Genomic DNA, 57671 nt, shown 5'->3' on the forward strand with positions numbered 1-57671 from the left:
CCGAAGTATAAGAACATCATCGTTGTAATAATTTCAAATTCAGTTGGTCCACCGAGGTCAGTTTGTTCAATTTTCTCAACAAATGGCTTTACCTCATTTACGAGATTTAACATGTCTACATCAGAAATTGGCTCTCCATTAACACTGATCCGCTCATTAAATGTTTCAATATAAGGTGATGTAAAAGTACCCACTTTATAATCTGCTTCCTTGAGTATGTGAAGCATGTAAGAAATTGTTGATCCCTTACCATTTGTACCAGCAACATGAATGGTAGGAATGTTCATTTCAGGATGACCCAGTTCTTTTAAAAGCCATTCCATCCTTTTTAATCCAGGTTTAACTCCAAATTTTAATCGACCATGTATCCAATCCACAGCATCCTCGTAACGGTTAAACATTGGTATCCTCCCTTTAAAACAAGCCATTTAAAAACTCGGGGGAACTAAAATTAGCACCACCCGAGTTCATCTCTTAGCCCTTTAGTTCTTGAATTCTGGCTAATACAATATCACGTTTTTCTCTATAATCGTTTTCTTTAGCTTTTTCCTCTTCAATGACTTTCTCAGGTGCTTTCTTTAAGAAGCCTTCATTGCCTAATTTCTTTTGAACGCGTTCTACTTCTTTATCAAGCTTTTCACGTTCTTTTTCAAGGCGTTTAATTTCTTCTTCAATATTAATTAACCCTTCAATTGGTAAAATAATTTCAGCACCTGTAACAACAGCACTCATGGATTTTTCTGTTGAATCAACTTCTGTTGAGATGCTTAGAGAACTTGTATTACAGAATCTTTCAATATAAGCACGGTTGTTTTCAAGCTGTTTTAATACATCTTGATCTTTTGCTTTTATTCTCATTGGAATTTGCTTGCTCATTGGTGTGTTAACCTCTGCACGAATATTACGAACAGCACGTATCACTTCAACTAATAACTTCATTTCTGTTGCTGCCGCGCGGTCTGTTAATTGTTCATTAACAGTCGGCCAAGCTGCAACTGTAATGGATTCACCTTTATGAGGAAGTGATTGCCAAATTTCTTCTGTAATGAATGGCATAAATGGATGCAGCAATCTCATTGTGTTATCAAGCACATAAGCAAGAATTGAACGAGTTGTTTTCTTCGCTGATTCATCTTCTCCATATAGAGGGAGCTTCGCCATTTCAATATACCAATCACAGAAATCATCCCATATGAAATTATATAGAAGACGTCCAACTTCACCAAATTCATATTTATCAGCAAGCTTTGTTACATTTTCAATCGTTTCATTTAAACGAGTTAAAATCCATTTATCAGCAACAGATTTTTCACCAGTTAAATCAATTTCTTCATATGTTAAGCCATCCATATTCATCAACGCAAATCGTGATGCGTTCCAAATTTTATTAGCAAAATTCCAAGTAGATTCAACTTTTTCATAGCTGAAACGTAAATCCTGACCCGGTGAACTTCCTGTTGATAAGAAGAAACGTAATGAATCAGCACCGTATTGATCAATAACTTCCATCGGATCAACACCATTACCAAGTGATTTACTCATTTTACGTCCCTGCTCATCACGTACAAGACCATGGATTAACACATCCTTGAATGGACGTTTACCTGTAAATTCAAGGCCTTGGAAAATCATACGAGATACCCAGAAGAAGATAATGTCATAACCTGTTACAAGTACATCAGTTGGATAGTAACGTTTAAAGTCAGCTGACTCGGTATCCGGCCAATCCATTGTTGAGAACGGCCATAGCGCTGAGCTGAACCATGTATCAAGCACATCATTGTCTTGATTCCAGTTTTCAATATCAGCTGGTGCTTCCTGGTTTACATAAACCTCTCCAGTTTCTTTATGGTACCAAGCAGGTATTCTATGTCCCCACCAAAGCTGACGAGAGATACACCAATCACGAATATTTTCCATCCAACGTAAGTACGTTTTCTCAAAACGATCTGGAACAAAGTTTACCTTCTCATCATCTTCTTGAAGCTTAATTGCTTCATCAGCAAGTGGCTGCATTTTAACAAACCATTGTGTAGAAAGGTAAGGCTCGACAACCGCACCACTTCGCTCACTATGACCAACTGAATGCATATGCTCTTCAATTTTGAAAAGTACACCTGAATCTTGAAGATCTTTTACAATTTTCTTTCTGCATGCAAAACGGTCTAAGCCTTTATAAGCGCCTGCCTTGTCATTCATTGTTCCATCTTCATTCATAACTAAAATACGTTCAAGGTTATGACGATTTCCGATTTCAAAATCATTAGGATCATGTGCTGGTGTAATTTTTACTGCACCAGAACCGAATTCCATATCAACATAATCATCGCCAACGATTGGAATTTCACGTCCTACGATTGGTAGTACAACGTTTTTGCCGATTAAATGTTTATATCTCTCATCTTCCGGATGAACAGCAACAGCTGTATCTCCTAGCATTGTTTCCGGACGAGTTGTTGCGATTTCAATAGAGCCTGAACCGTCTGCTAATGGATAACGCATATGGTAGAAGGCACCTTGAACATCTTTATAAATAACTTCAATATCAGATAATGCTGTTTTTGTTTGTGGATCCCAGTTAATAATATATTCTCCACGATAAATTAAGCCTTTATTATATAGTGTAACGAATACTTCACGAACTGCTTTTGAGAGTCCTTCATCAAGAGTAAATCGCTCACGACTATAATCAAGACCAAGACCCACTTTTGCCCATTGCTCACGAATATGACCAGCATATTCTTCTTTCCATTTCCAAGTTTCTTCAATGAACTTTTCTCTTCCTAAATCATATCTGGACTTTCCTTCTTCTTTTAACTTTGCTTCTACCTTTGCTTGTGTAGCAATCCCAGCATGGTCCATACCTGGAAGCCATAATACATCAAAGCCTTGCATTCTTTTCATACGTGTAACAATGTCTTGCAATGTTGTATCCCAAGCATGACCTAAGTGCAGCTTTCCTGTTACGTTAGGCGGTGGGATGACAATTGTATAAGGTTGTTTCTTTTCGTCACCTGTTGCCTCAAAGTACTTTCCTTCTAGCCAAAAAGAATAGCGATTTTTTTCAATTGCATTTGGATCATATTTTGTTGGTAATGAAACTTGTTGTTCATTGTTTTCCATTTGATTTCCTCCTAAATTTCTTTTACATTTTTTATGTACATGTGAAAGATTACTTGGTACCATTTCACATATTTTCCAATTTTAAAAATAAAAAACTCCTTCCATCCATAAAAGGACGAAAGGAGAATATTTCGCGGTACCACCTTTTTTTATAGACCGTATAAATACTAAAAATATAGCAAAAAGATACAGTCTACACACTCATCAATTTAACGGCTTTCAACCGGCTTCTCCTACTACATTTCAAAGAAGCAACTCCTGGGCGACCTTCCAATGCCTCTACTTAAGAAATCTTCCAGCAATGATTTCTCTCTCTGTAAAGTGATGACGATTGTACTCTTCCCATTCAACGTTTCATCATTATGTACTTTTACTTTAACAACTTATTCTATATTACTAAACAATCCTTTTTTTCGTCAATATTTTCCCCATATTTCTTCCCTTTCATACAGGCACCTATCACAGAATCTTGGCATATTTTACATTAAGTGGTCCTTTGCACGAACATTTCTTTATTTTAAACACATAATATGAGCTATTTCTGAAAATGTGAGTAGTTTTATAGAAAAGCTTAAACGAGGAGGAGTTGTCATATGAAGAGGCGGTATAGCCCTTACACACTCCCGCCATGGCTTAGACAAATTCGGGCGGTCGGCGTACAGATTATTATTCCTTTAACTATCTTCCAGGGCATTCGAACTGTTTTCTTTCCTACAACATTTGATGTTCTTTTGCTCGGTATTTTAATCGGATTAGCCATTGCACTACGGTATGATTGGATTTAACAGTAAAGAAGGAATCGGAAATGTCCGATTCCTTTTCATTTTTTAAGATTCAGTTTGTGCCTCTGCTGCTTCTGCTTCCATTTTCTTTCTGTTTTCTATTTCAGAAACCTTCATTACAAAGTACTCAATATTTTTAAATTGCCAATAAGCTCTCACAAGCTGTTTATTTGCTTCTAACTCAGAGCTCTTTTTCCCTTTTTTTGAATAGTTTTTAATGAATCGACATAGTCGCTCTGGATAAGCCAAATACCCAATAAATAAAAGCATTTCCTCTTCTGTAAATGGGTAGTCTTTTTGATAGGAATAAAACCAATTCACAACATCATCACTTTGAATTGGATACGTTCTCGCAGTTCGATTCAAAAATAATAAAAAATCATCAATAGGACTTGAATAAGACGATTTCTCAAAGTTTGATAAATAACCATTACCATCATCATCATATAAGAAGTGGCGTGCAGATACTTTTCCATGTGTTAACACTACTCTTGAAGACTTTTTATCTGTCATTTTCTCATACCACTCATCGAGTTTTTTACGAGAAAATTCAATGGCTCTTGATACCTCAGTATAGTAAGTAACGGCTTGCAACTCAAATGGAGATAAATAAATCTTTTTCTCACATTGTTCAACAAATGTTTCAAAACGTGCTTTTTCTTCATCCCACTTATTCGTTAGTTTTTCATAATGAGTTGTTGCCTCTTGACCATCAAGTGATATTTTCTTTTCTGTTCGTTTGTGAAGGTTTGCTACCTCTTTAAATAGAAGCTGATGACGAGCATCACGCTCTTCTTCTTGTTCATTCACAAGCCACGGCATTAAGTAATAGTACTCCCCATTATATTGAGAAATAAGCTGCTGCTGTTTATTCCTTAAAAGGGGAACATAATTTGAATACTTTTGTTCATTTAAGATTCGAATAGAATCAACAAAATATGGATTAAATTCACTTGATAATTTCTTTAATACATAAGGACCTGTATCTGTATATACCTTAATTGTTTTCTTGGTGATTTCCTCTGTATATTCAGGGTGTAAATCGTAATTTTTTAACAAAGGCCTTACTTCGCTTAGCTGCATCGACATAGATCATATCACCTCTACTCCTTAGAAAGAAAATTGAAAAAAACAGCCGAGGAAAAAGATGCCCCATGCTGTTCTTTGTCTTTCAAATAAATAATAAATGTTATTTACTTGTTGAGTATGCAGGGATATAAAGAATTTGTCCTTCATATACATCTTGATCTGCATGAAACTCATTTACACGTAAAATTTGTTGAATGGAAATTTCATATTTCTCACTAATTAATTCAAGTGTATCTCCTTGTTGAACAATACACATTTTCACTCTGGAGAAATCTTCTTCTTCGTCTCTTGCAAATAAACTTGTTAAGTAATGAGCATCCTTTGTTTCTCCCTCTTCACGACCAACTTCATCTTTCTTTTGTAAATCTTCATCTACATTTGTTGGCTCTTCTTCGGTTTTAGAGAAAAAGGAATATTGTACTTCTTTAGGTTCTGGAGTTGGTTCTTCTCTTCTTACTTCCACAACAAATGGATCATAAACCTCTTCTTCAGTTTGTCCTTGCTCAACATTAACTTCTTCTTCAACAGCCGGTTCAGGCTCTACAATTTCTTTATCGTATTCAGCAGGTGACGTTTCAACCACTACTTCTTCTACTTCTTCTACTTCTTCCTCACGCTCTTCAACTACATCCTGTTCTTTCGTGACAGAGAAGGATGGTGATAATTTGTCCACGTCTTCTTCATCTAACTTTCTTTCCTCATAGAAAGAAGAAAAAGGTGAAGGTGCAGGCTCTATGCTTGAAACAGGCTCGGAATTATTATGTTCTGCAGTGTTTTGTTCTTCACGGAAAAGAGCTTCAAATGCTTCTTCCTTAGGTTCCTCTGCAGGTCTCACCTCTTCTTCTTCCGCTGTCTCTCCATTCGAAATTCCGCTTATAGATAAATCAGCTATTAATTTTAAGCAAGCATGTTCGGGTAAATCATAATCAAAGGATTCGATCGAAACATACACCTCGTCTAGCTGTTGAATTCGATTTCTAGGAATCGTAATATCAACAGGGAAACGATGATTTAAGACGCTCACACCATCTTCACGTGTATCAACCTCATTTACATAACGTACATTTGCATATTCGAACGTTTCCTCTTCAGAACTTTCCGCTTCTATTTTATATTCCCCAGTAAGCTGCAGGGCACCACGAATTGAAATGTACTGATCATGCTCATGAATGGCAATATCCGGATCTAAAGAAATAGATAAAAGTTCAGATACTTCCTGTCCTTTTTGAAACCAAACAGACTCTTCTACTGAGAAACGTAGTTGTTGTTGTGACAAAAATATTTCCTCCTTTCAAATACCTAGCAAAATAACTATGACATTACAGATTTATGTGTGAAAGGAGGAATTTATGATGAAATTTTAAAAAACAAAAAAATCCACCACAAATGTGATGGATTTTTTCTAATTATTTTTTTAATTCAGCAAATGCCTTCTTAGCAGCTTCTATTGTATGATCAATGTCCGCGTCTGTGTGTGCTGTTGATAGGAATAATCCTTCAAATTGTGATGGAGGAAGGAATACTCCTTGATTTGCCATGCTACGATAGTAGCTGGCAAAGAAATCAAGATTTGATGTTTTCGCTTTTTCGTAATTTGTTACATCTTCATTAGTAAAGAAAAAGCCAATCATAGAGCCGGCACGATTGATTGTATGCGGAATTTCATACTCATTAGCAGCAGCTGACAGTCCTTCCTCAAGACGATCTGCTTTACGAATAAATTCCTTATAAGAATCTCTTGTTAGCTGTTTTAATGTTTCATATCCCGCTGTCATCGCGAGTGGGTTTCCTGATAAAGTTCCTGCTTGATAAATTGGTCCACTTGGAGCAATTTGCTTCATAATTTCCGCTTTACCACCATAAGCTCCTACAGGTAAACCTCCACCGATTACCTTGCCAAGGCATGTTAAATCAGGTGTTACACCGTAATAGTCTTGAGCACAGCCATAGTCTACACGAAACCCTGTCATAACCTCATCAAAGATTAATAAAGCACCATATTGTTCTGTAATTGCTCGTAATCCCTCAAGAAAACCTGGTTGAGGTGGAACAACTCCCATGTTCCCTGCTACAGGTTCTACAATGATCCCTGCAATATCTTCTCCAAATTGTTCAAATGCATATTGAATGCTTTCTAAATCATTGTACGGAACGGTAATTGTATTTTTCGCAATTCCTTCAGGTACACCAGGACTATCTGGTAATCCTAACGTTGCAACTCCTGATCCTGCTTTAATCAGTAAAGAATCACCATGACCATGGTAGCAGCCCTCAAACTTAATAATTTTATTTCGTCCAGTATAGCCCCTTGCTAATCGTAATGCACTCATCGTTGCTTCCGTTCCTGAGCTTACCATACGGACGATTTCAATCGAAGGCACACGATCTATTACAAGCTTTGCAAGTTCGTTTTCAATCAGAGTAGGAGCACCAAAGCTTGTACCTGACTCTACAACTTTTTTAATCGCTTCAACTACAGTATCGTTTGAATGACCATGAATAAGCGGTCCCCAGGAAAGAACATAGTCAATATATTCGTTTCCATCGATATCATAAATTTTTGAGCCTTTTCCTCGTTCCATGAATATAGGATTCATTCCAACAGATTTAAATGCTCTTACAGGACTATTAACACCACCGGGCATTAATGATTGAGCTTCATGAAATGCACTTTCGCTTTTTTGATAGCTATTCATTTTCATTCCTCTTCCTTCCTCTTGTAAAGTAAAAGGCTTTCCCTTATTGATCTTCCCTTATCCACCGTGCTGCGTCTTTTGCAAAATATGTAATAATTAAATCAACACCTGCACGTTTCATTCCGACTAACATTTCCATCACCAATGCTTTTTCATCAACCCATCCATTTTGTGCAGCTGCTTTAATCATGGAATACTCACCGCTAACATTATAAGCTACAATAGGAACGTTAAATTGATTTTTCACATCACGGATAATATCTAAATAAGATAATGCTGGCTTTACGATTAAAAAGTCCGCACCCTCTTCTAAATCTGACTGAGCTTCTCTTAATGCTTCATCACGATTAGCAGGATCCATTTGATATGTTTTTCGGTCACCAAATTGTGGTGTGCTGTGCGCTGCATCTCGGAACGGTCCGTAAAAAGCACTTGCATATTTAACTGCATAAGACATAACCGGAATATGTTCAAAGCCAGCTTCATCTAACCCATGTCTAATTGCTGCTACAAAGCCATCCATCATGTTTGAAGGAGCAATAATATCTGCACCTGCTTTTGCTTGACTGATAGCGGTACGTGCAAGCAAATCAAGGGTAGGGTCATTTAATACTTGTCCATTTTCAACAATTCCACAATGTCCATGATCTGTATATTGACAAAGACATGTATCCGCAACAACGACTAATTCAGGGAAGGACTCTTTTACCTGTCTAGTTGCACGTTGAACAATTCCGTTATCATGATAAGCTTGAGTTCCTACATCGTCCTTTTCATCAGGAACACCAAATAAGATAACAGACTTAACCCCTAACGAAATAACTTCTTCAATTTCCTGATTCAATAGATCTAAAGACAAGTGATACACACCTGGCATTGATGGAACTTCGTTTTTCTTATTATCCCCTTCTACAACGAAAATTGGATAAATAAAGTCCTCTGGGCGAAGATGTGTTTCTCTCACCATTGCTCTTAGGTTATTACTGTTACGTAAACGGCGGTGTCTTGTAAATTGAATATTCATTGATTATCCTCCCGGTTTTGTTCTAGTTCAACCATTAACTTCACCATGTCATCAATTGTATAGGAAACAGGCATAACACCTGTAAATCCATATTCTTTTAATGTGTTATTAGTAATCGGGCCGATACATATGAAAGTAACTTTACTCAAATGCTGAATGAGTTCTGATTTATGTAGTACTTTCATAAAGCTGTCAACAGTAGATGAGCTTGTAAAGGTTATGTAGTCTAGCTGATCTTCTTTGAGATATGAAATAAGCTTAGCAGCTTCTCTTTTATTATGTAATGTTTCATAGACAATTAAATCTTCTGTGTTGAAACCTTGTTTTTTTAATTCTGTTATCAGAATTGGTCTTGATAGATTTCCTCGAATCACTAGGATTTTCGAAGATTTAGAAAGCTTTTCCCCTATGCTTTCTGCCAGCTTTTCCGCCACAAATTCTTCTGGTATAACAGAAACATTGAGATTTAGTTTCTCCATTTGCTTACTTGTTTTTCTTCCAACAGAAGCGGCAATCATATGCTGTAATGTTTCATAAGGAATTCCAAATTGATCTAAGAACTTTTTAAAGTATTTAACACCATTTGCACTCGTAAACACAATGCAATCAAATTTATGTAATCTTGTCAGCGTCTGGTGAATAATAGATTCACTCGATTTTTTTGGTCTTATTTCTAGAAGCGGAGCTGAAATTCCAACTCCGCCTTCTTCTTCAATTTTTTGAATAAATTCTTCTACTTGAGACTTTGCTCTAGTAATCAAAACCCGTTTCCCTTGTAAAGGACGGATCTCTCCCATTATTGATCTAACTCCTCTTTTACCCGGTCGATTAGGGCTTTAGCTCCTTGATTTGTTAATGTTTCCGCGACTTTACTCCCTAATTCTACCGGGTCTGTTCCTGTAACCCTTTGTTTATACACTTCTTTCCCGTCAGGTGAGGCAATAAGACCTGTAAATTCAATTTCTTCCTTTTCATTTACTGTTGCAAATCCAGCGATAGGTACTTGGCATCCACCCTCCATTTTAGTAAGGAAGGTTCTCTCAGCAGTAACGGCTAATTTCGTAGATAAATCAGTGAATTTTGCAAGAAGATCTAACAATTCTTGATCATCCGCACGACATTCAATGGCTAAGGCACCTTGCCCTACTGCTGGCAGGCAAATTTCCGGGTCTAAGAATTCAGTAACAACATCTTTACTCCAGCCCATGCGTGCCAGGCCTGCTGCAGCTAGAATAATGGCATCATAATCTTCTGTTTTCAGCTTTTCTAAGCGAGTATCTATGTTTCCTCTAATCCATTTAATTTCAAGGTCAGGTCTTTCAATTAAAAGCTGCGCACTTCGTCTCAAGCTGCTTGTTCCGACAATTGCTCCACTTGGCAACTCTGAAAGCTTTACATGATCTTTAGAGATAAGAACATCGCGGTGATCTTCACGGTTTGGAATGCAACCTATTGTTAAACCCTCAGGCAAAATTCCCGGCATATCCTTCATACTATGAACAGCCATATCAATTTCACCATTCATCATTGCTTGCTCAATTTCCTTTACAAACAAGCCTTTGCCTCCGACTTTTGATAAAGTAACATCTAAAATCTGATCACCTTTTGTTACAATTTCCTTGATTTCAAATTGGAACGGTAAACCAAAGGATTTTAATTGATTAATTACCCAATTTGTTTGCGTTAATGCCAATTTACTACGTCTAGATCCAACAACTATTTTTCGCATATGTTCCTCCTACTATGTCTAAGGTAACCAATCATGAATCCCAAAAATGAAACCTTGAAAGACTACCAAACAAGAAAAAGTTAATTAACAAAACTAAAAACGATGCTATGTTTAAAAGAGCCACAGACCTGCCCTGTAATTCTTTAACAATTCTTATATAAAGATAGATCCCATACGTCACTAATACCATAAAAGACCCTAGTACTTTCGCATCATACCATTGAAAGTTAGCTACTTTAATATAGGCCCAAATAACCCCTAAAATTAAACTTAATAACAGCATAGGTACGCCGATGACATTTAATACGTATGACATATGATCAAGCTTTGAAAGATCTTCTAATCGAAGAAGGCGCTTTCCCCACTTTTTCTTTTTGAGTAAATTATATTGAATGGTATAAAGAATCGAAAACACAAACGATAATGAAAACGCCCCATAAGAAAGTATGGCCATCGTAATATGAATTAATAATAGTTCTGAGACAAGCTGACTAGAAACAGCAGCCGACTCGTATTGAGCTGGGGCAAATGTATGTATGGCCATCATGATAAACCCAATTACGTTAGTGAAAAAGATAATAAATTCCGCTTTAAGAAAACGATTTAAAACAAGTGACAATGTCACTAATACCCATGTATAAAAATAGAGCCCTTCAAACACATTTAAAACAGGAAATCTTCCTGTTTCAAACATACGAACAAATAAAAAAATTGTTTGTAATAGCCAAACAATAGAAAGTAACCAGAAGGCAGCTCGTTTCGCCTTCCGGTTATTATTAAGAAAATCTATAAAATATAAGAGTACACAAATAGCATAAAGTATTATGGTTAATTCGTTAATTCTGCTTAAGCTCATCTCCATAATGAAAGGTCCTTTCACTTACGATTGAAGTGAAGCACGATAAATCGGATCGTTTGCATGAATTGTCTGTTTCTCTGATTTATCCATTTTCATTTGCTCTTCAACAGCTTCTTCGATATTAAAGATTTTCATAAATAAATCCAATGATTCCTGTGCATTAGCCTCTGCTGATAGCTCTTTTACCTTCACAATCGGGTCTTTAAGCAATTGATTAATAATGCTTTTCATATGCTTACTTAAAACTTTTCTTTCGCGATCAGTTAAGTTAGGCATTTTTCGCTCGATACTTTCCATCGTTTCAGCTTGAATATTTAAAGCCTTTTGACGAAGTGCTGAAATAACAGGTACAACTCCAAGCGTATTAATCCATTGTTTAAATTGAACAATTTCATCTTCGATCATTAGTTCAATCTTTTCCGCAGCAATTTTACGCTCTTGTAAGTTTGCCTCAACAATTCCTTGTAAATCATCAATATCATAAAGAAACACACTATCTAAATCCGCAAGCTTAGGATCTAAATCACGTGGCACAGCAATATCGACCATAAATAATGGACGACCTTTTCTCATTTTTTCCACATGTGTCATCATTTCTTTAGTAATAACAAAATCTTTGGCACCAGTTGAACTAATAAGGATATCCGCTTCCACTAATCCACACTGAAGTTCGTTTATTCCTTTGGCTTTCCCATCAAAGCGATTAGCAAGCTCTTCAGCTTTCTGCAACGTTCTGTTCATAACAGTAACTTTACCTACACCACTGCCATGCAGATTTTGCACAGCTAATTCCCCCATCTTACCCGCACCTAAAATTAGTACGTGCTTAGAACGAAGGTCACCAAAGATTTTCTTAGCAAGTTCAACTGCTGCATAACTCACTGAAACAGCATTTGCTCCAATATCAGTTTCAGAATGTGAACGTTTAGCCAATGATATTACTTGCTTAAACAGCTGATTGAACACCGTTCCTGTTGTATTGTTTTCCTGAGCCTGTAAAAAGCTAGTACGAACCTGTCCTAGAATTTGAGTTTCACCCAAAATCATAGAATCCAATCCGCATGCTACTCTACATAAATGCTCTAGTGCACCATCTTGTTCAAAAATAGTTAAATACGGTGAAATCTCTTCTTTCTCCAGTCCGAACCAATCTGCCAAGAATGCTTTAATATAATAACGTCCTGTATGAAGTTGATCTACTACAGCATATATTTCTGTACGGTTGCAAGTAGATACAATAACATTTTCAAGTATGCTTTTTTGTTCTTTTAACTGTTTCATCGCATCTGTTAGCTCTTGAGGTTGAAACGAGAGCTTTTCGCGAATTTCAACAGGGGCTGTTTTATAATTTAAGCCGACAACAAGTATATGCATTTTCTTATACACCCCCATGTACAAGGATCTCTACTTCTAGTATATCACGATTGATTTTTTTCTCTGCTAAAAAATGTGAACAGTCTTTGAAACTATATGTTATGATAAAATATGTTTATTATTTCACTGATTCACACCATTTTCAACTTATTAATGGTCGTTTGTAATTGTTCACAAAAAACACGTTTTTTCTATAAAAATTTCTACATGCTCTGACATCATTCTCATACTATTCACTCTGTACAATAACAAAAATCACGCAGTTAATCAAGCTATTGATTTGGACAAGGAAATCATATTAAATATATTCCCCGGCCACGACGGACAGGTTTTCCTTATATACTATTCATGCGAGAGGTGGACAATGAAAAAAATTACATTATTACCAACAATGCTACTACTAGGAATTGGCATTTTTTATTCTATCCAAAAATTAAATATTCATTTATTTGAAGGACAAAACAGTTGGCCTTTTTTATTAATCCTACTTGGACTTACGTTTTTAATTAGTGGTCACTTTGAACAAGATGCGTCAGCCATTTTACCAGGAATCATTTTAGCAGGTCTTGGTATCCATTTTCACTATGCTGGCAAGATTGCCTCTTGGCCTGATCATCCTGCTGCTTTTTTATTTATCTTGTCTCTTGGCATGATTTTAACTGCTACAAAAGCCAAAACTGGTTATCAGCAAGGTTTTATTATATTAGCTATAGGCTTATTTCTACACTTTTTCCATAAAATTATTCAATCTCTAACTATCATCGAAAACGGAGTAGATTTTATTGAAACCTACTGGCCACTTCTTTTTATTGTCATTGGTGCTTTATTGTTAGTGATACGGAGAAGAAAATAAGGTGCCTGTCACTTCCCACATTTTGTTGAAATATGTAGAAGTTGATAACACACCAAAAAAGACTCTGGTATTTTTCCACCAGAGTCTTTTTGTGTATTATACATATACAAAGAACTAACTTTATGATGTATAGTGAAGAATTGTTTTCCAAGCTTCATCTTTGCCTAAGCCGGTTTCTGATGAAAAAATAACCAATGGATCGTTTTTCTCAATTTCCAGGGCATCTTTTATCACCTTAGCATGCTTCTGCCACTTACCCTTAGGAATTTTATCTGCCTTGGTTGTCACAACAATTGTTGGGATGTCATAATGCTTTAGGAAGTTATACATCAGCACATCGTCACTTGTTGGAGGATGTCTAAGATCAATTAAAAGGATAACAGCACGCAACTGTTCACGAGAAGTGATGTAGGTTTCGATCATTTTCCCCCATGCTTCACGTTCCTTTTTACTAACCTTGGCATATCCATATCCAGGTACATCAACAAAGTGTAGTATTTCATTAATAATATAAAAATTTAATGTTTGTGTTTTACCTGGCTTTGATGAAATTCGAGCCAATCCTTTTCTACCTAGCATTTTATTAATAAAGGATGATTTACCAACATTAGAACGACCAGCTAATGCTACTTCCGGTAAATCTCCTTCTGGATATTGTGCAGGCTTAACTGCGCTTATAACGATTTCTGAACTTGTTACTTTCATTATTTCTCCTCTGTTAATGCATGTTTTAACACTTCATCTAAATGTGAAACTAAGACAAAGGTAAGTTCATTGCGAACACTATCTGGAATATCGTCCAAATCCTTTTCATTGTCTTTTGGTGCAATGATCTTAGTCAAACCAGCACGATGTGCACTCAATGTTTTTTCTTTCAAGCCACCAATTGGAAGTACTCTGCCACGTAAAGTGATTTCTCCCGTCATTCCAACTTCTTTTCTCACGGCTCTTCCTGTTAATGCTGAAATTAACGCTGTAGCCATTGTTATACCTGCTGAAGGACCATCCTTAGGTACAGCACCTTCAGGAACGTGGATATGAATATCATTCTTTTCATGAAAATCACGATCAATGTTCAGCTCTTCCGCACGCGAGCGAATATAGCTAAATGCAGCCTGAGCAGATTCTTTCATAACATCTCCAAGCTTCCCGGTTAAAATCAGCTTTCCTTTACCTGGCGTTACTGATACTTCAATAGATAAAGTATCGCCGCCAACTGTTGTATAAGCTAAACCAGTTGCAACACCAATCTGATCCTCAAGTTCAGCTTGTCCATATCTAAAGCGCTTCTTCCCAAGAAATTCTTCAATATTTTTGTCCGTAATAATGATCTTCTTCCGCTCTTCTTTTACAATCATTTTAGCAGCTTTACGACACACTCCTGCTAATTGGCGTTCTAACCCACGAACCCCAGCTTCTCTTGTATAATAGCGGATAATGCTTTGAATTCCATCTTCACGGATTTGCAGATGTGATTTTTTAAGTCCATGCTCTTGTAATTGCTTTGGTAGTAGATGATCTTTTGCAATATGAATTTTCTCCAGTTCCGTGTAACCGGCGATATTAATAATTTCCATACGATCACGTAATGGTCCTGGAATTGTAGCAAGGTTATTGGCAGTTGCAATAAACATAACTTTCGATAAATCATATGTTTCTTCAATATAATGATCACTAAAGTTATGGTTTTGCTCAGGATCTAACACTTCCAGTAACGCTGAAGAAGGATCTCCTCTAAAATCACTGGACATTTTATCGATTTCATCTAAAAGAAACACAGGATTAATTGTTCCGGCCTTCTTCATCCCTTGAATAATTCTACCAGGCATTGCACCAACATATGTGCGTCGGTGTCCACGAATTTCAGATTCGTCTCTTACTCCACCAAGTGATATTCTAACGAAATTCCGGTTTAAAGATTTAGCTACTGAACGGGCTAGTGATGTTTTCCCAACTCCCGGAGGTCCTGCAAGGCATAAAATTGGACCTTTTAATGAATTGGTCAATTGTTGTACCGCTAAATACTCAATTACCCGCTCTTTAACCTTTTCAAGACCATAGTGTTCTTCGTCTAAGATTTCCTCAGCAACATTCACATCTAAACGATCGTCAGTTGCTTTTGACCATGATAGAGACAGGAGCCACTCAATGTAATTACGAATAACGCCGCTCTCGGCTGAACTTGAAGGAACTTTTTCATAGCGGTCCAGTTCTTTTAAAGCCACTGCTTTTATATGTTCCGGCATTCCCGCTTCTTCAATTCGTTCCTTCATAGATGAAACTTCTCCAAGCTTGCCTTCTTTTTCACCAAGCTCTTTTTGGATGGCTTTCATCTGTTCGCGTAAATAATATTCTTTTTGCGTACGCTCCATGGACTTTTTAACTCGCTGGCCGATTTTTTTCTCCAGCTGTAGTACTTCTTTTTCATTATGGATAGTGGAAATCACTTTGTTCAATCGTTCTGTAACATCAAGGGTTTCCAAAATCTCTTGTTTTTCCTTTAGTTTTAAAGGAAGATGTGAAGCAATAATATCAGCCATTCGCCCTGGCTCATTAATGTCAGAAACAGTTGCATATGTTTCAGCAGACACTTTTTTAGAAAGCTTTATGTATTGCTCAAAATATTCTAACATTGTTCGCATTAAAGCTTCTTCTTCTACACTTTTTTCTTCAGGGTCTTTATAAATAGATAACTCGACAGAATAGTATTCATCTTCATCCACAAAACGTTGAATCTTACCACGCTCTATTCCTTCAACGAGTACACGGATTGTACCGTTTGGTAATTTCAACATTTGCTTAATTTTAGTCAGTGTTCCTATTTCATAAATATCTTCTTTATTTGGCTCATCTATCGAAATCTCTTTTTGTGTCGTTAAAAAGATAATATGATCTTCCATCATAGCCTTTTCTAACGCCTGAACAGATTTTTCTCTTCCTACATCAAGGTGCAGTACCATTGTTGGATATACTAACAAGCCTCTTAGTGGTAGGAGGGGGACAATTTGATTATTTGATTTCGCCATGCGTTTACACCTCCATGACATGATAATTCATTCTTGTTCAATTCTATCTTATTCTTTTTCAAGTGTCTAATTAAACTGCTTTAGTCAATAGGTAGTATACCCCAATACCCTCAGTTGAAAAAGGAAAATAAGTAATTCTCATGAATATAAAATTGGAAATGACAAGAACTGACGAAGCTTAAAAAAGGAAAGAGATCTTCTTTATGGTAAAGGAGATCTCTTTAAAATTAACTCTTTTATACAGACTCTTGATGTGGAAATGAAGTTGAATCTTCATGTTGCAACGGTTTTTCAGTTGGTGGATCAACAAGCGCTATATCAAAGACTTCTTGAAGATTTGTTACCGGTATAATCGTTATCCCATCAATTTCTTTTAAAATGGATTGCATGTTTTCCTTTGGAATAATGACTATATCTGCTCCAGCCTTTTTTGCTGCCTTTATTTTCGGAATAACTCCGCCTATAGGCTTTACATTTCCATGAATGCTAATTTCTCCAGTCATGGCCACTTTATTGCTAATGGCAATTTTATGAATAGCTGAGAAAATTCCTGTAGCCATTGCAATTCCTGCTGATGGGCCATCAATTGGTGTTCCTCCTGGAAAATTCACATGAATATCATAATCATCCGCTTGAATGCCCATAGAACGTAGAACAGTTATAACATTTTCAATCGAGCCTTTTGCCATACTTTTTCTACGAATGGATTTAGATCGATCACCAATACTTTCTTCTTCCACAATTCCTGTTATATTAATGGTTCCTTTTTCTTTTTGAGAAGGAATGACTGTGACTTCTATTTCTAATAATGCCCCTGTATTAGGGCCATGAACGGCAAGTCCATTCACTAAGCCAACTCTTGAGTTATCTTCAATTTTCTTTTCAAATCTTGGGCTTAACTGACTTGAATTAATGACCCACTCGATGTCTTCAACAGTAATTTCTTTCCTGTCTTCTGACATAGCCATACCTGTAGCAATCTGCATTAGATTTACAACTTCACGGCCATTTCTAACATAGGAAGTTAAGAGATCAATCCCCTTGTCGCTTACATCCATTTCTACTTTATCTGCTGCTTTTTTCGCTACAACTGCCAGTTCTTCTTGTTCTAAATCTCTAAAAAATACTTCAAGACATCTAGAACGAATGGCTGGTGGGATTTCATTAGGTGTTCTTGTTGTAGCTCCTATTAACCTAAAATCAGCTGGTAGACCATTTTTAAAAATATCATGGATATGTGTTGGTATTTGTGTATTTTCTTCATTGTAATAAGCGCTTTCTAAGAAAACTTTGCGATCTTCAAGTACTTTTAATAACTTGTTCATCTGAATAGGGTGAAGTTCACCGATTTCATCGATAAATAACACACCCCCATGAGCATGAGAGACAGCTCCTTGCTTAGGCTGAGGAATTCCAGCTTGTCCCATTGCTCCGGCACCTTGATAAATTGGATCATGAACAGATCCAATAAGAGGATCAGCAATCCCTCTTTCATCAAATCTTGCTGTTGTAGCATCCAATTCTACAAATACGGCATTTTCTTTAAATGGTGATCTTTTATTTCTTTTAGCTTCTTCTAAAACGAGTCTAGCAGCCGCTGTTTTCCCTACACCTGGTGGTCCATATACAATGACATGTTGAGGGTTTGAACCGCATAGGGCAGCACGTAACGAACGAATACCATCCTCTTGTCCTACTATATCATTAAAACTTTTTGGGCGTACCTTTTCTGCAAGAGGTTCGGTTAACCGAATAGCTCTCATTTTTCTTAATTGTTCCATTTCTTTCTTTGATTCTCTGTCAATTGATATCTTTTGAGTTCGTTGACTCTTTAATAAATTCCAAAAATACATTCCAATAATAATCCCAAAAAACAACTGAATAAACAGCGCGATACTTGTCCAACTCATTGGCGTCCCTCCTGCAAAGATGTCTTGTTACCGCTACGGTGAAAAGTAAACGAAGCATAATACTTTGGTTAAAAGTAACTCTTCGAGAGGTATTAAAAGCTTGTTTTGCCCCTATAAAATGATTTCCACATCTATGTATAAAATGTTCGTTAATCTAAAGGGACAAAAGGCGACTTTCGTTTTTTTGCCTAGAAAGGCAAATTAAAAATGGATAAACCTTGTAAGAAGCGGTTATTTATAGCTAGTATCTCCTAGCTTTAGCAGGAATAAACATGATTTCATTACAAGTATTTACAGGAGGTGGATTGGAAAAAAGCATCAAAAAAGGAAGCCGTATAAACCAGCTTCCTTTTTAAAGATTATGTTATGCAGATGTTTTTTTATCTTCTTGAATAACTGTACCATCGCTAAGTACAAGTTTAGGTGGTGTTTCCCCTAATACTGTTTCAGCTGTAATAATGGCTTTAACTATGTCCTCACGAGATGGTAAATCAAACATCATATCAAGCATGATGCCCTCGATTATAGAACGAAGACCACGTGCACCTGTTTTTCTTTCAATTGCTTTTTTAGCAATTTCAAGAAGAGCTCCATCTTCAAACTCAAGTTCAACACCATCTAAATCAAGCATTTTCTGATATTGTTTAACAAGAGCATTTTTAGGTTTTGTTAAGATCTCAACTAATGCTTCTTCATCTAACGGCTCTAAGCTTGCAATGACAGGCAAACGACCGATAAACTCTGGAATCAATCCAAACTTCAATAAATCTTCAGGTAAAACCTGTGAAAGAAGAGCTTTTTTATCAAGATCAGCATTTTTGTTATCTGAACCAAATCCAATTACTTTTCGTCCTAAACGACGTTTAATAATTTGTTCGACTCCATCAAATGCTCCTCCACAAATGAAGAGAATGTTTGTTGTATCAATTTGAATAAATTCTTGATGTGGATGCTTTCTTCCACCTTGAGGAGGAACACTAGCCACAGTTCCTTCAAGAATTTTAAGTAATGCTTGCTGTACACCTTCACCAGAAACGTCACGAGTGATTGACGGATTTTCTGATTTACGTGCCACTTTATCAATTTCATCGATATAAATAATACCTTTTTCTGCTTTTTCTACATCATAATCAGCCGCTTGAATTAACTTAAGTAAGATATTCTCAACATCTTCACCTACGTAACCAGCTTCTGTTAAAGATGTAGCATCAGCAATGGCAAAAGGGACATTTAAGATTCTGGCTAATGTTTGGGCTAATAACGTCTTACCACTACCTGTAGGTCCAATCATAGAAATATTACTTTTGGATAACTCAACATCATCAATCTTGCTGTTTGAGTTAATACGCTTGTAATGATTATAAACGGCAACAGCTAATGATTTTTTGGCATTATCCTGACCAATAACATATTCATCTAATATTTCATGAATTTCCTTAGGTTTTGGAACATCTTTAAATTCAACTTCTTCTTCTGTACCAAGCTCTTCCTCAACAATCTCTGTACAAAGTTCAATACATTCATCACATATATATACTCCAGGTCCAGCTACAAGCTTACGTACCTGATCTTGTGTTTTTCCGCAAAATGAACATTTTAATTGTCCTTTTTCGTCGTTAAATTTAAACATTGTTTCACCCCTTGTATCTTTATCTAAATCAAAACATTTCCACCTTACCCCTACTAATTCTTTCAACTATTCAGGTTAGCAGGTAGATGTCCCTAATTAAAACAACTAAAAACGGTATGTACTGCATTTTACCATAAGAGAAGCACTGACTGGTAATGAAACCACTCGGCATTGAAAAAGCTTCCAACCTGAGGGCTCTTCCCAAAAATGTTGATGATATTATATTTCTCTTACTTAATGTTTATGTATGTATTAGCTTGCTTATATCATTCCCAAAGGAATATAAATAAAACATGATTGTATAAAACAAGGCACGATCTGCTCGCGCCTTGTTCCTTTTATTATATTATGCAACAACTTTGCTATTTTCTACAAGAAAATCGATCGCTTTGCGAACTTTTAAATCTTCTTTTAAGCCTTCAGCGTTTCCACCAAGTGCTTGTTTAATGTTTTCAACAGGCATGTTGTACATTTCAGCCATTTTCGCTAATTCTGCTTCAACATCTTCGTCAGAAACTTCAATGTTCTCAGCTTTAGCAATAGCTTCAAGTGTTAAATTATATTTAACGCGTTTTTCAGCATCGTCTTTCATTTGAGCTTTTAACGCTTCTTCATCTTGACCTGAGAATTGGAAGTATAAATCAAGATTCATTCCTTGCATTTGTAGACGTTGCTCAAATTCCTGCATCATACGTGAAATTTCATTTTCGATTAATGCATTTGGAATGTCTACTTCTGCACCTTCAGCAGCTTTATCAACTAATGAATCACGCAGGTGGTTTTCTGCTTCAGATTTTTTCGCTTCTTCAAGGCGAGTTCTTGTTTGAGCTTTTAACTCATCAAGAGTTTCAACTTCTTCGTTAACATCTTTTGCGAACTCATCATCAAGAGCTGGAAGTTCTTTTGTTTTGATTTCGTGAACTTTCACTTTGAATACTGCTGGTTTACCCGCAAGGTTTTCAGCGTGATATTCTTCAGGGAATGTTACTTCTACATCCTTTTCAGCACCCGCTTCTAGACCAACTAATTGTTCTTCAAATCCTGGAATGAAAGATCCAGAACCAATTTCTAATGAATAGTTTTCAGCAGCTCCACCTTCGAATGCTTCTCCATCAACATATCCATCAAAATCGATAACTGCAGTATCACCGTTTTCAATCGCGCCTTCTTCTTTTACTGCTAACTCAGCATGACGCTCTTGTAATTGTTTTAATTCGTTGTCAACATCTTCATCAGATACAGTATCGTCTAATTTTTCAACTTCTAGACCTTTATATTCACCTAATTTCACTTCAGGCTTTACTGTAACTTTTGCAGTGAAGATTAAGCTTTTTCCTTTTTCGATTTGTTCAACATCGATTTCAGGACGATCTACAGGATCAATTCCAGCTTCATCAACAGCATTAGGATATGCAGTTGGTAGGATGATGTCTAAAGCGTCTTGATATAATGATTCTACACCAAAACGTTGTTCAAACATTCCACGTGGAATTTTCCCTTTACGGAATCCAGGAATAGAAACTTGTTTTACAACCTTTTTAAATGCTTCGTCAAGAGCTGTTGTGAACTCTTCTGCTGAAACCTCAACCGTTAGAACGCCGTCGTTCCCTTCTAATTTTTCCCATTTTACTGACATGTGTTGTCCCTCCAAAGATCTATAATAATTTGTGCGAATAAGTGATAGGTAATTTGTGGCGCTTGTCCCATTTTAGGCAATCCCCCACGAACATATACCTGTTTTTATGTACGGTAAAAAGTAACCTAGTACTAAACATGCATAGGATTTCGTATTTGAAAAACTTGGCTTTTCTTCAAGACAAATGGCAAAGCTTTAAGTATTTCCCATACCATCAACTTTTTGTCCAAAATAAAAAAGACCTATATACGATGATCACTATTTTGCAACCATTTTATTATAACACAGAATAAATTCCTTTCAACATATAGCTCATATTTGTAAATAAGAAATTTCTTCTATTTGATAGATTTTATTGCATGCTTCTTGTAAATCCGGCAATAGTTGATCATAGATATCTTCTATTTCTTCTTGCTCAATTGAAATCCCATGCATCGAATAACCAACAAGATGCAAAGCTGCTGCCCACAGCTTAGCTTCTGTTGGCTGAGGTAAGAAAGGATATAACACATACAAATGCCTTATCCATAATTCTTTAACTGATTCAAATAATGTAGGATTTTCATTTCCTAGCGTATCATCTAATATAGTTAATACTTTTTTAGTAAAGGGAAATTCTGCAGGATCTTCCAAATTCGCTGGTACGACTGTAAGACTTTCGCCGAACTTTGTTACTTTAATTTCCTTTTCAATTTCATGCTCAATCATTAAATGCAAAATCATTGATTTGATTGTAGGGTGAATATGTTCATTTTCTAACAAGATTTTAAGTGAAGCAAAATGTTTACTTATGTTACGGTCATGCAGTGACTGAACGTAGGCAATTTGTTTATTTGTATCTCTCAGAAGGTCTTCTATATATAATGGCTGTTCAGCTTCCTGGTCTCCTTCATCATCAAGAATATCAACTTCGTTTTGATTCATTTTTCGACTAAATTCCAACAATTTATAAAAGTGTTCAGCACTTTCAGCAGGTAGCTGGTTTTCCTCTAACACCGCTTCGATTGTAGTTTGTACTTCATGATATTCTCGTAGTTGTATTAATATCGTTAGATAAATCTGTAAAACAGTAAAATAATGACCTATGTCTTCTAACAGCATTTTTTTGCAAATATCTTTAGCCTCTGTTAAGTCACCAAGCTCCATAAGGCAAATTGCCATACCGAGATATATTTCAGCTTGATCTTCCTTAAGCTTCTTTGCTTCAGCAAACATTTCAAGTGCTTCATGATACTTCTTTTCTTTCAATAACAGTGTTCCCTTATCTAAATACCTCTCCTTCAAATTAGGAAAGGGAACAACATTTGATTTTTTTTTCGGTTTCATACGTTGGTCAACTCCAGCAACCTTACTTTGCATACAGTTTATCAATCCAAGTCTTGGAAAACAAGTGTGAGGTGGTGCCTGTCACTTCCCGATTTTTGTTGAATGACGTCGCATGAGGCGCCTGTGTACTACTAAATTCTGTGAAATTCGTGAGTTCAAAGTGTTGAAATGACGATTCTATTTAACTTTGAATATTTTCTGAAAGCTTAAGCAGTGCTAGGTTAAGACATATAAAAAGAGCAATCATTATAAAAATGATGCTCTTCTTGTTTCTTCGTAATGTTTAATTTGGTTATCATAATGTAACGTTAAATCAATTTCATCTTTTCCGTGTAAAAGCATATCTTTCCAATATGGATCAACATCAAAGGTTTGCACTAAACCATTTTGATCTGTGATTTCTTGCTTTTCAAGATTAACTGTTAATTCAAAGCCTTCAGCATTTGACTTTTCACGGATAAGGTCTAAAACAGTTTGCTCAAGTGTAATTGGCAGCAAGCCATTTTTCATACAATTTTGGTGAAAAATATCTGCATAAGAAGGTGCTAAAATAGCTTTGAAACCATAATCTGAAAGAGCCCATGGAGCATGCTCACGAGAAGACCCACAGCCAAAGTTTTCACCCGCAAGTAAAATTGTCGCACCTTTACTTTTTTCTTGATTTAATTCAAATTCAGGATTTTCAGATCCATCAGGAAGATATCTCCAATCAAAGAATGCAAACCGTCCATATCCTGTTTTTTCAATTCTCTTTAAAAATTGTTTTGGAATAATTTGGTCTGTGTCAACATTTGTTCTGTTTAATACAGCAACTTTGCCTTTATGTGTAGTAAATGGTTGCATGATGTCCCTCCTAATATGAATACTTTTTCTATGGATGTAACAACACTTTCACACCTAAACAATTTCCATCCTATAGATTAATAAAATTAAAATGACATTGCGTTCTCTTGAATATGACGAACATCTACAAAACGTCCATGTAAAGCCGCTGCAGCTGCCATAGCTGGACTTACCAAGTGCGTTCTGGCACCTTTACCTTGTCTTCCTTCAAAGTTACGGTTCGAGGTAGATGCACAGCGCTCTCCTTCTGGTACAACGTCACTATTCATACTTAAACACATACTGCAACCCGATTCTCTCCACTCAAAGCCAGCTTCTTTAAAGATTACATCTAGACCTTCTTCTTCTGCTACTTTTTTAACCTTTTGAGAACCCGGCACAACGATAGCACGTACATCTGACGGCACCTTCTTGCCTTTTAAGCTACTTATAACTTCAGCTGCCTGTCTTAAGTCTGTTAAACGGGAATTTGTACAAGACCCAATAAACACATGTTCAATCGTAATATCTTCAATTCTAGTATTAGGTTGTAAACCCATATAGCTGTATGCACGCTTAGCTTCATCAACTTCTTCATCATTATGAAAATCATTTAAATCAGGTGTTTTTTGATCAACACCAACCGACATACCTGGATTTGTTCCCCATGTTACCATCGGAGCAATTTCATCACCATTTAATGTGATAACTTTATCGTACTCTGCTCCTTCGTCAGTTCTTAATGTTTTCCAGTATTCAACAGCCTGTTCAAACTCTTCCCCTTTAGGTGCATACTTTCTCCCCTTAATGTAAGAGAAGGTTGTTTCATCCGGTGCAATTAGTCCTGCTCTAGCTCCTGCTTCAATGGACATATTACAGATTGTCATACGCTCATCCATTGATAAGTTTTCAATCACTTCACCTGTATATTCGATAATATATCCTGTACCAAAGCGTACTCCGTATTTTCCAATAACAGCTAGTATAACATCTTTAGCTGTTACACCTTTTTGCAGCTTACCAGGTACATGTATATTCAACGTCTTCGGACGCTGTCTCCATAGTGTTTGAGTAGCTAAAACATGTTCTACTTCACTCGTCCCAATACCAAATGCAATCGCACCAAATGCTCCATGTGTTGACGTATGACTATCTCCACAAACTATTGTTTTTCCTGGAAGAGTTAACCCTAGCTCAGGTCCAATTACGTGTACTATCCCTTGGTCTTCACTTTGAAGATCTGCTAAACGAATTCCAAATTCTTTACAGTTTCTTTCAAGTGCACTAATTTGATTTTTGGCAACTTCATCACTGATTACAAAGCGATTGACTGTTGGAACATTATGATCCATCGTAGCGTACGTTCTGTCTGGTCTTCTTACTTTACGATTCTTCTCTCGAAGTCCCTCAAAAGCCTGTGGCGATGTTACTTCGTGTACTAAGTGTAAATCGATATATAGAAGATCTGGCTTCCCTTGTTCTTGTTGAACAACATGTTCATCATATATCTTCTCAATAATCGTTTTTGGCTTCACGGTCGTAATCCTCCCTTAATAGATGGAAAATGAGGGGCTGACATCTTCCATTGTGTCATACCCCTCAATCCGATAAGCATTGTATCGGTCTCTATATAGTGAATAAAAAGTTATTATAGCTAATTAAGAATAAGCTTCCATTATGTTTAAAATGGCATGGTCATCAGCAAGAGCATTTTTGATTTCTTCGCCCATTTGTTTTGTTGACACGGCTTTTTCACCATTTGCAAGATCTGCTGTACGAGTACCTGAATTTAATACATTATCAACAGCCTTTTCAATTGCTTTTGCCTCTTCTTCTAATCCAAATGATTGACGTAGTAACATTGCAGCAGAAAGAATCGTTGCGACAGGATTTGCTAAGCCTTTGCCAGCAATGTCAGGTGCTGAACCATGAACAGGTTCATATAAATGTAAACCTGATGATGATAAACTTGCTGAAGATAACATTCCAAGAGATCCTGTGATCATTGATGCTTCATCACTTAAAATATCTCCAAACATATTTTCTGTTACAATAACATCAAATTGTCTTGGTGATCTGATAAGTTGCATAGCTGCATTGTCAACAAGCATATGTTCAAGTGTTACATCCGGGTATCTTGCAGACACCTCTTCAGCCACTTCTCTCCAAACTCTACTTGATTCAAGTACATTTGCTTTATCAACAGAAGTTACATGCTTGCGACGCTTCTGCGCAATTTCAAATGCAGATACAAGAATTCGTTCAATTTCAGAACGTTTATAAAATAATGTATCAACAACAGCGTCTTCACCATCACGAACAATACGCTCACTTGGTTTTCCAAAATACAATCCACCTGTTAGCTCTCGTACGATAACGAAGTCTACTCCACTAACATACTCCTTCTTTAAAGGGGAAGAATCTAATAAACTATCAAACGTAGTGATAGGACGTAAATTCGCATATAAATCAAGTGCCTTACGTAGAGCTAACAGCCCACGCTCCGGTCTTAATTCTACAGGATTTTGATCCCATTTAGGTCCTCCAACAGCCCCCAAAATAATGGCGTCAGATTTCTTACAAGCTTCAATTGTTTCTTCAGGCAATGGAGTGCCTTTTTGATCAATAGCGTCACCACCGATTAATCCATAGTTGAACTGAAATTGATGGTTAAAATGTTCTGCAATTGCTTTTAAAATTTCTACTGTTACATCAACAACTTCTTTACCTATTCCATCACCAGGTAATAATGCGATTGTTTTCTTCATGATCTATCCCCCTTCTCTTTAAGGTTTTAATTTAGTAGACTTGCTTCTAATTGAGGAATTTCCGCTAGCAGAGAAATGCGATTTACAGCATTGATGTAAGCTTTCGCCGATGCTTCTAACACATCATGTGCCATTCCTCTTCCACTAGCTTCAGATTCTCCAACTCTTATTTTTACATACACTTGAGCTAGCGCGTCTCTTCCACCACTATTAGATTGAATGCGGTAGTCAATTAGGGTAATAGACTGACCAACACATCTTTCTAACGTATTATAAATTGCTTCAACACTACCAGCTCCAGTAGCTGCTTCTTGAATTAACTCATTATCCTGGTTTAGAAGTGTAATGGTTGCCGTAGGAATTTGAGCTGTTCCATATTGAACCTGTAAAGATTTAAGTTCAAAGGCAGCTTCCTTGTTAGCCACTTTTTCTTCAATAAGCAGGGCTTTTAAATCATCATCAGTGATTTCTTTCTTCTTCTCCGTTAATTCTTTAAAAGCAATAAATAATTTATTTACTTCTTCATCTGAGATTTCAAAACCTAGTTCATGTAGTCTGTTTTTAAATGCATGGCGACCTGAATGTTTACCTAATACCATTGAATTAGTAGAAACACCTACAAGTTCTGGTGAGATAATCTCATAAGTTGTTTTCTCTTTAAGAACACCATCCTGGTGAATACCGGATTCGTGGGCAAATGCATTTCTCCCTACTACCGCTTTGTTTCCAGGAACAACCATACCGGTTAAGCTACTTATTAAATCACTCGTACGCTTTGTTTCTTTCAAATATAAACCTGTTTTTGCTTTATAGTAATCACTTCTAATATGAAGGGCAACGGCAACTTCTTCTAGTGCAGCATTTCCTGCTCTTTCCCCAATCCCATTTACTGTTCCTTCAATCTGACCAGCACCATGTTCTATAGCTGATAGGGAATTAGCAACTGCCATGCCTAAATCATCATGGCAGTGTGCTGATAGAATGACATTGTCAATCCCCTTAACATTTTCACGAAGGTAAGTGAAAATTTCTCCGTATTCTTTTGGAGTAATATAACCAACCGTATCTGGGATGTTAATAACATGTGCACCAGCTTCAATCACCTTTTCAACGATCGCAGCTAGGTACGGCAATTCAGTGCGGCAAGCGTCCTCTGCTGACCATTGAATAATCGGGAAAAATTGTGCAGCATATTGTACAGATTCAACTGCTGTCTGAATCACCTGCTCTTTTGTCTTCTTGAGCTTAAATTCTCTATGAATTGGAGAAGTAGCTAAGAAAACATGTAGTCTAGGTTCTTCAGCATATTTTAATGCTTCCCATGCTGCATCAATATCCCCTTTTACAGATCGAGCGAGGCCAGTTACTGAACTGCTCTTCACTGTTTTTGCAATTTCTTGAACTGCTAATAAATCACCTTTTGATGTAGCAGGAAAACCTGCCTCAATAACGTCCATTCCGAGTTTTTCTAGCTGTTTAGCAATCTCTAGTTTTTCTTTCACATTAAGATTTACACCAGGAGATTGTTCACCATCACGGAGCGTTGTATCAAATAGGTTAATTTTTCGCACTCACACTCACCGCTTCTTTCTGTTTTTGTTTAGATTTTACAAACGGCATCATTGCACGTAGCTTTTTACCAACAACTTCGATTTGATGTTCATTTTCATTATTATTAATTGCATTGAATTGTGGGCGATTTGCTTGGTTTTCTAAGATCCACTCTTTTGCAAATTTACCATTTTGGATGTCTTTAAGAACTTCTTTCATTGCTTCTTTCGAACGACCATCAACTACACGTGGACCTGAAACGAAGTCACCCCATTGAGCAGTATCAGAAATTGAATATCTCATACCAGCCATTCCATCTTCATACATTAAGTCTACGATTAATTTAAGCTCGTGTAAGCACTCAAAGTATGCAACTTCTGGTTGATATCCTGCTTCTACTAATGTTTCGAAACCAGCTTTTACTAGAGAAGTTAAACCTCCACATAATACAGCTTGCTCACCGAATAAATCAGTTTCTGTTTCTTCTTTGAATGTAGTTTCTAATACACCCGCACGAGCAGATCCAACACCTTTAGCATAAGCTAATGCTTTTTCTTTAGCTGAGCCAGAAACATCTTGATAGATTGCGAATAATGCAGGAACACCAGCACCTTCTTCATAAGTTCTTCTTACTAAGTGACCAGGACCTTTTGGTGCAACTAAGAATACATCAACATCAGCAGGTGGTACGATTTGGCTAAAGTGTACATTAAAACCATGTGCAAATACTAATGAATTTCCTGCTTCTAAACCTGGCTTAATTTCTTCTTCATATACTTTTGCTTGTTGCTCATCTGGAAGTAATACCATTACTAAGTCACCTAGTTGTGCTGCTTCAGCAACTGATACTACGTGATGTCCATCTTCAACTGCTTTATTGAAAGAACCACCTTGACGAACACCTACTACTACGTCAACTCCGCTTTCTTTTAAGTTCAATGCATGTGCATGACCTTGTGAACCATATCCGATGATTGCTACCTTTTTCCCTTGTAATACTGCCTCGTTAATATCTCCGTTATAATATACTGTTGTCATGTATAATCTCTCCTTCAAATAATTTTTTGAATAAATTTGATCTATTGCTATATATGAATCTTTTTAACCTGCACCTTGCAGGCAAGATTACAAACGATTTAAACAATTGAGATTGGAACTTCTTTTGTCGTACGTTGTGTACCGCGAGTAAAAGCTGTCGTTCCAGTTCTAGCAATTTCTTTAATTCCATATGGTTTTAACAAATCAATTAACACTTCAATTTTCTCAGGCTCACCTGTTACTTGAACAACCACACTTTCACGGCTTACATCAATAACAGTTGCTCTAAATGGCTGAATTAACCCTTGAAGCTCCATTCTAGTCGCTGGAGTTGACATGACCTTTATTAAAGCAAGCTCCCTAGATACAATTGATTGAGATGTTATATCAACAACTTTCAAAACATCAATCTGTTTATTTAGTTGCTTTGTAATTTGTTCTACTTCTTTTTCTTCTTGAACATTTACAACAACTGTCATACGTGAAACCCCTTCGGTTTCAGCATGACCAACCGTGATGCTTTCAATGTTGTAATGCCTTTTTGTAAACAATCCTGTAATTCTATTTAAAACCCCTGTTTGGTTTAATACTGTTAATGAGAGGATTCTTTTCATAGCTTAACACCTACCATTTCATGCAAGCCTTTCCCAGGCGCAACCATCGGGTACACATTCTCATCTTTTGCAACATGAATATCAAGCAATACAGGTTCATCAGACAAGATAGCCTCTTTTAATTTTTCTTCCCATCCATCTTCCTGAACAATTCGTACACCAGTCATTCCATATGCCTCTGAAAGCTTTACAAAATCAGGCTGAGAAACGAATTTTGAATGAGAATATCTTTCTTCATAGAATATTTCTTGCCACTGTCTTACCATTCCTAAAGCACCATTATTTAAGATTACAACTTTAATTGGTAAGTTTAACTCATGGATAACTGATAATTCTTGAAGAGTCATTTGGAATCCACCATCACCAAGTACTGCAATAACTGTTGATTCTCGATCAGCAAGTTGTGCACCAATCGCTGAAGGTAAACCAAAGCCCATTGTTCCAAGACCACCAGATGTTACCCATTTGTTAGGGTTTTGAAAATTATAATACTGCGCAGCCCACATTTGATGTTGACCAACATCTGTTGTGACAATAGCCTCTCCGTTCGTCCACTTGTGAATAAGTTCTAAAATTTTCTGTGGCTTAAGGTCAGAGTCACTATCTTTATACATAAGTGGATATTCTTCTTTATTAGAAGATAGTTGTTCGTTCCACTCTTTGTTATCACCTTGCTTACCATCCTGCTTAATTAACTGTTCTAGAACTAGCTTTGCATCTCCTACAATTGGAATTTGAGTAGGAACATTTTTCCCAATTTCAGCAGGGTCAATGTCGATATGAGCTACCGTTGCATTTTTTGCAAAATGTTCTAAATTTCCTGTTACACGGTCATCAAATCTTGCTCCTACGCTTATTAGTAGGTCACAGTCATAAATAGCCATATTAGATGTGTAAGTGCCATGCATTCCTGCCATTCCAAGGAACAGAGGATGATCAGCAGGGAAACCGCCTAACCCTAGTAACGTATTCGCAACAGGGATTTGCTGCTGTTCGGCATATTTGATTAACTCTTCAGATCCCTTAGCATGTAAAACACCTGCACCAGCTAAAATAACCGGTTTCTTTGCTCTACTAACTGCCTCTACTAATTTTCGAATCTGTAAATAATTAGGTTCACTTGTAGGCTGATATCCAGGAAGATCTACAGGCATATCATAGCTAAATTCACCTTCTACAATTGCAATATCCTTAGGAATATCAATTAAAACCGGGCCAGGTCTACCTGTTGTTGCAATATGAAATGCTTCTTTAATAATTCTTGGAAGTTCGCTCACTTCACGAACTTGGTAATTATGCTTTGTAATCGGCGTTGTTATACCTAAAATATCTGCTTCCTGGAAAGCATCTGATCCAATAACAGATGAAGCAACTTGACCTGTAAAAACAACTAATGGTAATGAGTCAATCATAGCGTCAGCTAAACCAGTTACTAAGTTAGTTGCACCAGGACCTGATGTGGCAATGACAACTCCAGGCTTACCAGAAACACGCGCATACCCTTCTGCTGCATGTATTCCACCTTGCTCATGACGAGTTAAAACATGGAATAAACCCGAATCATACAGACTATCATATATCGGTAAAACAGCCCCACCAGGATAACCAAAAATAACTTCAACTTTCTCCTGCTTTAAAGCTTCAATAAGCATTTGAGACCCCGACATTGTATTTGTACATTTGGCAGTTGAGTTGTTCAACTGTACATTTGTACTCATGTTCTTTCCTCCCTTATCTGGCTTTCAGCCGTGTTTTTTTAAGAAAATTTCATAAATTCAGCATATAAAAAACCTTCCCACCCCTCATAAGACTCCACAATTCTTTTGTGTGCCAAAGGGGCAAAAAGGTTAATAAACTTTTCGCGGTACCACCCTTCTTCATGGTCAAAAATCAACCACCTTACGAACAGCATTCTGTTCACTTTGATAACGAGTACCGAAGAATGGGACTCGGTTAACCCTACTACATTTCAGATTAACACTCAGAGGCGAGTTCATTTTTGGGAATATCACCGGCTTCCAGCTACCCCGGTTCTCTGTAGATACCTTACCAAAAACTACTTTTCCTCTTCACCGTTTTAACTATATGCATTTGTTTAGCTTACATGAAGGCTTTGTGGGATATTTTCCACTTTTACGCCTTCTTCAACTACTTTCTTTCTAAAAGCTTCCAAAAGTTTCTTTGTTTCTTCACCAGGGACGCCTTCACCAATCGTACGTCCATCAACCTTTACAACCGCAATGACTTCCGCAGCTGTTCCAGTTAAGAAGACTTCATCAGCAGTATAAACATCATGTCGTGTAAATGGTTCCTCTCGAACTTCATAGCCTAATTCATTAGCTATATCAATTATGGCATTTCTTGTTATGCCCTCAAGAGCTCCAATATATCCAGGGGGAGTTAATAATTTCCCATTTTTTAAGATAAAGACATTATCAGCTGAACCTTCTGCTACATAGCCCTGATCATTTAACATCAACGCTTCACTAACATTGGCCAGATGTGCTTCAATCTTTACCAAAACATTGTTTAAATAATTAAGAGATTTGACTTTTGGACTTAATACATCAGGTCTGTTTCTTCTTGTCGCAACCGTTACAATATCAATTCCTGTTTCATATAAGTGTTTAGGAAAGATAGATAGCGGCTCAACAATAATGACCGTATTAGCCCGTTTACAGTTATAAGGATCAAGTCCTAAGTCACCAGTTCCTCTTGAGACTACTAATCGAATGTACGCATCGCTCAAACCGTTCTTACTAACAGTCTCAACGACTAATTCAGTTAGTTCCTCTTGAGAATAAGGAATTGTGAGCATTATAGACTTTGCTGATTGATATAATCGATCCATATGTTCTTTCATTCGAAAGATATTTCCACTGTAAACTCGTATTCCTTCAAAAACTCCATCACCGTATAAAAATCCGTGATCATAAACTGATATTTTTGCATCTTCTTTCTTTACAAAATCATCATTAAGAAAGATCCACTGGTCACCCATAAGAGCACGCCTTTCTTTTAAAAAATCCAAAAATTAGATCACTGAACATTATGTTTGTAAAGGAAAAATGATAAATAAATTCGAATTTTCTATACTTTTTCAAATGTTCGTGTAACTTTTATTTGAACTTATATTACGCTCAATAAATCCAAGTGTCAACAGTGTTTCTTGAATTATTTGATAATTTAGATTACTTAAATAATTTGTATACGCTTACATTGTTGGTATAAGTGGAAAGGCTATTTTAAAAAAATTTAAAACTTTTTTTAAAATCCGCAAATGTGGAGTTGGAGTAAAGGAAATAATTACATCCTTTTTTGTGGGGACTAAATGGGTATCTCTGTTTTACTTCTTATCAAATATTACAATGGATCCTAATTGGAGAAAACAAACTCGTTAGCTAATCTTACAAACTTTTTTTAAAAGAATAGAAATTGATTTACAAAAAACATGAAAAAACCTTCCATTATGTAATAATGAAAGGTTTGTATGTATTAGTTATGGCGTCCCAGGAGAGATTCGAACTCCCGACCGACGGCTTAGAAGGCCGTTGCTCTATCCTGCTGAGCTACTGGGACATAGATATAAAATAATATAAAGTTCTATTGTTCTAAAATTGTAATGTCGTCCCGATTTCAGAAAGTTTATTCAAGGAGCGGCTCAATCGGTACGCTGTAGCATATTCTTTGGAGCCTATTCAATCGTGCTCTATCCTGCTGAGCTACTGGGACATTATTTCTGTAATCCTGATTAATCATCAGCGACATATATTATTATATTTCCCGTCACAACAAAAGTCAACATTTAAAAATAACTTTTTTTTATAAAGAGGGAGTAAGTCTCCCCCTAACTTTTATTTAAGTGTAAAGCTCTTTGAAAGTTCCGGGAATTCCTGACCGTTTACTTCATAGAACGTCACATTTGCCACGTTATTTTCAAGCTCTAGTATAGCATACGTTTTTTGTTTTCGCATCACAGGAAGTCTTATACTGCCAGGATTTATTAATAATACATCATCAATCATTTCAGCGTTTGCTATATGTGAATGTCCATAGCATGCAATTTTTGCGCTAGTCTCCATTGCCCTATACTTTAAGCTCATAAGTGTCATTTTAACATTATATAAGTGACCATGTGTCATATAGAGCGTAATGCCGCCAAGATCTTCAATGATTTCATTCGGAAGATCTGACCCAAAATCACAATTCCCTTTTACACCTTTAAAAGAAATCAGCTCCTTGCTATTTGATGATAGCTCAGAATCACCGCAATGAAGCATCATATCTACTTCAGCTTTATGTCTCTCCTGTATTTCTAAAAGTTCCGTAGTTAATCCATGACTATCACTTAAAATAAGTACCTTCATTTTTTCATTCGCCTCGATTATTATTCATTTCAAAAGTCCTTGAATCTTTTTTAAAGCTTCTGCACGATGACTGATTTGGTTTTTTTCTTCTTTTGACAACTCTGCCATTGTTTTTGTAGAGTTTTTCACCGTGAAAATCGGATCATAGCCAAATCCGCCATCACCACTTGGCTCTTTTGCGATGTAGCCTTCACATTCCCCTATGACGGTTTGTGTTTTCTGACCTGGTATAGACACTGCTAAAGCACAAATAAAACTAGCTGTACGTTCTTCCTTGCTTTGAATATTTTTTAATTTTTCAAGCACCTTGATTATATTCGCTGTATCATCTTTTTCAGGTCCTGCATACCTCGCAGAATAAACACCTGGCTCTCCGTTCAAATAATCAACTGCTAATCCCGAATCATCTGCAATCGTTAATATGTTAAATTGCTCTGAGACAGCCTCAGCCTTAAGAATTGCATTTTCTTCAAAGGTTTCACCAGTTTCTTCAACATCAACTGAATTTGGATAATCTAAAAGAGACTGAACCTGATAACCTAGTGGAGCTAAGATTGCTTCAAATTCTCTAACTTTTCCTTTATTTTTTGTGGCAATAATGATTTGTTTCAATTTGCTGCACCCTGTTTCTTTACATTTTCTTCAACTATAAGTGAAACATCTCCGAGTGCTGCTTTTTGCTCTTCAATAAGCGCTTTGATTCCTATCTCAGCAAAATCAAGCATACTGTTTAATTCATGTCTAGTGAATGTTGCTTCTTCTCCAGTACCTTGTACCTCAACCAAATGACCACTTGATGTCATAATAACGTTCATGTCGACTAACGCACTTGAATCCTCTTTGTAGTCCAAGTCTAAAATTTCTCCATGCTCTGAGTCTATTCCAACAGATATAGCTGCTAGAAAATCTGTAATCGGTAATGTTTTTAATTTGCCATTATTCATTAATTTTTCTAAAGCTATAACCATTGCTACAAATGCCCCAGTAATGGAAGCAGTTCGTGTACCACCATCTGCTTGAATAACATCACAATCAACCCAGATTGTTCTTTCTCCAAGCTCATGTAGGTTAACAACAGCACGTAACGCTCTTCCTATTAGGCGTTGAATTTCCATTGTTCGCCCAGTGATTTTCCCTTTAGATGATTCTCGGATTGTTCGCTGCTCAGTTGCTCTAGGGAGCATTGAATACTCTGCAGTAATCCATCCCTTACCTTCTCCCCTCATAAAGGGTGGTACTCGATCTTCTATACTTGCATTACAAATTACCTTTGTGTTACCAACAGTTATTAAGACAGAACCTTCCGGGTGAATGATAAAATCCTTCATTATTTCTACTTTTCTTATCTGATTTCTTTCTCGGCCGTCATGTCTCAATTTTTTCCCTCCAGTAAAAGCTGCTTATTCATTATGTAAACAAGAAATAAGAGGTAGCTTAAATAAGCATACCTCTCTTTACCCATTATATAGTATATCAAAAACCTGTTATTAAAAACTACCTGTATTCACTTTAGTAGGTCTTGTTACAGGCTCTGTTAACTTTTCTCCATTTTCGTTGATTAGTTCTGATTTTCCATTAACTGTTACAGCCACACTTTCAATACCATCTTGCTCTGTTAATGTTAAAACCAATGCTTCAAGCACTTGAGAAGATATAATTTTTTGCTCTTCATCAAGACTTCCATAAATGGATTCATTAAAATCAAGTGTTACTTTACCATTTTCGTACTTAGGAGCACTTAGAAGTTCAACACCTTCCTGGAAATCACTCATTAACCCTGTAGATGCAGATGGTCCTTCTGCAAGCTCATTTACAGCTGCAACAATTGGATCCTTTTCTTCATTGCTAATTCGCTTTGTAACAGGAACATAATATTGACTACCGTCTGATTCTGCTAAATAATAAACAGTTAATGGATGACTGTCAGTAATATCAACTACATCGCTGGAATCATGATTAATTCCATCTTCTCTACTAACACCATTTTGTATCGGAGTACCGTTTACAGGCATCTCTTTCTGTTCATGACCGTTTACCCAAATTTTCACATTCTTAACTGAATCAAATTGTGTTAATGTCCACGTAATGGATTGAAGAATTTTAGCTTCATCTTCTTTTTTATAGTTATTAAATTCCTTCGAAAAATCGGCAATGGCAGTACCATCTTCTGTTATATTTACTCCCAATACTTGTGTATCCTGCGGAAGTACAGCTCTAAATCCATTCGGTAGCATATTTGAGACAGGACCACCTTCAACTAAATACTCTAATGATTGTTTTGCAACACTGTCAGTTTTAGGTAGGTTCATAGCGTACGGAACAACAAATCCGCTTTTGTCTATTAAGTAGAGCTGACTTGTTACTGATTCCTCTGCTTGATCACTCTTTACATCTTCCACACCATTTTCAGTTTCTACCTGTGCACCATCTTCCATAATGTTCACATCTTGTGGTGGATCAATTTCTTTAGTAGCTTCTTCTGCATTGAACAAACCACAACCAGAAAGTAGCAATGATGATGCAATAACCGTGACTGCAATCTGTTTGTTGTATTTAGACATTAAAATCCCTCCAAAGGCAGTTTGTACTAATATGTATACGAGCTATTTCTCATTTTAGACCGATTTTTTGTACAAACTTTTCAAATGAAGATTTGGAGAGATAAATAGGTATAATAAAAACACAGTGCATCACTGTGTTTTTATAATGTACGATGTTTCTGATTCATCTGATTTAACGTAATTGATTCTACATGTTTAACAGGTTGCTCGAACCATTTTGATGCAATTTTCTCGAACAACTGCTTTGGACCTGTTGTTAAAAAACGGTGATTCTTTTTTCCTGAGAATAAATTGAGAGTTTTATTGAATGATAATATTGTACTAACCTCTCTGGCTGTTTCATCTCCAGAACAGATTATTTTCACGGCTTGTCCCATGTACTCTTCAATTTGTGATTGCAAGATAGGATAATGTGTACATCCTAAAATTAATGTATCAATTTTACTCCCCTTAAAAGCTGAAAGAGAGTCGTTAACAATCTTTTGAGCCTCTTCCCCTTCAAATTCACCACTTTCTACTAACGGAACAAATTTAGGGCAAGCAAGACTCTCAACAAATAGCTGATTATTTAATGTTTTTAATGCCGTTTCATATGCGGCACTTTGAATGGTATTAATTGTACCGATAACCCCGATATGATCATTCTTTGTTACCTTTACAGCTGTTCTTGCCCCTGGGAAGATAACACCTATTACGGGAATATCCACGTTTTCCTGAATTTCCTCTAAGGCTATGGCTGTTGCTGTGTTACAAGCAATAACCAGCATTTTTATATGGTGATTTTCTAACAAATAATTGGTCATTTCCCAAGTAAACCTGCGTACTTCTTCAGCTGGTCTTGGTCCATATGGACAACGTGCTGTATCACCTAAATAGATGATTTCTTCTTTTGGTAATTGTCTCATGATTTCTTTTGCGACAGTTAACCCACCTACGCCAGAATCAATGACACCGATTGGTCTTTTCAAATAATCGCCTCATTCTTAACTCATTTCTTGTTGTAGTTTTATTAACGATTTTTCAAGTGCTACTAATTCTTCTTCTTCAAAGTTAACCAGCATGTCTCTTAAATAATTTTGTCTTTTTTGAATAACTTCCTCGATAATCCGCTCGCCCTCTGCTAATAAGTGTATTCTTACAATTCTTCTGTCATGAGTATCTTTTACTCTGATAACCAATTGGTTCTTTTCCATACGATCCACTAAATCAGTTGTCGTACTACATGCTAAAAACATTTTATTAGAAAGCTCTCCAATTGTTAAGTCACCATTTTCCCATAACCATTGTAGGGCAACAAACTGAGGTGGTGTTATATGATAGTCATTTAAAATTTCTCGACCTTTTTGTTTAATAATTCCTGATATATGACGAAGTGCCTTTTCAAGATCAGATACCGTTTGTGTTTTATCAATTCCTTGATTTATGCTCAACTTTAACCCTCTCTAAACCATTATAATGTTATCTTTTTATATCAATGTTATTTTCCCTGTTTTTTTAATAAATTGCAAGTTACATATTTTTTAACAAATGATTGATTAAACAAGAACAATTATCTTTTTATCATACCCTATATATAAATTTTAATCATTTTTTATAAAGTAATAACCGGCTCCCTTTATGAAAAGGATAGCCGGTATTGGTTAGAGCTCGAGTTCACCCATTCGAAGGAGCTCAACAACCGCTTGAGAGCGTCCCTTAACACCAAGCTTTTGCATCGCATTTGAGATATGATTTCGAACCGTTTTTTCACTTATAAAGAGCTCGCTAGCAATCTCTTTCGTCGTTTTGTCTTGAACTAACAATTCGAATACTTCTCTCTCTCTTTTCGTGAGTAGTGGCTTTGATTGAAACTCTTTCTCTTTCAAGTATTGTAACCCTCCTTGCTAAGGTGAGAGGTGAGAGCTGATCTAACGGATGGGTATATATTTAGTCAACATATACTATGTGTAACCGAAGAGGACTGTGACAGATTCAGAACGGAAAAGATGTTTAACTGCGTCCATTTTATTAGTTCGTTATAGCTTCATATGCTGTTAAACATTTTTTATCTTCTTCAGACCATGGAACACTCTTTCCTGTTCGCTGTGAAATCTGTACAATTGTTCCTCGGCCAACAAAAATACTCTCCCTATGATCGTTTACTCCTAAGTAATGCAAATCAACCGAAGATGTGCCTATACGGTTTATTTTGACAAAAAGATTTATCTTGTCATCAAAGTAAGCTTGATGTAAAAAATCACATTGCAAATCTGCAACAACAGGAATACTTTCGCCATTTGATTGTAACCATTTCTGCATCATCCCGGTTTTTTTGAAGAATTCTATCCTTCCTTCTTCAAAGTATGTAAAAGGAGCCGTATTGTTCATATGTCCAAACATATCTGTTTCAGAAAATCGAATTTTTATTGGATGTGAAAAGCTAAAGCTGTCTTTATAGGCTGAATCAAAGCTCTCTATATACGGTATTTTTTTCATCATGCTCTTCCTTTCATTTGTCTTTAAATAAAAAAGGAACTGACACGGAAGTCAGTCCCTTTTTACAGTTATCCTTGGTCACTACCAAAGAAATTACGGAATGATTGAAATGCTGTATCACGATTTAATGCTGCAATCGATGTTGTTAAAGGAATACCTTTTGGACAAGATTGCACACAGTTTTGTGAGTTACCACAGTTTGCTAATCCACCGTCTCCCATAATTGCTTCAAGACGCTCAGACTTATTCATTTCACCAGTAGGATGAGCATTGAATAGACGAACTTGTGATAGTGGAGCAGGACCAATGAAGTTTGATTTACTATTCACGTTAGGGCAAGCTTCTAAACATACTCCACAAGTCATACATTTTGATAGCTCATAAGCCCATTGACGCTTTTTCTCTGGCATACGTGGTCCAGGACCTAAATCGTAAGTTCCATCAATCGGAATCCAAGCCTTAACTTTTTTAAGTGAGTCGAACATACGTTTACGATCAACTTGTAAATCGCGAACAACAGGGAACGTACGCATTGGTTCAAGTCTGATCGGTTGTTCAAGCTGATCAACTAGAGCTGTACAAGATTGTCGAGGCTTTCCATTGATCACCATTGAACACGCACCACAAACTTCTTCTAAACAGTTCATATCCCAGTTAATTGGCGTTGTTTGTTTCCCCTCAACATTTACTGGATTACGACGAATTTCCATTAACGCCGATATAACATTCATATTCGGACGATAAGGTATTTCGAATTTTTCCTGATAAGGGGCTGCTTCTGGTGATTCTTGTCGGGTAATAATAAACTGAACTACTCTATTTTCACTCATTAGTTATCCCCCTTTTTGCTTTTAGAATAATCGCGTTTACGTGGTTTAATTAATGATACATCCACATCTTCATAGTGGAATTTAGGTGCAGTACGGTCACCTGCATATGTTGCCATCGTTGTTTTTAAGAATTCCTCGTCATTTCGCTCTGGGAATTCAGGTTTATAATGTGCTCCACGACTTTCATTACGGTTGTAAGCACCTAGTGTTACAACACGTGATAGCTGAAGCATATTTTTTAACTGACGAGTAAAGGCTGCACCTTGATTACTCCATTTAGCAGTATCATTAATATTGATGTTATCAAAACGCTCAATAAGTTCCTGAATCTTCTCATCTGTTTTTAGAAGCTTATCATTATGTCTTACAACGGTAACGTTATCTGTCATCCATTCTCCTAATTCCTTGTGAAGAACATAAGCATTTTCAGTACCATCTAAGCTCATGATATTATTCCATTTATCTTCTTCCTGTTTTACATGGCTCTCAAACACACTAGAAGAAAGATCTTCAGCACTCTTCTCAAGTCCATTAATGTACTTAACAGCATTAGGACCCGCTACCATACCACCGTAGATTGCAGAAAGCAATGAGTTGGCACCTAGACGGTTTGCACCGTGCATAGAGTAATCACACTCACCTGCTGCAAATAAACCTGGGATATTTGTCATCTGGTCATAATCAACCCATAATCCACCCATTGAATAATGAACTGCAGGGAAGATTTTCATTGGAACTTTACGTGGATCATCACCCATGAACTTTTCATAGATTTCGATAATACCACCTAGTTTAATATCAAGTTCTTTTGGATCTTTGTGGGATAAATCAAGGTAAACCATGTTTTCACCATTGATTCCAAGCTTTTGCTCTACGCAAACATCAAAGATTTCACGTGTTGCAATATCACGAGGTACAAGGTTTCCATAAGCTGGATACTTTTCTTCAAGGAAGTACCAAGGTTTCCCATCTTTATATGTCCAAACTCGTCCACCTTCTCCACGAGCAGATTCACTCATTAGACGAAGCTTATCATCTCCTGGAATTGCGGTCGGGTGAATTTGAATGAATTCACCATTTGCATAATGAACACCTTGCTGATAAACAATCGATGCTGCAGATCCAGTGTTGATAACAGAGTTAGTTGATTTTCCGAAAATAATTCCCGGTCCACCAGTTGCCATAATAACAGCATCTGCCCGGAACGATTCAATTTGCATAGATGTTAAGTTTTGTGCAGTAACCCCGCGACAAACTCGATCATCATCAATAACCGCACCTAAGAATTCCCATCCTTCATATTTTGTGACAAGACCCGCTACCTCATGACGTCTTACTTGCTCATCTAAAGCATATAGTAACTGCTGACCAGTCGTTGCTCCAGCAAAAGCTGTACGGTGATGCTGAGTACCACCAAAACGTCTGAAATCTAGCAATCCTTCTGGAGTACGGTTGAACATTACACCCATTCGGTCTAATAAGTGTATAATTCCAGGTGCTGCTTCAGCCATTGCTTTAACAGGTGGTTGATTTGCTAAGAAATCCCCACCATAAACAGTGTCATCAAAGTGCTCCCAAGGTGAATCTCCTTCACCTTTTGTATTAACAGCCCCGTTAATACCACCCTGCGCACACACTGAGTGCGATCTTTTAACAGGTACTAATGAAAATAAATCTACTTGAACGCCGGCTTCAGCAGCTTTAATAGTAGCCATCAAACCAGCTAACCCGCCTCCGACAACGATAATTTTACTTTTACTCATTAAGCCCACTCCCTTTAATAGCTATTGCTGGATTAGACGAATGCAAAGATTGCTCGAACACCCACGAATGATAACGCTAAGAAGATACCGAGCGTGACATAAGTAGAGATTACTTGTGAGCGAGGAGTAACTGTGATTCCCCAACTAACTCCAAATGACCATAAACCATTAGCAAAATGGAACACGGTTGAAATAACACCAATTAAGTAGAATACAAGCATAAAAGGACTACTTAAGATAGAAGCCATCATGTCATAGTTTACTTCTGCTCCAAGTGCAGCAGCAATTCTCGTTTCCCATACATGCCAAGCGATAAATATAAAGGTAATAATTCCTGTTACACGCTGTAGCATGAATAACCAATTTCGAAGATAGCCATAGTTACTTACATTGTTTTTTGCTGTAAATGCAATATAAACTCCGTAAATCGCATGGTATAAAAGTGGAAGGAAAATAATTACAATCTCAAGCACATACCTAAATGGCAACATTTCCATAAAGTGTGCTGCATTGTTAAATGCTTCTGCACCTCTTGTGGCAAAATGGTTGACGATTAGATGCTGAATCAAAAAGATCCCTACCGGAATTACTCCAAGTAATGAGTGCAGTCTACGATTAATAAACTCTCGGTTTCCAGCCATAAAACTTACCCCCTAGTATCAATAATGCGCTCACTTTTTTAAAACTAATTTGTTTCCTGATAAAGTTTACCAAATGTAATAGTGGTCTACATTACAGTCAGCAAAATTTACGAATATAAACTAGCAGTCTAGTAATCTTTCATGCCAGTTTAAAAGTAGGTAAATGCAACAAGTACATTTTACTCCCTTAAAGAAAGAGCGTCAAGAAAACGTGTTCATAAATTATAATTTTTCGACAAATACTAATTACATGTAATTTTATTTTATCAGTATACCTTATTTTAAAACAACCTACTTTAGCATCCTATTCTGGAAATTTCATACTCATTACTAGTTCTAACTTACGCAGTTCATAATTTTCCTTAATATTTCATGTTTTTCACCTTGGATGTTGATATATAATATGAAATAGAAAGAGGGGAATACCGTGAACAAACAATCCGCAAGACTTGATAAGGACAAATTAGAAAATATCCAAATGCCTGCATTCGGACTGGAACTACTTAGGGAAGTTTTAATCCCTGACATTCTCGGCCAAGACTACCAGCAAATGCTCTATTGGGCAGGTAAAGGCTTAGCACGAAAATACCCTGTATCCTCTATTGAAGAACTCTCTGATTTTTTTCAAGCAGCAGGATGGGGACAGCTTACTTTGCTACATAATAAAAAAAATGAAATGGAATTTGAGCTAAGTGGAGAACTAATTTCTATTCGTTTTTCTAAAAGTAATGAATATACGTTTCAGTTAGAAGCAGGGTTTATAGCTGAACAACTTCAGATGATGAACAAGCATATAACTGAGACATATGAGCAACTAAAGAAGCGTGCGAACAAAGTTGTGTTTACTGTAAAGTGGGATAGCAAAGACATTCTTGATGATGCACCGTTAGGTAAAAGAAGCCAAAGGTGAATAATAATAGAATAAGAGGGGCAATCTCCCCTCTTATTCTGAATTACACGGTTGCAGCAGGTTTTGAGAGCTCAAACGCATTGTGCAACGTATCAACAGCAGATACCATATGCGCTTGAGAAATAACCGTTGAAACTTTAATTTCAGATGTACTAACCATCTTCACTTCAATACCTTGTTTTGCTAATACATCAAACATCTCTGCAGCTACACCAGGGTTTGAAACCATTCCTGAACCTACAATAGAGACTTTTGCTAATTCAGATTCAGATTCAACTCGTTCATAACCTAACTCTTCTTTATACTGCTCCAATACACGAATAGTATCTTCAAGATCACCTGTTTTTACTGAAAAAGAAATAGAAGCTTTGTTATCAGTTGTTGTATTCTGAATTATGATGTCCACATTTAGCCCATTTTTCGCTAATGTTGAAAAAATAGTTGATAATGTTGTTAATTCATTAGGTAATCCTAACACTGATACTCTTGTTACTTGATCTTCAAATGCAATTCCTCTAACAATTAAGTTTTGTTCCATTTCCGCTTCCTCCTCAATAATTGTGCCCCGCTCATTTTCCATACTAGAACGAACTTCTAATGGGATGTTATAATTTTTCGCAAACTCTACTGCTCTAGGATGTAAAACACCAGCTCCTAAATTTGCTAATTCTAACATTTCATCGTATGATATCGATTCTAGTTTTCTTGCTTCCTTTACAAATCGAGGATCCGTTGTATAGACTCCAGTTACATCAGTGTATATGTCACACTTGTCTGCTTTCAGTGCTGCCGCTATGGCCACTGCTGTCGTATCAGATCCACCTCTACCTAATGTAGTAATCTGACCTTCTACCGCTACCCCTTGGAACCCGGCAACAACGACAACTTTTCCTTTCTCTAGCTCTTTATTCATTTTTTGTGGATTGATATTAGTAATTCTTGCATTTCCATGCGTTGACTCTGTTTCAATTCCTGCCTGCCAGCCAGTAAATGAAATGGCATCATACCCTTTTTCTATTAGCGCCATTGATAAAAGGGAAATAGTTATTTGCTCACCAGTTGTAAGAAGCATATCCATTTCACGCTTGCTCGGCTTAGAAGTTAGTTGACTCGCTAAATCAACAAGTTGATCAGTCGATTTCCCCATTGCAGAAACAACTACAACCACATCGTTACCTGCCTCTTTCTCTTGTATCACACGATTCGCAACATTTTGAATTCTCTCTACTGAACCCACAGACGTCCCGCCGAATTTTTGAACAATAATACCCAATGATATCTCACCTTCCATTTTGTTTATCAATGATCGATCATTTGTTAGTAGATAAGAAATCACATTGCAGAACAACAAAAAAGCAATGGGCGCATAAGATCCCATTGCTAATTAAACGAAAAGTATTTATTCGCTTATACAATGAGATAGCTCTCCAAGAACATAGTGTTTCTTGACAATTTTACATCTCTTAAATGTAAAACCAGCGATAAAAGTAATGGAGCTTTTATCACTTCGGCAATCATTCCTTTCACTGGTTGTCATTGGAATCCACTTTCCTCAAACCAGTTACTCATAATGACCGCACCTCTACCATCATTTACAAACTAACGATCAATATCAAATTAATAAAATCTTATCAAACATTTTAATAAAGCGCAAGAGATTGTTTGTAAGGAAATATAATGAAATATCAGTTCCCATTTTCCTCTTTTAAATAATCTGTTATTTGCTTTGCTATATTTTCCGGCATACCAGCTTCTTTAAAATCATCGAGACTTGCTTCTTTCATTTTTTTAACAGATCCAAAATGTTTTAAGAGCATCTTTTTTCTTTGTTCTCCAACACCTGGAATATCATCCAAAATAGATTGAAAGGCATTCTTTCCTCTAAGTTGACGATGAAAGGTGATCGCAAAACGGTGAACTTCATCCTGAATTCTTTGAAGCAGGTAAAATTCCTGACTGTTTCTTTCTAGCTGTATAAATTCAGGTGGTGAACCTATAATGAGCTCAGAAGTTCGGTGTTTATCATCTTTTACTAATCCCGCTACAGGAATAGATAATCCTAACTCATTCTCTAGCACATCCTGAGCAGCTGCCAAATGCCCTTTTCCACCATCAATAATAATCAGGTCAGGTAATGCTAATTGTTCTTTTAAAACTCTTGTATAACGTCTTCTGACAACTTCCCTCATAGACTCATAATCATCAGGACCTTTTACACTTTTTATTTTATACTTGCGATAATATTTTTTTGCCGGCTTTCCATCCTCAAACACAACCATTGCAGATACAGGGTCAGTTCCTTGTATGTTTGAATTATCAAATGCTTCAATTCGGTGGGGAGTATGGATTCCTAATTTATCACCTAAATTTTCAACAGCCTTAATTGTTCTATCTTCATCTCTTTCAATTAAAGAAAATTTCTCTTGAAGAGCAATCTTTGCATTTTTGTGAGCTAATAATATAAGGTCCTTCTTTTTACCACGCTTAGGCTGAAGTGTTGTTACGTCTAACAACTTTTCAACTAATTCGAATTCGATACTATCCGGAAGAAGGATTTCCTTTGGGATAAAGTGACTCGTTTTAGAATAAAATTGACCTAAAAACGTTAGAAACTCCTGTTCAGGACTATCATAGATTGGAAACATTGAAACATCACGTTCAATTAATTTTCCTTGTCGGATAAAAAAGACTTGTACACACATCCAACCCTTATCATATGCATACCCAAACACATCGCGATCAACAAAATCATTTAACGTCATCTTTTGTTTTTCCATCGTTGCTTCTATATGAAGAATTTGATCTCTAAACTCTTTTGCCCGCTCAAATTCAAGCTCTTCTGCAGCCTTACTCATTTTTTCCGATAATTCATTCTTAATATTTTTATATCCACCATTTAGGAACTTCGCAATTTCTTCTACCATTTGTCGATTTGTTTCTTCTGACACATCTTTTACGCACGGTGCTAAACATTGGCCCATATGGTAATAAAGACAAACACGATCAGGCAATGTCGAGCATTTTCTTAGCGGGTATAAACGATCTAGTAATTTTATTGTTTCACGCGCTGATTGAACGTTAGGATATGGCCCAAAGTACTTTCCTTTATCCTTTTTAACTTGTCTTGTTACAAGGAGTCTAGGGTGCCGTTCATTTGTAATTTTAATAAAAGGATATGTTTTATCATCCTTTAACATCACATTGTATTTAGGATCATATTTTTTAATAAGATTTAATTCCAATATTAATGCTTCTAAATTGGAAGAGGTAATAATATATTCAAAGTCAGTAATTTCATTAACTAAGCGTAAAGTTTTTCCATCATGTGAGCCTGTAAAGTATGAGCGAACGCGATTTTTCAGTACTTTTGCTTTCCCTACATAAATGACAGTTCCCTGTCGATCCTTCATGATATAACAACCAGGTTGATCAGGAAGAAGTGCAAGCTTTTCCTTAATATGCTCTATCATAGCAGACACTCCTTTTGTAATTAGTAATTGACAATAAGATAGGCAGTAATTCCCCACTTTAATTTTGAATTAAAAAGGCGAATTACTGCCTATATAAAAATAGCTATAGACCATTTTATCATGTACACTTTCTTTCGTCCTTTGTTAATTTGTCGTATTCTATGAAATTCTTTCCTATAATGCATTCATTGTAAAAAGGATTGACACTAGGTCAATCCTTTTTCTTAACAGCATGATAACAATCAATGTAATTCTTATACGTGCTTGTTTAAAACCTCAGCAAGCGCTTCTTTTGGCTGATATCCTACAGCTTTATCAACAACTTCACCGTCTTTTAGTACTAGTAAGGTTGGGATACTCATAACGCCGAATTTACCAGCTGTTTCTTGGTTCTCATCAACATCAACCTTAACAATTTTCACTTTATCTCCCATATCTGTATCAAGCTCTTCAAGAACTGGAGCAATCATTTTACAAGGTCCGCACCATGGTGCCCAGAAATCTACTAATACGACACCTTCGTTCGTTTCGTTTGAAAATGTTTGATCTGTTACATTTGTAATTGCCATTCGTAATTCCTCCTAAATTGTAAGGGTAAATATGTTTAAAGTATAGCATTCCAGTGCTAAGTAAGCTAATGATTTGCTTCAGTATTACTTTTCCCTATGTTGAGAAAGAATAACATGTTTTTTCAATAAACGACATAATATGTATAAAATAAGTTGTTTTGAAGCAAATACACCTTATACTACTTTATTTCTCATTCCGTGTGAAAATAGTTCGTTACATTGCGCTACAGACACTCGCTTTCCGCGGGGAGGAAGCTGAGCCTCCTCGGCTTTGCCTGCGGGGTCTCAGCCTTTCCTCTGCTCCCGCAGGAGTCGAGTGTCTTTCGCTCCATTTCACTCTTGTTTAAAACAATAGTGAAGAGCAACATAATTTACTATTATTACTAAAAACGGTCCGAAATAAAAAGCACGCTTTGGAAACGTGCTTTTTGGTTAGATTAAATTATGCATGAACCTTTAATTTTCTAAACTCTTCTGTTAATAGTGGAACAACTTCAAATAGATCTCCTACGATTCCGTAATCAGCTACTTTAAAGATGTTCGCTTCAGGGTCTTTGTTAATTGCCACTATAACTTTAGAGTTTGACATACCTGCTAGATGTTGAATAGCACCTGAGATTCCGCATGCAATATATAAATCAGGAGTTACAACTTTTCCAGTTTGACCGATTTGAAGAGAGTAATCACAGTATTCAGCATCACATGCTCCACGTGAAGCCCCTACTGCTCCCCCTAAAACATTTGCTAATTCTTTTAAAGGTTCAAAACCATCTTCACTCTTAACTCCACGACCACCTGCAATAACAACTTTTGCTTCTGACAAATCAACACCTTCTGAAGCTTTACGAACAACTTCCTTTACGATTGTTCTTAAATCTTTAATATCAACAGATAGTTTACTCGTGTCTCCACTTCTTGAATCATCTTTCTCAAGTGGAGCGATATTGTTTGGACGAATAGTGGCAAAGATAACTCCGTCAGTTACAATTTTCTTTTCAAATGCTTTTCCTGAATATATCGGACGAGTAAATACAACATTTCCTCCTGTCACTTCAATAGCTGTTGCATCTGAAATTAACCCTGAGCCTAATTTTGCTGCAATTTTAGGTGACAAGTCTTTACCAAGTGCTGTATGACCAAAAACAATGCCTTCTGGATTTTCTTCTGAAATCACTGACAATAAAGCTTGAGAGTAACCATCTGGTGTATATGTTTGTAATTTTTCATTTTCCACCGCTACAACACGGTCAGCACCATAATGAATTAATTCGGTTGATAATGCGGAAATATTATCTCCTAATAAAACAGCAACAACCTCTCCACCCTCTGCAATTGTTTTTCCTGCAGCAATTGCCTCAAAAGATACATTACGTAATGATTGATCACGAACCTCACCTAATACAAGTACTTTTCTTGCCATCATTATTTCCCCCTGTTCAACTATTTAAAATTTCTCTCCCAGACACTTCAGAACCTTCTCTTTCAATTAAACAACTTTCGCTTCATTTCTAAGTAATGAAACTAATTCTTTTACTTGATCCTCTATTTCACCTTCTAATACTTTTCCAGCCTCTTTTTTCGGTGGTAAATAGATTTCAATTGTTTTTGTTTTAGCTTCAACATCGTCTTCGTCTAAATCCAGATCATCTAATTCAAGCTCATCTAATGGCTTTTTCTTCGCTTTCATAATTCCAGGTAATGATGGATAACGAGGCTCATTTAACCCCTGTTGAGCTGTTACAAGAATTGGAAGAGATGCTTCAATAACCTCAGAGTCTCCCTCTACATCTCGAACAATCGTTGCTTTGTCTCCATCGATTTCAAGCTTAGTAATTGTTGTGACATACGCAATATCCAATAACTCAGCTAGTCTTGGACCAACCTGACCAGATCCACCGTCAATAGCTACATTTCCACCAAGGATAATATCTACTTCTTGATCTTTAAAATATTCAGCTAAAATTCTTGAAGTTGAATATTGATCACCATTTTCTAAATCATCTTCAGTATTAATTAAAACAGCTTTATCACACCCCATAGCCAAAGCTGTTCTTAATTCTTTCTCTGAATCCTCTCCACCAATTGTGACTATTGTTACTTCTCCCCCATTAGCATCACGTAATTGAATAGCTTCTTCAATTGCATATTCATCATAAGGATTAATAATAAACTCTGCTCCATCTTCATTGATTTGTCCATTTTGCACAGCAATCTTTTCCTCAGTATCAAACGTTCTTTTCATAATTACGAAGATATTCATTTTCCATTCCCCCATGTTAAGTTAAGTATTTTAAATAGATATTCTATTTTCCCGTAAAATTTGGCTTTCTCTTTTCAATAAAAGCTGTAATCCCCTCTTTTGCATCAGCACTATTAAAAAGTTCCCCAAAAAGCTTAGCTTCCTGTTTCATTCCTTCTTCATAGGTGGAAATTTTGGAAGCATTTAAAAGTGATATGACTGCTTTAACTGACCCTGGACTTTTTTGAGCAAACTTGCCTGCTAATTTCTTCGCTTCTTCTAACATACTCTCTTGCGGGTATGCATGATTTGCAAGACCAAGTTCAACTGCTTCCTTCCCTAGGATTGGTTCACTTGTTACCATCATTTCTAATGCACGGCCCTTACCGACATATCTTGGTAGCCTTTGAGTACCACCAAAACCTGGAATAATTCCTAGCTGTAATTCCGGTAATCCAAGCTTTGCATCTTCTGTTACAATTCGTAGATGACAAGACATTGCAAGTTCTAATCCTCCCCCTAATGCAGCTCCATGTATGGCTGCAATAATCGGCTTAGGGAAATTTTCAATTCTTTCAAATATTTTCTGTCCCTCATGCGCTAATTTTGAAAACTCTCCGTCTGATGAAACAGTAACAAACTCCTTTATATCTGCTCCAGCAGAGAAAAATCTTCCTTCACCATGAAGAACGACTGCTCGGACCTGTTCATCTTGTTCAATTGAATCAAGTAAAATTGAAAGCTCTTTCAAAACATTTGATGAAAGCGCATTTGCTGGTTCATGATTAATCGTTACAACAGCAATATGGTTTTCTTTGGTTTGCTTTAACAGCTTCATCTAATTTCCTCCTATTTACTAAAATCTACTTAAATGTATTTTCTTTATAGTAGGAAAATGCATTATTTATCATGTCCCTTCCCTTATTTACAGAAGGGAACAAATTTTACGAAGGTTTAGGAGTCACAAAACCGTAAACAAATAAATCATGAACTTTCTTTGTTTGATTAACCAAACTGTATTTTTGTTCATTCATGACCCATGTTGTCACTGTTTCATCAATGGTTCCAAAAATCATTTGTCGTGCTAATCTTAAATCTAAGTCTTGTCTAAATTCTCCGCTTTCCTTTCCTTCTTGAATAATTTTGTCAACAACATTGAGGTAACCCTTTAATACCTCGTTTATGCGAAGTCGTAAGTCCTTATTAGACTGTCTTAACTCTAGTTGTGTAACAACGGCAAGTTGATGATCCTCTGAAAGCAGTGTAAAGTGTTTTTCTATCAGAGAATACAACTTATCAGCTGCATTCGTTTTATCTTTTATTTCTTCTTCAATTTTTTCTATAAAAACTCCCATCTTCTCTTGGAAAAGAGAGACAAGGATGTCTTCTTTATTTTTAAAATATAAGTATATGGTTCCATCGGCAACTCCTGCTTGCTTTGCAATCTTAGATACTTGTGCTTGATGATAACCATTTTCAGCAATGACAATTACAGCTGCATCAATGATTTGAATAAACTTCGGTTTCTTCTGTCTCAATGTAATGTTCGACTCCTTTTTCTTAATGAATGAACCATCATTCATAATTTAATCTTAAGTTTTCCTTAGCTTTATGTCAAGCCCTCAATTAGCAATTTTTTATTTTCATTTTTTAATTATGTAATCGAGAGGGTCTTTAGTATAAACCCTCTCGACCTCTTTATTTTGTCTCAGTTTGCGTTTTTCATTTTTTCTTTTTCCTCGTCAACTAATGCACGTCTTAATATTTTACCAACAGCTGTTTTAGGAAGGTCCTCTCTAAATTCATAAATGTGAGGTACCTTATATGCAGCTAAATGTTTACGCGCATATTCATTAAATTCCTCTGCTGTTGCATGTTGATGATCTTTTAAAACGATATAAGCTTTTACTGTCTCTCCACGGTAAGGATCAGGAATTCCAGCAACAACTACCTCTTTGACTTTTTCATGTTCATATAGAATTTCTTCAATCTCACGTGGGTAAATATTAAACCCACCAGCAATTATCATATCTTTCTTACGATCTACAATATAAAAATAACCTTCTTCATCCATGTAGCCAATATCACCTGTTAGCAGCCAGCCATCTTTAATCGTTGCTTCTGTTTCTTCTTTTTTATTCCAATATCCTTGCATAACTTGAGGACCTCTAATTGCAATCTCTCCAAGTTCATTAGGCTCAGCAATTCCCCCATTTTCATAGGAAAGAACAACTGAGTCTGTGTTTGGCCATGGAACACCAACACTGCCTTTCTTTCTTTTCCCCCAAATAAAATTTGAATGAGTAACAGGTGAGGCTTCTGATAAGCCATAGCCCTCTACTAATTTTCCACCTGTAATTTGTTCAAATTTTTCTTGTATCTCAACAGGAAGTGGAGCCGACCCACTTATGCAGCATTCGATTGAGGAAAGATTATACTTATGAATATCAGGATGATTTAAAAGTGCAATATAAATTGTTGGAGCACCTGGAAATAATGTTGGCTTTAATTTTTCAATTGTTTTTAATGTATCTGTTGCATCAAACTTTGGTAAAAGAATCATTTTAAAGCTTTGCATCACAGATAAGTTCATAACCGTAGTCATCCCATAAACATGAAAGAACGGAATAATTCCTAATACAGATTCTTCGCCTCTTTTGCATTTGTACATCCATGCAGCACACATCTTTGTGTTTGAAACAACATTTTCATGTGAAAGCATAACACCCTTAGGAAAACCTGTTGTACCTCCAGTATATTGCAGGAGAGCCACGTCTTCTGAAGGAATATATGATGGTACTTCAACAGAAGGCTTTGATAATTCCATAATTTTTTTAAATAAATGAGTGCTACCCTCATGTTCTACTTTTACAACGATTTGATTTTGCTTCTTTTGGACAAAAGGATACAATAAATTTTTCGGAAATGGCAAATAATCTTTAATGCTTGTGACGATAATATGCCGCAATTTTGTTAACGCTTTCATTTTAGAAACTCTCGGATATAACAAATCAAGCGTTACGATAAAAGTGGACTCGCTGTCTTTTAGCTGGTATTCTAATTCTCTTTCCATATATAAAGGATTCGTCTGAACAACAATACCGCCAGCTAGTAACACGGCATAATAAGAGATCACTGCTTGTGGACAATTTGGAAGCATTATTGACACACGATCTCCCTTTTTTAACCCTAAGGATTGAAAATAATTCGCCAGCTTTAAAGATTGATCGTATAGGTCTGAATAGGTTAACTCCTTTCCTAAAAAATGAATAGCGATTTTATTAGGAAATTCTAGTGCAGATTGCTCTAAATAATAATGCAGTGGTTTTTGGTCAGTATTAATTTGATGAGGAATTTCGGTAGGATATAATGATAACCAAGGCTTCTGACTTTCCATTTTACTCTCCTCCTCCTGAGGGATATATAAGCAATGAGGAAATCTAATTTTTTGAAAAATATTCATTTGCGTTTCCACTTAAAAAAAGTATAGCAGATTTTTTTATTTTCAGAAATATAAAATATTTATAAAAGGCATACTCACTATATAGCAACTTAATTAAACAAATAAAAAAGCCTGACATATAGCCAGACTCATTGATCAATATCATCTAAAAGAAAACTAAATAAATAACCCCAATTAAAATAAATAGACCGCATAAACCGAACATTACCTTTGCCAACGTCTCCAAAATTATACACTCCTTATATTGCTGCCCCTATAACAAATGATAAACCTACAGATATGACTAACGAAATAAACCCTACTGCACGATTATCCTTTTGAATTTCTTCATCTATTTTAAATTTAGGCGTCATAAATTCATAAATAAAATAACCTAAAAGTAACAATATGAAGCCAAATAAACCTGAGCCCATCATTTCCAGTAAGCTATCATGTTGATTAATAGAAAATCGAAAGATATTTGCAATCCCAAAAATTTTCCCACCAGTAGCCATTGCAACGGCAAAATTACCATTTTGAATTTCTTCCCAGTTTTTATATTTCGTAACGAGTTCAAATATGGTCAAAAATACAATGATACATAGTACAACAACACTATAGTAGGCAGCAATTTGAACAAGCTCATTTTCCCAAAATGTATTCATATCATCTTCTCCCCACTATTTGAGTTCAACTATTGTTACACCTGTACCGCCTTCACCAGCTTCTCCAAATCGTGTATTCTTCACGCTGCGATGATTCTTTAATAGCTCCTTAACACCTGTTCTCAGTGCACCTGTTCCTTTTCCGTGGATAATGGATACTCTTGGGTATCCGGCTAAAACTGCGTCATCCAAGTATTTTTCTACTCTTAATAAGGCATTTTCATATCGTTCTCCACGTAAATCCAATTCAAGTGAGACGTGATAATCTTTTCCTTTTACAGCAGCTAATGGCTTTGCTTGTACCTCCTGCTTAGGACGTTTAATGTATTGAAGATCTGCTTCTTTAACCTTCATCTTCATAATCCCCATTTGCACTTGCCATTCATTATCACTAACTTTATCAACAAGATGACCCTTTTGGTCAAAACTAATCACTTTTACTTCATCACCAGGCAGGAACTCCTGTTTAACAGGCTCCTTTTTCTCTACCTTTTTGCTTTTCACAAAATGAGGCTGAGCTTCTTCCAGTCGTTTTTTTGCATCAATTAATTCATGCTCCTTTACTTGAGCATGCTGTTCTTTGCGCATCTTTCTTAAATCTCTAATAATTTGTTCAGCTTCTTTGTTTGCCTCTTCTAGTTTTTCTGCCGCACTACGTTCTGCTTTTTCATATAAAGCGTCACGTTGCTCATTAAATTCAATGATTTGTTTTTGAAGCTCTTTATGGAGCTTTTCAGCTTCTTGACGAAATCTCTCCGCCTCAACACGTTCATGTTCAGCTGATTTTTTGCTTGTTTCTAATGAAGCAATCATTGTATCAACTTCATTACTTTCGTCAGTCATTTGTGCCTTTGCCATGTTAATGATTTGTTCTTGTAATCCTAGTCGCTTGGAAATTTCAAAGGCGTTACTACGACCGGGAACACCGATTAAAAGTTTATACGTTGGACTTAAGGTTGTGACATCAAACTCAACACTCGCATTAATTACGCCTGGACGATTGTAGCCATACGCTTTTAATTCCGGATAATGAGTTGTTGCAACAACTCTTGCTCCTCTGTTATACACTTCATCAAGAATAGAGATAGCTAATGCTGCCCCTTCTTGCGGATCAGTTCCAGCTCCAAGCTCATCAAACAACACAAGACTTTGGTCATCTGCTTTTTTAAGAATATCAACAATATTCACCATATGTGAAGAGAATGTACTTAAACTTTGCTCAATTGACTGCTCATCACCAATGTCGGCATATACTGCTTTAAAAACAGTCACTTCTGAACCATCTAGTGCTGGAATTTGTAACCCGGCCTGTGCCATAAGTATACATAATCCAAGAGTTTTCAGAGCAACTGTTTTCCCACCTGTATTCGGTCCTGTAATAACGATTGTTGTGAAATCAGTTCCTAATTCAATATCATTAGCAACAACTTCGTCTAAAGGTAAAAGTGGATGTCGAGCCTTTAGCATCCGAATAACACCATCTTGATTCACTTCCGGCTTCGTCCCTTTAATTTGCTTTGCATATTTAGCCTTTGTAAACATAAAATCCATGTCTGCTAAGCAATTGACATTTTGTAAAATGTCATCGCCTTGCTCCGCAACTTCCTGTGATAAAAGCGTTAAAATTCGATCGATTTCTACTTTTTCTTTTACCTTAGCCTGCTGCAGAACATTATTCAATTCTACGATAGCTTGAGGCTCAATAAATAACGTCGCACCAGAGCTGGATTGATCATGAACAATCCCACCATACGAAGCTCGATATTCCTGTTTAACTGGTAAAACAAAACGGTCATTTCTTATCGTAATGATTGCATCTGATAACATTTTAGAAGCAGAAGAAGAGCGGATCATTGATTCTAATTTATCTCTAACTCTTGCTTCATTTGTTCTTAATTGTTGACGGATTCCTTTTAAAGTCACACTGGCACTATCAAGTACATAGCCATTATCATCAATACATTGATTTATATTTCTCTCTAAGTCATGAAGAATAACAATCTGCTCTGCAAGTTGTGGCAAATGTGTTAATTCGATTTCTTCCTCTACCATTTTTTCAACAAACCGCTTCATTTGACGCCCAGCATATAAAGTTCCGGCAACCTCTATTAATTCCACCGAGCTTAACATACCACCAATTTTCGCTCTTTTCACCGTTGACCTTACATCAACAAGTCCACCTAATGGTATGTTTCCCTTCAGCCTGAGCACCTTTGCAGCCTCATCTGTTTGCTCTTGGAGAGTGACAACATCCATGTAATCACTTGAAGGAATAAGTGCCTTTGCCTTCTCTTTTCCAAGAGAAGATGAAGCATGCTTTATTAGTTGTTCTTTTACTTTTTCAAACTCTAACACATGTAAAACTTTTTGCTGCAATGTGGTTTACCTCCTAATTAGAACAAACATGCCATTATTTTAGTAGGCATGACTTTCTATAAAACAAATGTATAAAGTGTTACTCACTATGATGTCTATTTAAAAATGATTTAAGTCTGTCAAGATCCCAAGTGTTCATAACATTTTCACTCTCAATCCAACCTTTTTTAGCTGTTGAGATACCTATTGTCATATCTTCTAGCATTTCCATATTATGCGCATCAGTATTAATCACAATTTTCACTCCAGCTTCTTGAGCTTTCCTTACATATTCTGAGTTTAAGTCTAAACGATGAGGATTTGCGTTTAATTCAAGCGCGGTATTCGTGTCTTTTGCCAGCTGTATTAATAGATCAATATCCACATCATATCCCTTACGCTTACCAATAATTCTTCCTGTTGGATGTGCAATAATATCAACATGATGATTTTCAAGAGCTGTTTTTAATCTTTTCATAATCACATCCTGTGATTGTGAAAAACTAGAGTGGATAGAAGCTATAACAATGTCCATTTCCTTTAGTAGCTCATCATCATAATCTAATGTAGCATCAGGAAGTATATCCATTTCTACTCCAGCAAGGATTGTTATATCGTCATATTCTTCGTTCAGAGCATCAATTTCCTTTTTTTGTGCTCTTAATCTTTCAGGTGTTAAACCATTTGCTACTTTTAAATATTGAGAATGATCAGTAATAGCAATATATTTGTAGCCTTTCTTACGACAAGCCTCTACCATTTCCCTAATCGTAAATGCACCATCACTCCAAGTTGAGTGCATATGAAGATCTCCCTTTATATCTTCTAAAGAGATAAGCTTAATTTGATGATGAAACGAATCTACCTCTGTTCCATCTTCACGAATTTCAGGTGAAAAATGTGGGAGGTTAAAATACTGATAAAACTCTTCCTCCGTTTGAAACGTTTTGATTTCATTTGTTTCTATATTTTCTACACCATATTCACTTATTTTTTCGCCACGTTCTTTTGCAAGCTGTCTCATTCTTACATTATGATCCTTTGAGCCCGTAAAATGATGGAGAGTTGTAGCAAATTCTGCAGGCTTAACTAAACGAAAATCAACACTCACTTCATATTCATATTGCAATTGAACTGAAACCTTCGTATCTCCACTCGCAATAGTGTCTGACAGCTTCGGTAAAGCTAAGAGCTGATCTCTTACCTTACCAGGCTCATTTGTAGAAATAATAAAGTCCAAATCTTTAATTGTTTCTCTCATACGACGCAGACTTCCTGCTCTTGAGTAACTTTCAATTCCTTCACATTCTTCAAGATACGCTTCAATTTCTTCAGCTATTGGCAACATGAAAGACAATGGTAACCGTTCAGGGCGACTGCCCATTTCCTCAATAGCCGCTAGTATTTTTTCTTCTGACTTTTTTCCGAAGCCAGCTAATCCTTGGATTTTATTTTCTTCACAAGCCTGTTTTAAAGACTCTACACTATCTATATGAAGTTCTTTATATAGCTTGGCAATTTTTTTGCCACCTAA

Annotated in this window: 49 protein-coding genes, 1 tRNA gene, 1 riboswitch and 2 other annotated features (2 of these 53 only partly in view); of the genes, 3 read left to right on the forward strand and 47 right to left on the reverse strand. The window is 36.4% G+C overall.

Annotated elements, in window-relative coordinates:
• A protein-coding gene (locus LPC09_RS18395; protein WP_098795914.1) for a bifunctional folylpolyglutamate synthase/dihydrofolate synthase crosses the window boundary here: on the reverse strand, positions 1–401 show its 5' end (the start). It extends 922 nt beyond the left edge of the window; only the first 401 of its 1323 coding nucleotides appear in the window; its start codon is at positions 399–401; its stop codon lies off the left edge, out of view.
• Positions 402–474: 73 nt separating this feature from the next.
• Positions 475–3123, reverse strand: a complete 2649-nt coding sequence (locus tag LPC09_RS18400; RefSeq protein WP_098795913.1) for a valine--tRNA ligase — start codon at positions 3121–3123, stop codon at positions 475–477.
• 108 nt (positions 3124–3231) lie between these two features.
• Positions 3232–3482, reverse strand: a binding site (T-box leader).
• A 234-nt stretch (positions 3483–3716) separates the two neighbouring features.
• On the opposite strand from LPC09_RS18400, the gene LPC09_RS18405 reads away from it, so the two are divergent.
• Entirely contained in the window at positions 3717–3908 is a 192-nt protein-coding gene (locus LPC09_RS18405; protein WP_098795912.1) for a hypothetical protein, read from the forward strand.
• 42 nt (positions 3909–3950) lie between these two features.
• Here the strand turns inward: LPC09_RS18405 and ysxE are convergent, their stop codons facing one another.
• From ysxE to hemA, 8 genes are all read right to left on the reverse strand, one after another.
• The gene (gene ysxE, locus LPC09_RS18410) at positions 3951–4994 is read right to left on the reverse strand and encodes a spore coat protein YsxE (protein WP_231307946.1); all 1044 of its coding nucleotides are present in this window, start codon (positions 4992–4994) and stop codon (positions 3951–3953) included.
• Positions 4995–5094: 100 nt separating this feature from the next.
• Positions 5095–6270, reverse strand: a complete 1176-nt coding sequence (spoVID, locus tag LPC09_RS18415; protein ID WP_231307947.1) for a stage VI sporulation protein D — start codon at positions 6268–6270, stop codon at positions 5095–5097.
• A 130-nt stretch (positions 6271–6400) separates the two neighbouring features.
• On the reverse strand, positions 6401–7690 hold the full coding sequence (gene hemL / locus LPC09_RS18420) for a glutamate-1-semialdehyde 2,1-aminomutase (RefSeq protein ID WP_231307948.1): 1290 nt from the start codon (positions 7688–7690) through the stop codon (positions 6401–6403).
• A gap of 43 nt (positions 7691–7733) precedes the next feature.
• Entirely contained in the window at positions 7734–8714 is a 981-nt protein-coding gene (gene hemB, locus LPC09_RS18425; RefSeq protein ID WP_231307949.1) for a porphobilinogen synthase, read from the reverse strand.
• Positions 8711–9511 (reverse strand): uroporphyrinogen-III synthase, encoded by an 801-nt coding sequence (locus LPC09_RS18430; RefSeq protein WP_231307950.1) that lies wholly within the window; start codon positions 9509–9511, stop codon positions 8711–8713. Before LPC09_RS18430 ends, hemB begins: the two co-directional genes overlap by 4 nt.
• A complete protein-coding gene (hemC, locus tag LPC09_RS18435) occupies positions 9511–10443 on the reverse strand; it encodes a hydroxymethylbilane synthase (protein WP_231307951.1) in 933 nt (310 codons plus the stop codon). The genes LPC09_RS18430 and hemC overlap by 1 nt, the downstream gene beginning before the upstream one ends.
• A gap of 31 nt (positions 10444–10474) precedes the next feature.
• The gene (locus tag LPC09_RS18440) at positions 10475–11305 is read right to left on the reverse strand and encodes a cytochrome C assembly family protein (RefSeq protein ID WP_442919999.1); all 831 of its coding nucleotides are present in this window, start codon (positions 11303–11305) and stop codon (positions 10475–10477) included.
• Positions 11306–11323: 18 nt separating this feature from the next.
• A complete protein-coding gene (gene hemA / locus LPC09_RS18445) occupies positions 11324–12676 on the reverse strand; it encodes a glutamyl-tRNA reductase (RefSeq protein WP_231307952.1) in 1353 nt (450 codons plus the stop codon).
• Between the two features lie 364 nt (positions 12677–13040).
• On the opposite strand from hemA, the gene LPC09_RS18450 reads away from it, so the two are divergent.
• Positions 13041–13529 (forward strand): LiaF transmembrane domain-containing protein, encoded by a 489-nt coding sequence (locus tag LPC09_RS18450; protein ID WP_231307953.1) that lies wholly within the window; start codon positions 13041–13043, stop codon positions 13527–13529.
• A gap of 120 nt (positions 13530–13649) precedes the next feature.
• Here LPC09_RS18450 and yihA read toward each other — a convergent pair whose 3' ends face one another.
• The 26 genes from yihA to LPC09_RS18580 all read right to left on the reverse strand — a co-directional run bounded on the left by yihA (position 13650) and on the right by LPC09_RS18580 (position 42487).
• Positions 13650–14234 carry a ribosome biogenesis GTP-binding protein YihA/YsxC gene (gene yihA / locus LPC09_RS18455; RefSeq protein WP_231307954.1) on the reverse strand — a complete coding sequence of 195 codons (585 nt, stop codon included), beginning with the start codon at positions 14232–14234 and terminating at the stop codon, positions 13650–13652.
• On the reverse strand, positions 14234–16555 hold the full coding sequence (gene lon / locus LPC09_RS18460) for an endopeptidase La (RefSeq protein WP_231307955.1): 2322 nt from the start codon (positions 16553–16555) through the stop codon (positions 14234–14236). Before lon ends, yihA begins: the two co-directional genes overlap by 1 nt.
• A gap of 236 nt (positions 16556–16791) precedes the next feature.
• Positions 16792–18465 (reverse strand): ATP-dependent protease LonB, encoded by a 1674-nt coding sequence (gene lonB / locus LPC09_RS18465; protein ID WP_231307956.1) that lies wholly within the window; start codon positions 18463–18465, stop codon positions 16792–16794.
• A 364-nt stretch (positions 18466–18829) separates the two neighbouring features.
• The gene (gene clpX / locus LPC09_RS18470) at positions 18830–20095 is read right to left on the reverse strand and encodes an ATP-dependent protease ATP-binding subunit ClpX (protein ID WP_231307957.1); all 1266 of its coding nucleotides are present in this window, start codon (positions 20093–20095) and stop codon (positions 18830–18832) included.
• A 346-nt stretch (positions 20096–20441) separates the two neighbouring features.
• Positions 20442–21731, reverse strand: coding sequence for a trigger factor (tig, locus tag LPC09_RS18475; protein ID WP_231307958.1), 1290 nt, complete (start codon positions 21729–21731; stop codon positions 20442–20444).
• A 312-nt stretch (positions 21732–22043) separates the two neighbouring features.
• Positions 22044–23057: a tetratricopeptide repeat protein gene (locus tag LPC09_RS18480; RefSeq protein WP_231307959.1), complete on the reverse strand. Its 1014-nt coding sequence runs from the start codon at positions 23055–23057 to the stop codon at positions 22044–22046.
• A 246-nt stretch (positions 23058–23303) separates the two neighbouring features.
• Complete coding sequence (gene leuD, locus LPC09_RS18485; protein ID WP_098795898.1) at positions 23304–23900, reverse strand: 3-isopropylmalate dehydratase small subunit; 597 nt, start codon at positions 23898–23900, stop codon at positions 23304–23306.
• An 86-nt stretch (positions 23901–23986) separates the two neighbouring features.
• Positions 23987–25414: a 3-isopropylmalate dehydratase large subunit gene (gene leuC, locus LPC09_RS18490; protein WP_098795897.1), complete on the reverse strand. Its 1428-nt coding sequence runs from the start codon at positions 25412–25414 to the stop codon at positions 23987–23989.
• A gap of 123 nt (positions 25415–25537) precedes the next feature.
• Complete coding sequence (gene leuB / locus LPC09_RS18495) at positions 25538–26647, reverse strand: 3-isopropylmalate dehydrogenase (RefSeq protein WP_098795896.1); 1110 nt, start codon at positions 26645–26647, stop codon at positions 25538–25540.
• Between the two features lie 26 nt (positions 26648–26673).
• A complete protein-coding gene (locus LPC09_RS18500; protein WP_098795895.1) occupies positions 26674–28218 on the reverse strand; it encodes a 2-isopropylmalate synthase in 1545 nt (514 codons plus the stop codon).
• Entirely contained in the window at positions 28205–29236 is a 1032-nt protein-coding gene (gene ilvC / locus LPC09_RS18505; RefSeq protein ID WP_098795894.1) for a ketol-acid reductoisomerase, read from the reverse strand. The genes LPC09_RS18500 and ilvC overlap by 14 nt, the downstream gene beginning before the upstream one ends.
• Before the next feature lie 98 nt (positions 29237–29334).
• Complete coding sequence (gene ilvN, locus LPC09_RS18510) at positions 29335–29850, reverse strand: acetolactate synthase small subunit (RefSeq protein ID WP_231307960.1); 516 nt, start codon at positions 29848–29850, stop codon at positions 29335–29337.
• Positions 29847–31568 carry an acetolactate synthase large subunit gene (gene ilvB / locus LPC09_RS18515; protein WP_231307961.1) on the reverse strand — a complete coding sequence of 574 codons (1722 nt, stop codon included), beginning with the start codon at positions 31566–31568 and terminating at the stop codon, positions 29847–29849. The genes ilvN and ilvB overlap by 4 nt, the downstream gene beginning before the upstream one ends.
• Before the next feature lie 113 nt (positions 31569–31681).
• Positions 31682–31932 (reverse strand) — a binding site (T-box leader).
• Between the two features lie 13 nt (positions 31933–31945).
• Positions 31946–32851 carry a branched-chain-amino-acid transaminase gene (ilvE, locus tag LPC09_RS18520; RefSeq protein ID WP_098795891.1) on the reverse strand — a complete coding sequence of 302 codons (906 nt, stop codon included), beginning with the start codon at positions 32849–32851 and terminating at the stop codon, positions 31946–31948.
• Between the two features lie 501 nt (positions 32852–33352).
• Positions 33353–33429, reverse strand: a tRNA-Arg gene (locus tag LPC09_RS18525).
• A 275-nt stretch (positions 33430–33704) separates the two neighbouring features.
• The gene (locus LPC09_RS18530; protein ID WP_231307962.1) at positions 33705–34217 is read right to left on the reverse strand and encodes a metallophosphoesterase family protein; all 513 of its coding nucleotides are present in this window, start codon (positions 34215–34217) and stop codon (positions 33705–33707) included.
• Between the two features lie 24 nt (positions 34218–34241).
• Complete coding sequence (locus LPC09_RS18535) at positions 34242–34829, reverse strand: XTP/dITP diphosphatase (protein ID WP_098795889.1); 588 nt, start codon at positions 34827–34829, stop codon at positions 34242–34244.
• A complete protein-coding gene (gene rph / locus LPC09_RS18540; protein WP_098795888.1) occupies positions 34826–35593 on the reverse strand; it encodes a ribonuclease PH in 768 nt (255 codons plus the stop codon). Before rph ends, LPC09_RS18535 begins: the two co-directional genes overlap by 4 nt.
• Positions 35594–35704: 111 nt before the next feature.
• Positions 35705–36778: a GerMN domain-containing protein gene (locus tag LPC09_RS18545; RefSeq protein WP_098795887.1), complete on the reverse strand. Its 1074-nt coding sequence runs from the start codon at positions 36776–36778 to the stop codon at positions 35705–35707.
• Positions 36779–36918: 140 nt separating this feature from the next.
• Positions 36919–37746: a glutamate racemase gene (racE, locus tag LPC09_RS18550; protein ID WP_098795886.1), complete on the reverse strand. Its 828-nt coding sequence runs from the start codon at positions 37744–37746 to the stop codon at positions 36919–36921.
• Positions 37747–37761: 15 nt separating this feature from the next.
• On the reverse strand, positions 37762–38202 hold the full coding sequence (locus LPC09_RS18555; protein WP_231309783.1) for a MarR family winged helix-turn-helix transcriptional regulator: 441 nt from the start codon (positions 38200–38202) through the stop codon (positions 37762–37764).
• A 216-nt stretch (positions 38203–38418) separates the two neighbouring features.
• Positions 38419–38643 carry a spore germination transcription factor GerE gene (gerE, locus tag LPC09_RS18560; RefSeq protein ID WP_003184172.1) on the reverse strand — a complete coding sequence of 75 codons (225 nt, stop codon included), beginning with the start codon at positions 38641–38643 and terminating at the stop codon, positions 38419–38421.
• A gap of 142 nt (positions 38644–38785) precedes the next feature.
• Positions 38786–39253, reverse strand: a complete 468-nt coding sequence (locus LPC09_RS18565) for an acyl-CoA thioesterase (RefSeq protein ID WP_098795885.1) — start codon at positions 39251–39253, stop codon at positions 38786–38788.
• Positions 39254–39321: 68 nt separating this feature from the next.
• Entirely contained in the window at positions 39322–40083 is a 762-nt protein-coding gene (gene sdhB, locus LPC09_RS18570) for a succinate dehydrogenase iron-sulfur subunit (protein WP_098795884.1), read from the reverse strand.
• Positions 40083–41846: a succinate dehydrogenase flavoprotein subunit gene (sdhA, locus tag LPC09_RS18575; protein ID WP_231307963.1), complete on the reverse strand. Its 1764-nt coding sequence runs from the start codon at positions 41844–41846 to the stop codon at positions 40083–40085. The genes sdhB and sdhA overlap by 1 nt, the downstream gene beginning before the upstream one ends.
• Positions 41847–41878: 32 nt before the next feature.
• Positions 41879–42487 carry a succinate dehydrogenase cytochrome b558 subunit gene (locus tag LPC09_RS18580; RefSeq protein ID WP_231307964.1) on the reverse strand — a complete coding sequence of 203 codons (609 nt, stop codon included), beginning with the start codon at positions 42485–42487 and terminating at the stop codon, positions 41879–41881.
• Positions 42488–42965: 478 nt separating this feature from the next.
• On the opposite strand from LPC09_RS18580, the gene LPC09_RS18585 reads away from it, so the two are divergent.
• Positions 42966–43397, forward strand: coding sequence for a YslB family protein (locus LPC09_RS18585; RefSeq protein WP_098795934.1), 432 nt, complete (start codon positions 42966–42968; stop codon positions 43395–43397).
• Between the two features lie 43 nt (positions 43398–43440).
• Here LPC09_RS18585 and LPC09_RS18590 read toward each other — a convergent pair whose 3' ends face one another.
• The 11 genes from LPC09_RS18590 to polX all read right to left on the reverse strand — a co-directional run.
• Complete coding sequence (locus LPC09_RS18590) at positions 43441–44670, reverse strand: aspartate kinase (RefSeq protein WP_231307965.1); 1230 nt, start codon at positions 44668–44670, stop codon at positions 43441–43443.
• Between the two features lie 139 nt (positions 44671–44809).
• Positions 44810–44990: riboswitch (Lysine riboswitch) on the reverse strand.
• Positions 44991–45082: 92 nt separating this feature from the next.
• Positions 45083–46867: an excinuclease ABC subunit UvrC gene (uvrC, locus tag LPC09_RS18595; RefSeq protein WP_231307966.1), complete on the reverse strand. Its 1785-nt coding sequence runs from the start codon at positions 46865–46867 to the stop codon at positions 45083–45085.
• A gap of 254 nt (positions 46868–47121) precedes the next feature.
• Complete coding sequence (gene trxA, locus LPC09_RS18600) at positions 47122–47436, reverse strand: thioredoxin (RefSeq protein WP_231307967.1); 315 nt, start codon at positions 47434–47436, stop codon at positions 47122–47124.
• A 442-nt stretch (positions 47437–47878) separates the two neighbouring features.
• Positions 47879–48856, reverse strand: coding sequence for an electron transfer flavoprotein subunit alpha/FixB family protein (locus LPC09_RS18605; protein ID WP_231307968.1), 978 nt, complete (start codon positions 48854–48856; stop codon positions 47879–47881).
• 66 nt (positions 48857–48922) lie between these two features.
• Entirely contained in the window at positions 48923–49696 is a 774-nt protein-coding gene (locus tag LPC09_RS18610) for an electron transfer flavoprotein subunit beta/FixA family protein (protein WP_231307969.1), read from the reverse strand.
• A 43-nt stretch (positions 49697–49739) separates the two neighbouring features.
• Positions 49740–50513: an enoyl-CoA hydratase gene (locus tag LPC09_RS18615; protein WP_231307970.1), complete on the reverse strand. Its 774-nt coding sequence runs from the start codon at positions 50511–50513 to the stop codon at positions 49740–49742.
• 106 nt (positions 50514–50619) lie between these two features.
• Positions 50620–51213 (reverse strand): fatty acid metabolism transcriptional regulator FadR, encoded by a 594-nt coding sequence (locus tag LPC09_RS18620; RefSeq protein ID WP_231307971.1) that lies wholly within the window; start codon positions 51211–51213, stop codon positions 50620–50622.
• A 170-nt stretch (positions 51214–51383) separates the two neighbouring features.
• Positions 51384–53072: an AMP-binding protein gene (locus LPC09_RS18625; RefSeq protein ID WP_231307972.1), complete on the reverse strand. Its 1689-nt coding sequence runs from the start codon at positions 53070–53072 to the stop codon at positions 51384–51386.
• A 305-nt stretch (positions 53073–53377) separates the two neighbouring features.
• Positions 53378–53782: a DUF350 domain-containing protein gene (locus LPC09_RS18630; RefSeq protein WP_098795873.1), complete on the reverse strand. Its 405-nt coding sequence runs from the start codon at positions 53780–53782 to the stop codon at positions 53378–53380.
• 15 nt (positions 53783–53797) lie between these two features.
• Positions 53798–56158 carry an endonuclease MutS2 gene (locus LPC09_RS18635; protein ID WP_231307973.1) on the reverse strand — a complete coding sequence of 787 codons (2361 nt, stop codon included), beginning with the start codon at positions 56156–56158 and terminating at the stop codon, positions 53798–53800.
• A gap of 79 nt (positions 56159–56237) precedes the next feature.
• Positions 56238–57671, reverse strand: the 3' portion of a protein-coding gene (gene polX / locus LPC09_RS18640) for a DNA polymerase/3'-5' exonuclease PolX (RefSeq protein WP_231307974.1). Its footprint extends 291 nt past the window's final position; only the last 1434 of its 1725 coding nucleotides appear in the window; its start codon lies beyond the right edge, outside the window; its stop codon occupies positions 56238–56240.

This window comes from Metabacillus sp. B2-18 (assembly GCF_021117275.1).
Lineage (GTDB): Bacteria > Bacillota > Bacilli > Bacillales > Bacillaceae > Metabacillus.

Coding starts and splice junctions, on each gene's coding strand:
- LPC09_RS18400 (WP_098795913.1), bottom strand. CDS start 3,123: ATGGAAAACAATGAACAACAAGTTTCATTACCAACAAAATATGATCCA.
- LPC09_RS18405 (WP_098795912.1), top strand. CDS start 3,717: ATGAAGAGGCGGTATAGCCCTTACACACTCCCGCCATGGCTTAGACAA.
- ysxE (WP_231307946.1), bottom strand. CDS start 4,994: ATGTCGATGCAGCTAAGCGAAGTAAGGCCTTTGTTAAAAAATTACGAT.
- hemL (WP_231307948.1), bottom strand. CDS start 7,690: ATGAATAGCTATCAAAAAAGCGAAAGTGCATTTCATGAAGCTCAATCA.
- hemB (WP_231307949.1), bottom strand. CDS start 8,714: ATGAATATTCAATTTACAAGACACCGCCGTTTACGTAACAGTAATAAC.
- LPC09_RS18430 (WP_231307950.1), bottom strand. CDS start 9,511: ATGGGAGAGATCCGTCCTTTACAAGGGAAACGGGTTTTGATTACTAGA.
- hemC (WP_231307951.1), bottom strand. CDS start 10,443: ATGCGAAAAATAGTTGTTGGATCTAGACGTAGTAAATTGGCATTAACG.
- LPC09_RS18440 (WP_442919999.1), bottom strand. CDS start 11,305: ATGGAGATGAGCTTAAGCAGAATTAACGAATTAACCATAATACTTTAT.
- hemA (WP_231307952.1), bottom strand. CDS start 12,676: ATGCATATACTTGTTGTCGGCTTAAATTATAAAACAGCCCCTGTTGAA.
- LPC09_RS18450 (WP_231307953.1), top strand. CDS start 13,041: ATGAAAAAAATTACATTATTACCAACAATGCTACTACTAGGAATTGGC.
- yihA (WP_231307954.1), bottom strand. CDS start 14,234: ATGAAAGTAACAAGTTCAGAAATCGTTATAAGCGCAGTTAAGCCTGCA.
- lon (WP_231307955.1), bottom strand. CDS start 16,555: ATGGCGAAATCAAATAATCAAATTGTCCCCCTCCTACCACTAAGAGGC.
- lonB (WP_231307956.1), bottom strand. CDS start 18,465: ATGAGTTGGACAAGTATCGCGCTGTTTATTCAGTTGTTTTTTGGGATT.
- clpX (WP_231307957.1), bottom strand. CDS start 20,095: ATGTTTAAATTTAACGACGAAAAAGGACAATTAAAATGTTCATTTTGC.
- tig (WP_231307958.1), bottom strand. CDS start 21,731: ATGTCAGTAAAATGGGAAAAATTAGAAGGGAACGACGGCGTTCTAACG.
- LPC09_RS18480 (WP_231307959.1), bottom strand. CDS start 23,057: ATGAAACCGAAAAAAAAATCAAATGTTGTTCCCTTTCCTAATTTGAAG.
- leuD (WP_098795898.1), bottom strand. CDS start 23,900: ATGCAACCATTTACTACACATAAAGGCAAAGTTGCTGTATTAAACAGA.
- leuB (WP_098795896.1), bottom strand. CDS start 26,647: ATGAAGAAAACAATCGCATTATTACCTGGTGATGGAATAGGTAAAGAA.
- ilvC (WP_098795894.1), bottom strand. CDS start 29,236: ATGACAACAGTATATTATAACGGAGATATTAACGAGGCAGTATTACAA.
- ilvN (WP_231307960.1), bottom strand. CDS start 29,850: ATGAAAAGAATCCTCTCATTAACAGTATTAAACCAAACAGGGGTTTTA.
- ilvB (WP_231307961.1), bottom strand. CDS start 31,568: ATGAGTACAAATGTACAGTTGAACAACTCAACTGCCAAATGTACAAAT.
- ilvE (WP_098795891.1), bottom strand. CDS start 32,851: ATGGGTGACCAGTGGATCTTTCTTAATGATGATTTTGTAAAGAAAGAA.
- LPC09_RS18530 (WP_231307962.1), bottom strand. CDS start 34,217: ATGAAGGTACTTATTTTAAGTGATAGTCATGGATTAACTACGGAACTT.
- LPC09_RS18545 (WP_098795887.1), bottom strand. CDS start 36,778: ATGTCTAAATACAACAAACAGATTGCAGTCACGGTTATTGCATCATCA.
- LPC09_RS18565 (WP_098795885.1), bottom strand. CDS start 39,253: ATGAAAAAAATACCGTATATAGAGAGCTTTGATTCAGCCTATAAAGAC.
- sdhB (WP_098795884.1), bottom strand. CDS start 40,083: ATGAGTGAAAATAGAGTAGTTCAGTTTATTATTACCCGACAAGAATCA.
- sdhA (WP_231307963.1), bottom strand. CDS start 41,846: ATGAGTAAAAGTAAAATTATCGTTGTCGGAGGCGGGTTAGCTGGTTTG.
- LPC09_RS18580 (WP_231307964.1), bottom strand. CDS start 42,487: ATGGCTGGAAACCGAGAGTTTATTAATCGTAGACTGCACTCATTACTT.
- LPC09_RS18585 (WP_098795934.1), top strand. CDS start 42,966: ATGCCTGCATTCGGACTGGAACTACTTAGGGAAGTTTTAATCCCTGAC.
- uvrC (WP_231307966.1), bottom strand. CDS start 46,867: ATGATAGAGCATATTAAGGAAAAGCTTGCACTTCTTCCTGATCAACCT.
- trxA (WP_231307967.1), bottom strand. CDS start 47,436: ATGGCAATTACAAATGTAACAGATCAAACATTTTCAAACGAAACGAAC.
- LPC09_RS18605 (WP_231307968.1), bottom strand. CDS start 48,856: ATGGCAAGAAAAGTACTTGTATTAGGTGAGGTTCGTGATCAATCATTA.
- LPC09_RS18610 (WP_231307969.1), bottom strand. CDS start 49,696: ATGAATATCTTCGTAATTATGAAAAGAACGTTTGATACTGAGGAAAAG.
- LPC09_RS18615 (WP_231307970.1), bottom strand. CDS start 50,513: ATGAAGCTGTTAAAGCAAACCAAAGAAAACCATATTGCTGTTGTAACG.
- LPC09_RS18625 (WP_231307972.1), bottom strand. CDS start 53,072: ATGGAAAGTCAGAAGCCTTGGTTATCATTATATCCTACCGAAATTCCT.
- LPC09_RS18630 (WP_098795873.1), bottom strand. CDS start 53,782: ATGAATACATTTTGGGAAAATGAGCTTGTTCAAATTGCTGCCTACTAT.